At 63.4% G+C, this 57671-nt stretch carries 50 protein-coding genes (2 of these 50 running past the window's edge); 36 read left to right on the top strand and 14 right to left on the bottom strand.

The genetic code is table 11. The features are described 5' to 3' along the window. From ACIQWO_RS07315 to zapE, 4 genes are all read left to right on the top strand, one after another. On the top strand, positions 1 to 2039 hold the 3' portion of the coding sequence (locus ACIQWO_RS07315; protein ID WP_402821181.1) for a 2-oxoglutarate dehydrogenase E1 component. It extends 817 nt beyond the left edge of the window; only the last 2039 of its 2856 coding nucleotides appear in the window; its start codon lies beyond the left edge, outside the window; its stop codon occupies positions 2037 to 2039. Positions 2040 to 2128: 89 nt separating this feature from the next. Continuing rightward, on the top strand, positions 2129 to 3397 hold the full coding sequence (gene odhB / locus ACIQWO_RS07310) for a 2-oxoglutarate dehydrogenase complex dihydrolipoyllysine-residue succinyltransferase (protein WP_402821178.1): 1269 nt from the start codon (positions 2129 to 2131) through the stop codon (positions 3395 to 3397). 94 nt (positions 3398 to 3491) lie between these two features. Then, positions 3492 to 4922, top strand: coding sequence for a dihydrolipoyl dehydrogenase (gene lpdA, locus ACIQWO_RS07305; protein WP_402821175.1), 1431 nt, complete (start codon positions 3492 to 3494; stop codon positions 4920 to 4922). Between the two features lie 108 nt (positions 4923 to 5030). Then, on the top strand, positions 5031 to 6128 hold the full coding sequence (zapE, locus tag ACIQWO_RS07300) for a cell division protein ZapE (RefSeq protein WP_150663026.1): 1098 nt from the start codon (positions 5031 to 5033) through the stop codon (positions 6126 to 6128). 34 nt (positions 6129 to 6162) lie between these two features. Here zapE and ACIQWO_RS07295 read toward each other — a convergent pair whose 3' ends face one another. Next, positions 6163 to 6477 (bottom strand): hypothetical protein, encoded by a 315-nt coding sequence (locus ACIQWO_RS07295; protein WP_402821171.1) that lies wholly within the window; start codon positions 6475 to 6477, stop codon positions 6163 to 6165. 235 nt (positions 6478 to 6712) lie between these two features. Between ACIQWO_RS07295 and ACIQWO_RS07290 the strand changes: the two genes are divergently transcribed. The 3 genes from ACIQWO_RS07290 (at position 6713) to ACIQWO_RS07280 (ending at position 8601) form a co-directional block, all read left to right on the top strand. Beyond that, complete coding sequence (locus ACIQWO_RS07290; RefSeq protein WP_402821168.1) at positions 6713 to 7360, top strand: DUF2939 domain-containing protein; 648 nt, start codon at positions 6713 to 6715, stop codon at positions 7358 to 7360. Between the two features lie 105 nt (positions 7361 to 7465). Then, positions 7466 to 7888 carry a DUF2147 domain-containing protein gene (locus tag ACIQWO_RS07285; RefSeq protein WP_402821165.1) on the top strand — a complete coding sequence of 141 codons (423 nt, stop codon included), beginning with the start codon at positions 7466 to 7468 and terminating at the stop codon, positions 7886 to 7888. Between the two features lie 230 nt (positions 7889 to 8118). Then, positions 8119 to 8601 (top strand): DUF2147 domain-containing protein, encoded by a 483-nt coding sequence (locus tag ACIQWO_RS07280; protein WP_402821162.1) that lies wholly within the window; start codon positions 8119 to 8121, stop codon positions 8599 to 8601. A 93-nt stretch (positions 8602 to 8694) separates the two neighbouring features. Here ACIQWO_RS07280 and ACIQWO_RS07275 read toward each other — a convergent pair whose 3' ends face one another. The 6 genes from ACIQWO_RS07275 to ACIQWO_RS07250 form a co-directional block, all read right to left on the bottom strand. Next, positions 8695 to 9669 (bottom strand): hypothetical protein, encoded by a 975-nt coding sequence (locus ACIQWO_RS07275; protein WP_402821159.1) that lies wholly within the window; start codon positions 9667 to 9669, stop codon positions 8695 to 8697. 754 nt (positions 9670 to 10423) lie between these two features. Next, positions 10424 to 11722, bottom strand: coding sequence for a collagen-like triple helix repeat-containing protein (locus tag ACIQWO_RS07270; RefSeq protein ID WP_402821156.1), 1299 nt, complete (start codon positions 11720 to 11722; stop codon positions 10424 to 10426). A 127-nt stretch (positions 11723 to 11849) separates the two neighbouring features. Beyond that, positions 11850 to 12593 (bottom strand): MarR family winged helix-turn-helix transcriptional regulator, encoded by a 744-nt coding sequence (locus ACIQWO_RS07265; protein ID WP_402821153.1) that lies wholly within the window; start codon positions 12591 to 12593, stop codon positions 11850 to 11852. A gap of 90 nt (positions 12594 to 12683) precedes the next feature. After that, positions 12684 to 13880, bottom strand: coding sequence for a collagen-like triple helix repeat-containing protein (locus tag ACIQWO_RS07260; RefSeq protein WP_402821150.1), 1197 nt, complete (start codon positions 13878 to 13880; stop codon positions 12684 to 12686). Positions 13881 to 14202: 322 nt separating this feature from the next. Then, positions 14203 to 15894: a collagen-like triple helix repeat-containing protein gene (locus tag ACIQWO_RS07255; protein ID WP_402821147.1), complete on the bottom strand. Its 1692-nt coding sequence runs from the start codon at positions 15892 to 15894 to the stop codon at positions 14203 to 14205. A gap of 27 nt (positions 15895 to 15921) precedes the next feature. Beyond that, complete coding sequence (locus ACIQWO_RS07250) at positions 15922 to 16239, bottom strand: hypothetical protein (RefSeq protein WP_402821144.1); 318 nt, start codon at positions 16237 to 16239, stop codon at positions 15922 to 15924. Between the two features lie 1003 nt (positions 16240 to 17242). Here ACIQWO_RS07250 and ACIQWO_RS07245 point away from each other — a divergent pair. The 16 genes from ACIQWO_RS07245 (at position 17243) to ACIQWO_RS07170 (ending at position 35296) form a co-directional block, all read left to right on the top strand. Then, positions 17243 to 17428 carry a Flp family type IVb pilin gene (locus tag ACIQWO_RS07245; protein ID WP_046292265.1) on the top strand — a complete coding sequence of 62 codons (186 nt, stop codon included), beginning with the start codon at positions 17243 to 17245 and terminating at the stop codon, positions 17426 to 17428. 178 nt (positions 17429 to 17606) lie between these two features. Continuing rightward, entirely contained in the window at positions 17607 to 17807 is a 201-nt protein-coding gene (locus ACIQWO_RS07240) for a Flp family type IVb pilin (protein WP_402821141.1), read from the top strand. 73 nt (positions 17808 to 17880) lie between these two features. After that, entirely contained in the window at positions 17881 to 18360 is a 480-nt protein-coding gene (locus tag ACIQWO_RS07235; RefSeq protein ID WP_402821138.1) for a prepilin peptidase, read from the top strand. Between the two features lie 210 nt (positions 18361 to 18570). Continuing rightward, positions 18571 to 19056, top strand: a complete 486-nt coding sequence (locus tag ACIQWO_RS07230) for a TadE/TadG family type IV pilus assembly protein (protein ID WP_402821135.1) — start codon at positions 18571 to 18573, stop codon at positions 19054 to 19056. A 157-nt stretch (positions 19057 to 19213) separates the two neighbouring features. Next, the gene (cpaB, locus tag ACIQWO_RS07225; protein ID WP_402821132.1) at positions 19214 to 20248 is read left to right on the top strand and encodes a Flp pilus assembly protein CpaB; all 1035 of its coding nucleotides are present in this window, start codon (positions 19214 to 19216) and stop codon (positions 20246 to 20248) included. A 243-nt stretch (positions 20249 to 20491) separates the two neighbouring features. Then, positions 20492 to 21769 (top strand): type II and III secretion system protein family protein, encoded by a 1278-nt coding sequence (locus ACIQWO_RS07220; protein ID WP_402821900.1) that lies wholly within the window; start codon positions 20492 to 20494, stop codon positions 21767 to 21769. A gap of 103 nt (positions 21770 to 21872) precedes the next feature. Then, positions 21873 to 23225, top strand: coding sequence for a CpaE family protein (locus tag ACIQWO_RS07215; protein WP_402821129.1), 1353 nt, complete (start codon positions 21873 to 21875; stop codon positions 23223 to 23225). Between the two features lies 1 nt (position 23226). Then, entirely contained in the window at positions 23227 to 24597 is a 1371-nt protein-coding gene (locus tag ACIQWO_RS07210) for a CpaF family protein (RefSeq protein WP_039397836.1), read from the top strand. After that, positions 24594 to 25517, top strand: a complete 924-nt coding sequence (locus tag ACIQWO_RS07205) for a type II secretion system F family protein (protein ID WP_402821125.1) — start codon at positions 24594 to 24596, stop codon at positions 25515 to 25517. Before ACIQWO_RS07210 ends, ACIQWO_RS07205 begins: the two co-directional genes overlap by 4 nt. A gap of 19 nt (positions 25518 to 25536) precedes the next feature. Beyond that, positions 25537 to 26568 (top strand): type II secretion system F family protein, encoded by a 1032-nt coding sequence (locus tag ACIQWO_RS07200; RefSeq protein ID WP_402821122.1) that lies wholly within the window; start codon positions 25537 to 25539, stop codon positions 26566 to 26568. A 2-nt stretch (positions 26569 to 26570) separates the two neighbouring features. Next, on the top strand, positions 26571 to 27644 hold the full coding sequence (locus ACIQWO_RS07195; protein ID WP_402821119.1) for a tetratricopeptide repeat protein: 1074 nt from the start codon (positions 26571 to 26573) through the stop codon (positions 27642 to 27644). Positions 27645 to 27678: 34 nt separating this feature from the next. Continuing rightward, on the top strand, positions 27679 to 28248 hold the full coding sequence (locus ACIQWO_RS07190; protein WP_402821116.1) for a DUF3613 domain-containing protein: 570 nt from the start codon (positions 27679 to 27681) through the stop codon (positions 28246 to 28248). A 63-nt stretch (positions 28249 to 28311) separates the two neighbouring features. Then, complete coding sequence (locus ACIQWO_RS07185; RefSeq protein WP_402821113.1) at positions 28312 to 30363, top strand: pilus assembly protein TadG-related protein; 2052 nt, start codon at positions 28312 to 28314, stop codon at positions 30361 to 30363. Between the two features lie 104 nt (positions 30364 to 30467). Continuing rightward, entirely contained in the window at positions 30468 to 31874 is a 1407-nt protein-coding gene (locus tag ACIQWO_RS07180; protein ID WP_402821110.1) for a sigma 54-interacting transcriptional regulator, read from the top strand. Positions 31875 to 32210: 336 nt separating this feature from the next. Next, positions 32211 to 32936: a DUF2968 domain-containing protein gene (locus tag ACIQWO_RS07175; RefSeq protein ID WP_402821107.1), complete on the top strand. Its 726-nt coding sequence runs from the start codon at positions 32211 to 32213 to the stop codon at positions 32934 to 32936. 467 nt (positions 32937 to 33403) lie between these two features. Continuing rightward, positions 33404 to 35296 carry a potassium transporter Kup gene (locus ACIQWO_RS07170; protein WP_402821104.1) on the top strand — a complete coding sequence of 631 codons (1893 nt, stop codon included), beginning with the start codon at positions 33404 to 33406 and terminating at the stop codon, positions 35294 to 35296. A 76-nt stretch (positions 35297 to 35372) separates the two neighbouring features. Here ACIQWO_RS07170 and ACIQWO_RS07165 read toward each other — a convergent pair whose 3' ends face one another. Continuing rightward, positions 35373 to 37727: a Tex family protein gene (locus ACIQWO_RS07165; RefSeq protein WP_402821101.1), complete on the bottom strand. Its 2355-nt coding sequence runs from the start codon at positions 37725 to 37727 to the stop codon at positions 35373 to 35375. Positions 37728 to 37832: 105 nt separating this feature from the next. Between ACIQWO_RS07165 and ACIQWO_RS07160 the strand changes: the two genes are divergently transcribed. The 3 genes from ACIQWO_RS07160 (at position 37833) to ACIQWO_RS07150 (ending at position 41461) form a co-directional block, all read left to right on the top strand. Further along, the gene (locus ACIQWO_RS07160; RefSeq protein WP_402821098.1) at positions 37833 to 38747 is read left to right on the top strand and encodes a hypothetical protein; all 915 of its coding nucleotides are present in this window, start codon (positions 37833 to 37835) and stop codon (positions 38745 to 38747) included. 126 nt (positions 38748 to 38873) lie between these two features. Then, on the top strand, positions 38874 to 39077 hold the full coding sequence (locus ACIQWO_RS07155; RefSeq protein WP_039397848.1) for a YdcH family protein: 204 nt from the start codon (positions 38874 to 38876) through the stop codon (positions 39075 to 39077). A gap of 152 nt (positions 39078 to 39229) precedes the next feature. Then, positions 39230 to 41461: an ATP-dependent DNA helicase gene (locus ACIQWO_RS07150; RefSeq protein ID WP_402821094.1), complete on the top strand. Its 2232-nt coding sequence runs from the start codon at positions 39230 to 39232 to the stop codon at positions 41459 to 41461. Between the two features lie 85 nt (positions 41462 to 41546). Here ACIQWO_RS07150 and ACIQWO_RS07145 read toward each other — a convergent pair whose 3' ends face one another. Continuing rightward, positions 41547 to 42266 carry a glutamine amidotransferase gene (locus ACIQWO_RS07145; RefSeq protein WP_402821091.1) on the bottom strand — a complete coding sequence of 240 codons (720 nt, stop codon included), beginning with the start codon at positions 42264 to 42266 and terminating at the stop codon, positions 41547 to 41549. Between the two features lie 96 nt (positions 42267 to 42362). Further along, positions 42363 to 43190 (bottom strand): outer membrane protein assembly factor BamD, encoded by an 828-nt coding sequence (locus ACIQWO_RS07140; RefSeq protein ID WP_052252785.1) that lies wholly within the window; start codon positions 43188 to 43190, stop codon positions 42363 to 42365. 21 nt (positions 43191 to 43211) lie between these two features. Here ACIQWO_RS07140 and ACIQWO_RS07135 point away from each other — a divergent pair, with 21 nt between their 5' ends. Beyond that, positions 43212 to 44372 (top strand): RluA family pseudouridine synthase, encoded by a 1161-nt coding sequence (locus ACIQWO_RS07135; RefSeq protein WP_402821087.1) that lies wholly within the window; start codon positions 43212 to 43214, stop codon positions 44370 to 44372. Beyond that, on the top strand, positions 44353 to 45204 hold the full coding sequence (gene pgeF, locus ACIQWO_RS07130; protein WP_402821084.1) for a peptidoglycan editing factor PgeF: 852 nt from the start codon (positions 44353 to 44355) through the stop codon (positions 45202 to 45204). The genes ACIQWO_RS07135 and pgeF overlap by 20 nt, the downstream gene beginning before the upstream one ends. Positions 45205 to 45209: 5 nt before the next feature. On the opposite strand, the gene ACIQWO_RS07125 is transcribed toward pgeF, so the two are convergent. After that, positions 45210 to 45392, bottom strand: coding sequence for a hypothetical protein (locus ACIQWO_RS07125; protein ID WP_402821081.1), 183 nt, complete (start codon positions 45390 to 45392; stop codon positions 45210 to 45212). 293 nt (positions 45393 to 45685) lie between these two features. Between ACIQWO_RS07125 and phaC the strand changes: the two genes are divergently transcribed. The 8 genes from phaC to ACIQWO_RS07085 all read left to right on the top strand — a co-directional run bounded on the left by phaC (position 45686) and on the right by ACIQWO_RS07085 (position 55599). Further along, on the top strand, positions 45686 to 47446 hold the full coding sequence (gene phaC, locus ACIQWO_RS07120) for a class I poly(R)-hydroxyalkanoic acid synthase (protein ID WP_402821897.1): 1761 nt from the start codon (positions 45686 to 45688) through the stop codon (positions 47444 to 47446). Between the two features lie 64 nt (positions 47447 to 47510). Next, on the top strand, positions 47511 to 48692 hold the full coding sequence (locus tag ACIQWO_RS07115; protein ID WP_046292248.1) for an acetyl-CoA C-acetyltransferase: 1182 nt from the start codon (positions 47511 to 47513) through the stop codon (positions 48690 to 48692). A 198-nt stretch (positions 48693 to 48890) separates the two neighbouring features. Further along, positions 48891 to 49631: a 3-ketoacyl-ACP reductase gene (locus tag ACIQWO_RS07110; RefSeq protein ID WP_233326045.1), complete on the top strand. Its 741-nt coding sequence runs from the start codon at positions 48891 to 48893 to the stop codon at positions 49629 to 49631. 163 nt (positions 49632 to 49794) lie between these two features. Next, the gene (gene phaR / locus ACIQWO_RS07105; RefSeq protein ID WP_402821076.1) at positions 49795 to 50391 is read left to right on the top strand and encodes a polyhydroxyalkanoate synthesis repressor PhaR; all 597 of its coding nucleotides are present in this window, start codon (positions 49795 to 49797) and stop codon (positions 50389 to 50391) included. A 273-nt stretch (positions 50392 to 50664) separates the two neighbouring features. After that, entirely contained in the window at positions 50665 to 52032 is a 1368-nt protein-coding gene (gene rimO / locus ACIQWO_RS07100) for a 30S ribosomal protein S12 methylthiotransferase RimO (protein WP_402821074.1), read from the top strand. A gap of 56 nt (positions 52033 to 52088) precedes the next feature. Then, positions 52089 to 53012: a sugar kinase gene (locus ACIQWO_RS07095; RefSeq protein ID WP_402821894.1), complete on the top strand. Its 924-nt coding sequence runs from the start codon at positions 52089 to 52091 to the stop codon at positions 53010 to 53012. A 135-nt stretch (positions 53013 to 53147) separates the two neighbouring features. Further along, the gene (gene bktB / locus ACIQWO_RS07090; RefSeq protein ID WP_150662997.1) at positions 53148 to 54329 is read left to right on the top strand and encodes a beta-ketothiolase BktB; all 1182 of its coding nucleotides are present in this window, start codon (positions 53148 to 53150) and stop codon (positions 54327 to 54329) included. Between the two features lie 52 nt (positions 54330 to 54381). After that, entirely contained in the window at positions 54382 to 55599 is a 1218-nt protein-coding gene (locus ACIQWO_RS07085; RefSeq protein ID WP_402821069.1) for a cystathionine beta-lyase, read from the top strand. 65 nt (positions 55600 to 55664) lie between these two features. Here the strand turns inward: ACIQWO_RS07085 and tssJ are convergent, their stop codons facing one another. The 3 genes in view from tssJ to tssF are tightly spaced (each overlapping or abutting the next) and all read right to left on the bottom strand, a layout consistent with a single transcriptional unit that may run on beyond the window. Beyond that, positions 55665 to 56225 carry a type VI secretion system lipoprotein TssJ gene (tssJ, locus tag ACIQWO_RS07080; RefSeq protein WP_402821066.1) on the bottom strand — a complete coding sequence of 187 codons (561 nt, stop codon included), beginning with the start codon at positions 56223 to 56225 and terminating at the stop codon, positions 55665 to 55667. Beyond that, on the bottom strand, positions 56222 to 57298 hold the full coding sequence (gene tssG / locus ACIQWO_RS07075; RefSeq protein WP_402821063.1) for a type VI secretion system baseplate subunit TssG: 1077 nt from the start codon (positions 57296 to 57298) through the stop codon (positions 56222 to 56224). Before tssG ends, tssJ begins: the two co-directional genes overlap by 4 nt. Beyond that, positions 57295 to 57671: the final stretch of a type VI secretion system baseplate subunit TssF gene (gene tssF / locus ACIQWO_RS07070; RefSeq protein WP_402821060.1), read on the bottom strand. The gene runs 1441 nt beyond the window's last position; 377 of the gene's 1818 nt are visible here — the last part of the coding sequence; its start codon lies beyond the right edge, outside the window; its stop codon occupies positions 57295 to 57297. The genes tssG and tssF overlap by 4 nt, the downstream gene beginning before the upstream one ends.

The raw sequence follows: 57671 nt of genomic DNA, 5'->3' as shown, positions 1-57671 counted from the left end.
CCCTCGGCAAGATGCCGTCGGATCTGTTTGCCGAATTCGAAGGCAAGCACGTCGACGACCTGCCGGCAGGCGACGTGAAGTATCACAAGGGCTTCTCGAGCGACGTTTCGACGACGGGCGGCCCGGTCCACCTGTCGCTGGCGTTCAACCCGTCGCACCTTGAAATCGTGAACCCGGTGGTCGAAGGCTCGGCCAAGGCCCGTATGGACCGTCGCGGCGAAGCCGACGCGGCCAGCGTGCTGCCGGTGCAAGTTCACGGCGACGCCGCCTTCGCAGGTCAGGGCGTTGTCATGGAAACGCTGAACCTCGCGCAAACGCGTGGTTACGGCACGCACGGCACGGTGCACATCGTCATCAACAACCAGATCGGCTTCACGACGTCGGACCCGCGCGATGCGCGCTCGACGACGTACTGCTCGGACGTGGTCAAGATGATCGAAGCGCCGGTGCTGCACGTGAACGGCGACGATCCGGAAGCGGTCGTGCTGGCCATGCAACTGGCCCTCGAATTCCGTCAGGAGTTCGCGAAGGATGCCGTCGTGGACATCGTTTGCTTCCGCAAACTGGGCCACAACGAGCAAGACACCCCGGCAGTGACGCAGCCGCTGATGTACAAGAAGATTGCCCAACACCCGGGCACGCGCGCTCTGTACGTCGAAAAGCTGGTCACGCAAGGCGTGATCACGGCCGAGGAAGGCGACGGTTTCGTCAAGGCCTACCGTTCGGCCATGGACGACGGCCACCACACCATCGACCCGGTGCTCTCGAACTACAAGAGCAAGTACGCGGTTGACTGGGTGCCGTTCCTGAACAAGAAGTACATCGACAAGGCCGATACGGCCGTGCCGCTCGCCGAGATCAAGCGTCTGGCCGAGCGCATCACGACCATTCCGGCGAACTTCAAGGTTCACCCGCTCGTCGAGAAGGTCATCAACGACCGTCGCAAGATGGGTCTGGGCGAGCAGCCGCTCGACTGGGGTATGGGCGAACACCTGGCGTACGCCTCGCTGGTCGCATCGGGCTTCGCCGTCCGCCTGACGGGTCAGGACGCCGGCCGTGGCACGTTCACGCACCGCCACGCCGTGCTGCACGATCAGAACCGTGAGCGCTGGAACGACGGTACGTACGTCCCGCTGCAACACGTGGCAGACGGTCAGGCCACCTTCACGGTGATCGACTCGGTGCTGTCCGAAGAAGCTGTGCTGGGCTTCGAATACGGTTACTCGACCGCTGAGCCGAACACGATGGTGCTGTGGGAAGGCCAGTTCGGCGACTTCGCCAACGGTGCACAGGTCGTGATCGACCAGTTCATCTCGAGCGGTGAAGTGAAGTGGGGCCGCGTTTCGGGCCTGACGATGCTGCTGCCGCACGGCTACGAAGGCCAGGGTCCGGAGCACTCGTCGGCACGTATGGAGCGCTACCTGCAACTGTGCGCCGATACGAACATGGAAGTGGTTCAGCCGACCACGCCGGCACAGATCTTCCACGTGCTGCGTCGTCAGATGATCCGTCAGCAGCGCAAGCCGCTGATCGTGTTCACGCCGAAGTCGCTGCTGCGTCACAAGGAAGCTGTGAGCGACCTGTCGGAACTCGTCAAGGGTGGTTTCCAGACCGTCATCGGCGAAACCGACGCCACGATCGACCCGAACAAGGTCAAGCGCGTTGTGGCCTGCTCGGGCCGCCTGTACTACGACCTGATTGCTCGCCGTCGTGAAGAGAAGTCGAACGAAGTCGCGATCGTCCGTGTGGAACAGCTCTACCCGTTCCCGCACAAGGCGTTCGAGAACGAGCTGAAGAAGTACGAAAACCTCGCCGAAGTGGTGTGGGCCCAGGACGAGCCGCAAAACCAGGGTCCGTGGTTCTACATCGAACACCACCTGCTCGAAGCCATGAGCGCCGGTCAGAAGCTGGCGTATGCCGGTCGTCCGGCTTCGGCCTCGCCTGCTGTGGGCTACTACGCCAAGCACTACGAACAGCTCAAGACGCTGCTCGATACGGCTTTCGGTCGTGGCCTCAAGGGCGCGACTGTGGTGCAGTAACCGGTTAGGTCTTACAGCGGTCGTCCTCCCCCAGGGACGGCCGCTGCCGTATTTCCGAATTGAACGTTTATCGAATCCAGGATCCAGAAATGGCCATTGTTGAAGTCAAAGTCCCCCAGTTTTCCGAGTCGGTTTCCGAAGGCACGCTGCTCGACTGGAAGAAGAAAGTCGGCGAAGCATTCGCTCAGGACGAAACCATCATTGAAGTCGAGACCGATAAGGTCGTGCTCGAAGTGCCGGCACCCGCTGCTGGCGTGCTCATCGAAGTGACCGCCAACGCTGGCGACACCGTGACGTCCGAGCAGATCATCGCGAAGATCGACACCGAAGCCAAGGCCGGCGCTGCCGCCCCGGTCGCTGCCAAACCGGCAGAAGCCGCCGCGCCTGCTGCCGCTGCTGCCCCGGCCGCTGCCCCCGCAGCCGGTGGTGCTTCGGGCAATATCGCCAGCCCGGCTGCTGCCAAGGTGCTGGCCGAGAAGAATCTGTCGGCCGGTGACGTCGCCGGTTCGGGCCGCGATGGCCGCGTGACCAAGGGCGACGCTCTGGCTGCTGGCGCCAAGCCGGCCGCTGCTGCCGCTTCGTCGATCCCGGCACCGGCACAACGTGCCGCACTGCCGTCGGTGTCCGCACCGGCTGGCCGCGACACGTCGCTGGAAGGCCGTCCGGAACAGCGCGTGCCGATGTCGCGTCTGCGCGCCCGTATCGCCGAGCGCCTGCTGCAATCGCAACAGACCAACGCCATTCTGACCACGTTCAACGAAGTGGACATGAAGCCGGTGATGGACCTGCGCAACAAGTACAAGGACAAGTTCGAGAAGGAACACGGCGTGAAGCTGGGTTTCATGTCGTTCTTCGTCAAGGCTGCTGTCCACGCGCTCAAGAAGTACCCGGCCGTGAACGCCTCGATCGACGGTAACGACATCGTCTACCACGGCTACTTCGACATCGGTATCGCTGTCGGCTCGCCGCGTGGTCTGGTGGTGCCGATCCTGCGCAATGCCGATCAGATGAGCCTGGCCGACATCGAGAAGAAGATCGCCGAGTACGGCAAGAAGGCTGCCGACGGCAAGCTGTCGATCGAAGAAATGACCGGTGGTACGTTCTCGATCTCGAACGGTGGTGTGTTCGGCTCGATGCTGTCGACCCCGATCATCAACCCGCCGCAGTCGGCCATTCTGGGCGTTCACGCCACGAAGGAGCGCGCTGTGGTGGTGAACGGCGAGATCGTCATCCGCCCGATGAACTACCTGGCCATGAGCTACGACCACCGTATCATCGACGGTCGCGAAGCCGTGCTGAGCCTCGTCGCCATGAAGGAAGCGCTGGAAGATCCGGCCCGTCTGCTGCTCGACCTGTAAGCGTTAGCGCGCACTGCGCGGTGTCGCCCGGCCATGTCTCTCGTGGTCGGCGCGCCGCGCCTCCCCCTGCCGTCAACCTTCACTGAGTCTCAAAATGGCAAACAAAGAATTTGATGTAGTCGTTATCGGCGCCGGCCCCGGCGGTTATATCGCCGCGATCCGCGCTGCTCAACTCGGCTTTTCCGTCGCTTGCGTCGAGAAGTGGACCAACCCGGCCGGCAAGATGGTGCTGGGCGGCACGTGCCTGAACGTCGGTTGCATTCCGTCGAAGGCACTGCTCGCGTCGTCGGAAGAATTCGAGAAGGTCGGTCATCACCTGGCCGATCACGGTATCACCACGTCGGATGTCAAGATCGACATCGCCAAGATGCTCACGCGCAAGCAAGGCATCGTCGACAAGATGACCGGTGGTATCGAGTATCTGTTCAAGAAGAACAAGATCACGTGGCTCAAGGGTCATGGCAAGCTCGTCGCGAAGAACGACGGTGGCTACCAGATCGATGTGACGGGCGCCGAGAACGAATCGGTCACGGCCAAGAACGTCATCATCGCCACGGGTTCGAAGGCCCGCCATCTGCCGGGCATGCCGGTCGACAACAAGCTCATCTCGGATAACGAAGGTGCGCTCTCGTTCGACACCGTGCCGAAGAAGCTGGGTGTGATCGGCGCAGGCGTGATCGGTTTGGAACTGGGTTCGGTGTGGCGTCGTCTGGGCTCGGAAGTGACCGTGCTCGAAGCCATGCCGGAATTCCTGGCTGCCGCCGATGCCGGTGTCGCCAAGGAAGCCGCCAAGCAGTTCAAGAAGCAAGGTCTGGACATCACGGTCGGCGTGAAGGTCGGCGAAGTGAAGACCGGCAAGAACAACGTGACGGTCAACTACACGGACAAGGACGGCAAGGAGCACACGCTCGAAGTCGATCGCCTGATCGTGTCGGTCGGTCGCGTGCCCAACACGGACGATCTGGGTCTGGGCAACATCGGTCTGGCGACCGACGAGCGCGGCTTCATTCCGGTGGACGACCACTGCCGTACCAAGCTGCCGAACGTGTACGCGATCGGCGACGTGGTACGTGGCCCGATGCTCGCGCACAAGGCGGAAGACGAAGGCGTGCTGGTGGCCGAAGTCATCGCAGGTCAGAAGCCGCACATCGACTACAACTGCATTCCGTGGGTGATCTACACCTCGCCGGAAATCGCATGGGTCGGCAAGACCGAGCAGCAACTCAAGGCCGAAGGCCGTGAGTTCAAGCCGGGTCAGTTCCCGTTTGCTGCCAACGGCCGTGCACTGGGCATGGGCTCGTCGGACGGTTTCGTGAAGGTGCTGGCCGATGCCAAGACCGACGAAATCCTCGGCGTGCACGTGATCGGCCTGAATGCTTCGGACCTGATCGCCGAAGCCGTGGTCGCGATGGAGTTCAAGGCTGCGTCGGAAGACATCGGCCGTATCTGCCATCCGCACCCGTCGCTGTCGGAAGTGATGCGTGAAGCCGCCCTCGATGTCGAGAAGCGTGCACTGAACAAGTAAGCCGCTTTACGCTTACCTGTACGAACAAAGGCGAGGCGACTCGCCTTTGTTTTTTCCCGATTTCCGTTGTTACTTTTGCCCCCCGGCGCCGGCTCGTCGCCGCACTGCATGAACGTTCGCGAATACTACCAACAAGAATTGGCCGAGCGCGGCTACAAGCCCGACGAAGCGCAGGAGCGCGCCGTCGAGCGTCTGCAGCAATGCTACGACGAATGGGCGGCGTACAAGTCCAAGCGTTCGAACACGCTCAAGAAGTGGCTCGTGCATCCGGACCTGCCCAAGGGCGTCTATCTCTGGGGCGGCGTGGGACGTGGCAAGAGCTTCCTGATGGACAGCTTTTACTCGGTGGTACCGTTGCAGCGCAAGACGCGTCTGCACTTCCACGAGTTCATGCGCGAAGTCCATCACCAGTTGCAGGCGCTCAAAGGGCTACCCGATCCGCTGGACGAACTCGCCAAGCGCATCGCCAAGCGCTACCGGTTGATCTGCTTCGACGAGTTTCACGTCTCGGACGTGGCCGATGCCATGATCCTGCACCGCTTGCTGGCCGAACTCTTCAAGAACGGCGTGCAGTTCGTGATGACGTCGAACTATCGTCCCGACACGTTGTACCCGGACGGCCTGCACCGCGACCGCGTGCTGCCCGCTATCCGCTTGCTCGAAGATAAGCTCGACGTGCTGAATGTCGACGCCGGCATCGACTATCGTCGCCGTACGCTGGCGCAGGTGCAGGTGTATCACTACCCGCTGGGCAACGAAGCCAACCGTGCGTTGCGCGCGGCATTCAGCGAGATTGCCGGTGTGCCGGACGAGAGTCCGCTGCTGCACATCGAACAGCGCGAACTCAAGGCGCTGCGTCGCGCGGGCGGCGTTGTGTGGTTCGACTTCCATACGTTGTGCGGTGGTCCGCGTTCGCAAAACGACTATCTGGAACTGGCCAACCGTTTTCACACTGTGGTGCTCTCGGACGTGCCGAAGATGACGCCGCGTATGGCCTCGGAAGCGCGTCGCTTCACCTGGCTCGTCGATGTGTTCTACGACCACAAGGTCAAGCTGCTGATGTCGGCCGAAGTGCCCGCGGAAGAGCTGTACACGGAAGGGACGCTTTCCAACGAGTTCACGCGCACCGTGTCGCGACTCGTGGAAATGCAGTCGCTGGAGTATCTGGAAGCGCCGCGTCGCGTGGTGGATACCTCGCTGACCTGACGTCCTTCACATCGCCGCAAGCAGAGGGGGGCGCTCAGCGCCCCCGGTCCCCACGATTGCGCTGGCGCGAGTCCGGCGGCGGGGGAGGCGGCGGCTGTCGCTGCTCGCGGATGTGGTTGTAGATGTCGCCCCGCAGGTCGCCTTGCGGCCGAACTTCCTGCTGTTGCCCACGGGACGGTCCAGGCCGTGCCCCGCCATGATTATCGCCGCGTCCGTTCGGACGATCGGTAGCCTGCGCGAACCAGCCCTGGAAGAATCGGCCGTCCGACGACGATTGGGCCGCAGCGCCCCACGACGCACCGGCCAGCATGACGAAACACAGTATCCGGACAAGTCGGTTGTGACGCATGGTGCCACCTCCTTGTCGGTTGAGCTGCCTTGATTGGACGAAATCCCCGTTTGTCGTGCCAATGCCATGCCAGCCGGGTAGGCTGGTCGGCACGCCACGGCAAATGCGGCTACGCTTCGAGAGTAAAAGCGTAACGGCCGACGTGCTGTAAAGATTTGTAAAGCAATGTAAGCCGATGGGGGCTGCGCGTAATACGTCGCCTACCATGCGCTGTTTTGAATGTCGGAGTCTTGCAATGCGTAAGCTTTCTCTGGTTGTGGTGGCCCTGCTTGTCGTACTGGGGCTGCTGTTCGGCACGCCGTATTACACCTTGTGGCGCGCGCGCGATGCCGCCAATGCCCGTGACGCCACCACGTTGTCGTCGTACGTCGACTATCCGGCGGTGCGCGAAAGTCTGAAGATGAGCCTTCACGACGAGCTTTCCCGTCAGATGGACAAACAGCGCAGCAACGCCTTTGGCGCGCTAGCACTGGCTTTGGGCGGCTGGGTGTCCGATCGTGTGGTGGAGGCGTTGCTGACGCCGGAAGCCGTTGCTGCGATGTTGCGCGGCGACAGTACGGGGTTGCCGCCTGCACCGGGTGCGCCCGCGCCGCGCGATGTGGTGCCGCCGCAAGCCGAATCGAGCGCGCCGCAAGCGGCACCTGCCGCACCCCCTGCACCCGTTACACCCCCGGCGAATAGCGACGCCAACGCGTCGGGAGCGCCAGCCACCCCGGAAAACCAACCGCCGCGTACGACAACGCGTACCGAGTTTCAGGACTTCAATCACTTCCTCGTACACGTTTCGCGCAGCGACCGCCCGGAACGTGTCGTGACGTTCACGCTCACGCGCCGTAACGTCGTGCAGTGGCGATTGACGGCCATTGCGTTGCCGCCGCTCTAATCCTTCTAATCCCTCTCATCGACCCGCGCTTTCCGGTCAGTTGCGAACACCATCTTGAACTCGATTTTGAATGTGATGTCCTGGCGACGTTTGTGCGTCGCCGCCATGCTGACCGGCAACGCGCTCGTGGCCGCGGCGTCTGCCGACCTGTCGACGCCGGTCGGCGTGTGGCGCATTATCGATGAGACGGGCGACCCGAAAGCCCTCATCACCATTACCGAAAAAGACGGAGAGGTCGTGGGTGCGCTGACCAAGAGCCTCGGTCGGCCGGACGCGCTGGAGCGCCGCTGCAACGAATGCACCGACGCGCGTCGCGGCAAGAAGCTTCAGGGCATGCAGATCATCCGTGGTCTGCGCAAGGACCCCGATGGCGACGAGTACGTCGGTGGGAAAATTCTTGATCCTGACAGCGGCAGCGAATACGGCTGCAAGATGCGGGTCGTCGAAGGTGGCAAGAAACTCGAAGTTCGAGGCTATTTCGGCATCTCCTTGCTGGGCCGCACGCAGACGTGGATCCGCGAGCAATAGCGCCACACCCCCTCTCATCCCTTTCATCTCCCGGTAGATTGAGCGACGAAGATTCACGTCAGGCCACGTGCGATGGCAAGACGCAGACGCGGGTCGGCTAGAGGACTTCCTCAGCACGAGGCCACGCCTTTGGCGTAATCTTCAAAGCGACTCACGCGTGATATGCCGCATTCCCGGCGACGACGTCGAGTCCTACGACAATCAATTCCGTATCTGGGAGGATGACAATCATGAAGCAGATTTCGAACGCGACGTCGTGGCGACGTCTGGGTGCACATGCGCTCGTCGCAGTAGCGCTGCTGGGCGGTGTCGCGAAGGCGGCGCTGGCTGCCGACGACACGTCGCCGGTCGGTGTGTGGAAGACGATCGACGACAGCACGGGCAAGCCGAAAGCGCTCGTCACGATCACGGAGAAGGACGGTGAGTACGTCGGCGTGATCACGAAGGGTCTTGGTGAGAATGACGATCCGGCGCGCGTGTGTGAAAAGTGCACCGACGAGCGCAAGGGCCAGAAGATGCTCGGCATGCAGATCATCCGTGGCATCAAGAAGGACGGTGACACCTACGGTGGCGGTTACATCCTCGATCCGGAGAACGGCAAGGACTACAAGTGCAAGATGACCGTGACGGACGGTGGCAAGAAGCTCGACGTTCGTGGCTTCATCGGCATTTCGCTGATCGGCCGTACACAGACGTGGATTCGCGAGCAGTAACGCGATAAGTACCACAGGCGCCACAAGCGCCATTGTGAGACGACAAGACCCGGACGACATTGCGCCGGGTCTTTTTCGTTGATGGCGCAGACGTTACGGCGTCGGCGTGGTGTTGTGCATAGGGCGCGCGACGTGGGGTAAGCGGTCGAACAACGAGTAGATCATCTGCAACATCGAATGCCGGGTAATGGCCCCCCGGAAGCCCGAGGTGTTGGGGGCTGCAGGGGTGTCATGCGACGCATGGCGGCCGCGATGGTGCGTGGTGGATGCTTCTGGTGGCAAGGCAACCGGCAACGCGATGCGCTCGCCGATGGGGCGCGGGACCATGATCCGCGCGATCCACGACACCGCATTGCCGACGAGCGGCATGCGCGTCGCGAAATTGATGCCGTTTCTCAGCATTTCCTGAATCACCGAAAGAAGTTCTCCATCGACGTAATACGACTTCACACGCGACCAGGCGGGAACGGCGGCATGCCGCGCGACCGTCTTGTGGTGAAGCCCGGCAGGGTCGAAGGTCACGCCCGTCGAATGTCGCACCACAGATGTTTGCGCCGATGCCAGTCCACCGCCCAGCGAGTGCCCCGTGAACACGAGCTGCTTCGGCGGATAGTGACACGCCAGCGATTTACCCCAACTGATGGCCTCTTCGTACTGCTTGGAGCGCATCCCCAATGCCTGTCGGATGTTGTGCATCCAGTCGACGGAGGCGCGCCCGGTAATGCCCATCTCTGTGCCGCGATCCGCCGCAAGATAGCGCTCGCATAGCTTGTCTTCATACAGCGCACCGAAGAAGCCCGATTGCTTCGGCCCGTTGTCGTCGTGCACGCTGATTCGTCGCACGCGTGTTGGCAAAATCTGTGGGACCGAGTGATCGAAATAGACGTCGTGATTCACGAGGGCGGCCGTGATGTCGTTGCGTTGTTCGATTATCGACGCGGAGAGGCACGTCTTGCCGTTTGCTTCGATCAACGTATCGAGTTCGTCGATGCGCTTCGCGACGGTGACGAGCTTCGCGGTCTGACACGCGGAATCGTGCGCTGCGCTCTCGCCGACGAGTGGTTGCATTTGCGCGAACACGTTGTCGTAGGCCACCGATTCCGGGCAGCCGCAAGGACGCGATATCGAGTCGACGTTGTCAGGTCCTTCGCATGCATGTGCTCGCGCGCCGGACGCCCGTGCTTCCCGACTGGCTTCCCGCCAGGCCTGCATCAGCACACGCATACGCTCGGCCAGCAGATCGCTGGTCGCATCGCCCGTATGAGGGGGACGACCGACTCCCGGGTGGTTAAGCGTACCGATCCGTTGCAGTGAGCGTCGCCGCTGGGCATCGAACGTGCGACGTTCCGCGGCGATGTCTGCCCATTGTGCAGGTGTGTCGTGAACTACGTCGTGGTGAGACTCCGGCGGCGATGTATTGCCGTCAGACGTGTCGAGCGGTTCCCTGCTGGTGTGCGTGTTGCGTGTAGTGAGGGTTGTAAGCGTGGTGAGCGCAGAGGGGAAACGAGTAGGGATGAATGCGCCGGGCAGGATATGCATAGGGGGTTGGGAAACGACGTGAAAGGCGAGCGATTCTGCGCGACGCCTTTGCCCCCGGAAATCAAGAATGGCTCATTTGAAAGTCGCAGCTGCGAGTTTCATGAACATGCGAACGATCGGTTGCCGACGTCAATGCGCTTGACGCCAGATACGACAAAGCCCGGGCAGTGTCGCTTCACTGTCCGGGCGTTGCCGTCCTGCACCGTCGTCAGGGCCTGCACCCTGCGAACGGCTCCCCCTCGCGATCTTCCGGCGGGATCGATGTCCCGTCGATCCCGTCGATTTACTTGCCGCCCAGTCCCCCGAGCAATCCAGTCACTGGGGCCAGCAGACCGCCTGCGCTGCCGGTACTCCCCGAGGCGCCACCGGCAATCGACGTCAGCGGTGCGGTTACCGAACTGAGCAACGTTGTGACGGGAGCGAGCGGATTGCTTGCACCGCTGCCGCCCGTACCCGTCGCACTTGTCACGCTGCCGAGTAGACCCGTGACTGGACTCAGCGGATTGCTGCCGGATGCGCCGCCACCGGCCACACCGCCAAGCAGTCCTGTGAGCGACCCGAGCGGATTGCCCGATGCACCCGATGCGCCACCCAGTCCGCCCAACAATCCGGTGAGCGCGCCGAGCGGATTGCTGCCACCGGCCGTCGTCGGCGTCACCGTCGTATTGCCAACGTTCGCCAGCACGTTACCCAGCGCGTTCGCGCTGCTGCCGTTCGTACTGCCGGAGAGCAGACCGCCTGCGCTCGTGACCGTATTGCCCAGTGCCATCAGCGGATTACTGAGACTCGCGACGACGGCGTTGGGCGCGGCCGCCTTGACCTGTGCGCCCGTCGAGTTCAACGCGCCGCCGAGCGTGCCGAGCAAACCTGCAACCGGTGCACCGAGACCGCTGGCTCCGCCGACGGTTTGCGTCGTCGTGACGAGCGTGTTCGTGATCGGTGTGATGGCGGATGAGAGCATCGAGGTCGCCTGAACGACTTGCGGGCTCGTGAGCGCCTGCGAGAGGGCCTGCCCGCCGGTGACGACGCCTTGGCCGACGGTAGTGACCGTCTGACCCAGCACGCCCGTCAGCGAGCTGATAGGGGTGTTGGCGAGCGGTCCGCTGTTGCCGATGCCCGCTACGCCGCTACCGAGTGACTTGGTGGCGTTGCCGAGATCGGACACGACGCCACCGGTACTCGCGAGCGTGGTGCCGACCGGATTCGCGCCGGACTTGCCGAGTTGACCGAGACCGTCGCCGACGCCTTTGCCGAGATCGGAGACGGCGGTGCCCGTCTGCGAGATCGCGCCGCCGACGCCTTGCGTGACCTGCGGTGACACACCGGGAATGGTCGTGCCCGACACCTGATCGCCGACCGCGCTCACCACCGAGCCGACGGAACTCACGACACCGTTGCTGCTCGCGGTGGGGTTCGTCGGATTGACGGGGTTGGTCGGATTCGTCGGGTTATTCGGGTTCGTGGGATTGGTCGGCGTGTTGGCCGTCGCGCCGCTGCCACCGCCCGAGCTGGAGCATCCGGTAATACCGACTACACCTGCCACAAGTGCCGCGAACAACGTGGGACGCAGAATCTTCGACATGACGTATCTCCTTTCGGTACGGCGCAGTTCGCTTCCACCTGCTTGACCTGCTCGAGCTGCTTGAACTGAGCCGACGGAGGCGGTCATAGCGTTCGTGCGAACGCCATCCGCCCGTCCGCTATTGGGCTTACGACTTCGATGCGTTGCCGCGTCCGCTCGATACCAGACCGGCGATGTCCTGATCGGCCTCGAAGCGCAGACGGAAGGTCTCGCTCTTGAGGGTGCGAATGCTTTGCACCAGGAAGTCGTGAATCGCAGCGAGTTCGCTGTGGTCGTACGCCGCGCTCACTGCGGTGAGCTCACGCGAGACGGACGACAGGAATTGTTCGATCTGTGCGCACTTTTCTTCGATGGGGTGAATCATCACCATGCGACGGTCGTGCGGGTTCTTCTCGCGCTCGACGAAGCCTGCGCGCTCCAGCCGATCGATGACGGTGGTGATGCCACCGGAGCTCACACCCATGAGTTCGGCGAGCTGTCCCGCGGTGATCGATTCGAGTTCGAGAATCAGATCGAGCGCGTTCAGATCGGTGACGTTCAGGCCGAGCTGTTCGGCCAGCGCTGCGTGATAGAGCGCCGTGTACACGGCCAGTCGGCGTCCGAGCGAACGGACGATGCCGGCGACGAGATCGTTACGGTTCGTGTGTCGATCGCTCATGGTGCCATTCGCTCCGTTCGTTGCATTTGTTCCATTGGAGCCGTTAGGCGAAGCGGTGCCGGACTCGGCGCCGAAAGTGTTATGCGTTTGCGGGCCAGCATAGTGACTGCCGGAGCTGCCGGTGTCGCGCATTGCCAGAGGTTCTGCGCCTTGCGGGGCGGATTCGCCATGACCGCGCATCAGAACGCCGGTATCGGAGAGAAAGCGGGCCATGGCATTTCCTTATCGTTTGTTGTTAGGTGTGACGTGGCAGGCGACGAATGACTGAGTGCGCGGTGCCACGTCCTGAAGCGATTGCTGTGATTACTTACCGACGCTGGCGACGCTACCGAGCAGGCTGGTCACCGGGGCGAGCAGCCCCGTCAGGCCACCCGTGGCGCCCGTGCTGCCACCGGCGCTGCTCGTCACGCCCGAGAGCAGGCTCGTGACGGGGGCGAGCGGGTTGCTGCTACCGCTGCTGCCACCGGACGCCGCGCCGCTCAGGCCACCGAGCAGGCTCGTCACAGGCGCCAGCGGGCTGCTGCTGCCGCTGGTACCACCCAGACCGCCGAGACCGCCCAGCAAGCCGGTAACGGAGCCGAGCGGGTTGCTCGCGCTGCCACCGCCTGCGGCCGTGTTGCCGAGGCCACCAAGCAGCGAGCCGAACGCGTTCGTCGAGCCATTCGACGTGGGACCGTTCACTACGCCGCCGAGCGTCGAGACCGTTTTCCCGGTGGCGTCCACCGTGTTGCCGAGTGCGACGACCACACCGTTGTTCGACGTGCCGCCGATTGTCGTGCCGACCTTGCTGACGACGCCGCCGACGGTGGTGATCAGGTTGGACACGGGACCGCCGAGGCCTGTCGTGGCGCCCACGGTGCGCGTGGTGTCGGAGACCATGTTGGTGATCTGGTTGATCCGCTGCGACAGCGTCGAGGTCACTTGCCCGACCGGTCCGGTCGTGGCGAGTGCCTGACCGAGGATCGCGCCACCGGCGATGCCGCCATAGCCTACCGACTGGACGACGCCGCCAAGACCGCCAACCAGCGTGTCGACCGGCGTGTTTTGCAGCGGATTGCCCTTGGTAATGCCCTGGATGCCGCTGCCGAGCGATACGCCTGCGTGGCCGAGGTCCGTCACGGCCGGGGCGACGCCAGCGAGCGTCACGCCCACCGTGTTCCCGTTCGTGCCGGTCTGGCCGAGGCCGCTGCTGACGGCATTGCCGAGATCGGTGACGGCGTTACCCGTGCTCTTGAGTGCACCGCCCATGCCTTGCGACGTTTGCGACGAGACAAGCGGCAGTTGAGTGCTGGCCACCTGATCGCCGAGGGCGCTCACCACGTTGCCAGCCGAGCTGACCACGCCGCCTGCACCTGCGGCCGTCGTGCCGACCGCATTCGGGGTGCCGGTCGTACCGGCCGAGGTGGCGCCGCTGCCGCCGCCGCCGCTGGAGCAACCCGTGAGGGCGATGGCTGCGATGGCGGCCGAAGCGAGCAGAGTGCGTTGAAGTGCGTTGTTCATGATGTCTATCTCCCTTGATCGTTCTGAATATCGGCTGGCGGGGGACCGCTCAATGACGCCGTGTGATGTCGCGAATTGCCTCAGGTACTGCTATTTCCATTTGAGAAACCGTGGCCGCTCGCTGTGATGCCGTTGTGCGCGTGCGGCGTGTTGGGTGAGCCGGATCCGGCCCGGCCCGGTCCGGTGCGTGAGCATCGGTGCGAGGGCCGGATCGCGGCGGTCACAAACTGGCGGTGGAATCGCGCGGGTCATGATCGGTTCGCCTGTCGTTGAAGTCTGTGCGTTGAGCGATGTGTCGACGTTGCCGGTTCAGGTCGCTCGATTACTTCTTGCCGCCGAGCAGACCGCCGAGCAGGCCGGTCACCGGAGCGAGCGGGCCGCCGCTGTTGCTACTGCCCGACGTCGCACCACCGACCGCACCCGTCACCGAGCCGAGCAGCGTCGTCACCGGGGCGAGCACACCGCCCGAAGCCGAGCCGCCAGCACCGGCCGAAGCACCACCGGTTCCAGCCGAGCCGCCTGCGCCTGCCGTGAGCGTGCCGCCGAGGCCGCCCGTCAAACCGGAGACGAGGTTGGTGACCGGGGCAAGCGGGTTGCTGCCCGAAGCACCGCCCGTTGCGCCGCCGAGTGCGCCCGTCAGGCCGGAAACGAGGTTGGTGACCGGGGCGAGCGGGTTGCTGCCCGAGGCCCCGCCCGTTGCACCACCGAGTGCGCCCGTCAGGCCGGAGACGAGGTTGGTGACCGGGGCGAGCGGGTTGTTACCCGAAGCACCACCCGTTGCGCCGCCGAGCGCGCCCGTGAGGCCCGAGAGCAAGCCCGTGACCGGGGCGAGCGGGTTGTTACCCGAAGCATCGCCCGTCGCGCCACCGAGCGTGCCCGTGAGGCCCGAGAGCAAGCCCGTGACCGGAGCCAGCGGGCCGGAGCCCGTGCCCGAGCCGACACCGACCACACCAGACAGGCCGCCGAGCGCTGCGGAGAGCGGAGCGAGCGGGTTGGTGCTCGTCGGCGTGCCGTGGACGAGGCCGCCGAGGCTGGCCACCGTGGTGCCCACACCGGCGACCACGCCGCCGAGATCCTTCGCGACCGGGTTGTTGATCTGACCGCCGAGCTTGGTGCCCACACCGGCCAGACCGCCGCCGACCGTGGCGAGCAGACCGGCGACCGGCGTGCCGAGACCCGTGGCGTTACCGACCGTTTGCGTCGTGTTGGTCACGACCGTCGTGATCGGGGTGATGGTCTTCGACAGGCCCGACGTCAGTTGTTGCACCGGTGCGCTGTTGACCGTGGTCGTCAGCCCGTTGCCGAGTGCGACACCGGCGTCGCCGACCGACGTCACCACGCCGCCGAGCAGCCCGGTGACACCGTTCACCAACGCTACGTTCTTGAGCGGACCGGTTTGACCCAGGCCTGCCACAGCGCTACCCACTTGCTGACCGGCCTGGCCGAGGTTGGTCACGGCACCCGTGACGCCGGTGAGCGTCGGGTTCAGTGCATCGTTGCTCGAACCGAGCTTGCCGAGGCCGTTCGTGAGGCCGTTGCCGATCGACTGCACGGCGTCGCCGGTCTTCACGACAGCGCCGGACAGTCCGCCTTGCGTTTGCGAACTGACGAGCGGCAGGTTCGTGCTGCCGAGGGTCGTGCCCAGATCGCTGACCGTCTTGCCGACTTGCGTGACAACACCCGTGCTGGCGGTGGCGGCTACGACACCGATCGGGTTGGTGGAGGCTCCCGTGCCGCCATTCCCGTTACCGTTGCCGTTTCCATTCCCGTTGCCGTTACCGTTACCGTTGCCATTCCCGTTACCCGAGCCGTTACCTGAACCATTACCCGAACCGTCCGGCACGGTGCCTGCGCCCGAGCCGCCACCGCTGCCGGTGCCCGCCGAGGTGCCGCTGCCGCCACCGTCGCCGAGCGAGCCACTGGTGCCGCCCGAACCGGAGCTGGCGCAGCCGGTCATCGTGACGACGGCGAGAAGAACGGCGGAAGCGAGAAGGTTGCGTTGGATGTTTTTCATGATGGTGTCCTCTGGTCTTTGTCGTATTCAGGCGAGCACGTTTTGTGCTGCCAGTCGGTTGTTCATGCGTTGTGCGATGAGTGCGAACAGGAGCGCGGTGACGGTTGCGCTATCGGGGCCCGTCATCGCATGGGCCGAATTCGTGTTGCTGCTGCGAGCGTTCGCCACGTCGGTCGGTGTGGCGGTGGCGCGTACGCCACCGCCTTCTTCACCGCCCCTCCCTGGGCTTGCGCCTCTACGACCGGTGTCGGCTACAGCCTCGCGCTGCTTCGCCGTGATGCGTTGACGCTCTGCCGAGATGGCTGCTGCGCCGTGCATCGTTTGTTTGGTATTGCCAACGATCATGGTGTCCCTCGTGATCTTTAGCGTTGCGATGCAGGGATATCTGCAAGAGGTGTGCCAACCACAGATCCTGGGTTCGAATAAGCCTTCTAGTTTTTCCGGCAATCGGCTGAAAAGCCTGTATTTATTTGCGTTTCGGAAAACAAGAATCTTTTGGATCGAGATATCTGGACGGCGCGGAGGGAGTGAAAAGTCAGGGTTAACGCCATCGGGAAATGGCGAATAAGCGGGGAAATGGCGTTCCCGTTACGGGGTTCGTTACGGGTAACGTAACGTAACGATTCGGACGTAACGGAACGAAAGGGTTACGAAAGGCGTGGGGAAATGCGTAACGCAAACGAATGAAACGCAGGCGTGGAATTCAGGAGTAAAAGCAAATACATCGAAACGCCTCAGCGGATATTCAGGAGTTCCGGCGATTCGGGTAATGCCCGATCGAACGCAATAGCTAGAAAGCCTTACTAATAGCTAAAGACCCGGTGCTGTCGCACGAGAGGGACGCGATGGGCTGGCGCTAAGTGCCGCGTGGCGTGGGCCTGTTCGTGTGATGAAACGCGATATGGCCACTTTGGAAAAGATGAATAGTTATTTAAATGCGTGCTGAAACCGTGAGTGAGGGGAATTCGCTAATGTGTGTGGCGTCGCACCAATCATGGTTTTCCCTCGCGCACGTTGTATTGCCTAGTTTTGGAGTATTGTTTGATCAACCTGTGTAACGTTTTCTTACATCCGCAGGGGCGATTGGAAGCAAGACTCTAGTTTTTGTGATTTAGTTTAAATTAGCATCAGAAAAAAATAGTACGCGGGTGCAAAGGCTGTGCCAACAGCCAAGGAAATATTGGCGTACAACGTAAAAGAGGTTCGCGAGCCTTGCAGCGCAACGAACCCGAGGCCGAAGTCAAGAGTTGATCAGCGATATGGCGGGATGCCGTCGTCAGACCTTACGGTCGATGGCAGTCCTGCTGTGTGCCAACGGGCGCTTAGCGCCTTTTTGAGGGAGGGTGATATGAAACTCGGAAATCGTTTTCGTCTGTTTGCGCGCGACGAGCGTGGTGTAACGGCGCTTGAGTACGGCATCCTCGCCGCGATCGTCGCGGTGATCATCGGTGGCACCGTTTATACCAACCTGGGCACGACGTTCTCCTCCGTGTTCTCGAAGATTCAGTCGGCGGTCACGGCAGCAGGCGCATAAGGTTCACGTAGTTCGTATCGGAACAACGGCGCTGCGGCGTCATAGAAGAAGTCGGCACAGGTTCCTCGCGTCTGCGTGTTGTAGCGAGGGATCGTGCGGACCATAAGGGGAAGGGCGCGGGTTCACAGACAAGCGCCATCCGGGGTAGTGGGATGCTGTGTTCGCGAGGAAGCGAATCATGCGAGCAAATCGAGTTGGGGCAAGCAGCCGACAGCACAGACTGTCGCGGCAAAAGGGTGTGACCGCGCTGGAGTACGGCATTCTCGCGGCCATCGTGGCGGTCATCATCGGCGGCACGGTCTACACGAACATGAGCAGTGTGCTCTCGAGCGCGTTCAGCACGGTGACGTCGGCGGCCACCTCGGCGGCAACGCATTGAGACGGCATCGACGCTGATGTGTATAGGCGGTTTATATGGTCGGTTTTAAGCGGAACCGAATGCGAGACCTCCTGTGCTGACATTGCTGTGGCTGTTATGTGTGCCGATCGTACTGACCGACCTGATCGCACGGCGTATCCCGAATATCTGGCTATTGTGTGTTGCAGCGCCCGCGCTGGTGTGGCTTGCGTGGCACGCGTGGCACACCGGACCTCATGTGCTGTGGGTCCACGGACTGGGCGCACTTCTGGGATTGATCGTACTGCTACCTTTTTGGTGGCGAGGTGTGATGGCTGCGGGCGACGTCAAGCTGTTTGCGGTGATCGGGTTGATAGCGGGTTATCCCGCGCTGTTGCCGGTGTGGTGTCTGGCCAGCGTGGCGACCGGGTTGCATGCGTTGGTGGTGCTCACCGGTCGTATGAAATGGCTCACGCGACGGCGTGAAGGTTGGATGGCGTCGAGCGTGTGGCAACGAATTCTGCAGTGGCGGGCGGGGCGTGTGGGTTTGCCTTACGGGGCATATCTGGCCGCCGCAGCGCTCGTAGTGCGATGAAGACAGTGAGCGGATGAGGGTGTGAGGGCACCGGCCGTAGGCAGTAGCAAGATCGCTGACCATCGCGAAGTAGGGATGCATCGGAGGTGACGAGTGTTGGCGAAGCCAGCACCGTAATAACGGGAGGCGCGGGCGACGCCGCGCAAATTTGCAGGTTCATGCGTCGCCAGACACGGTCGAAAAGCACCGTGCGCGACGGGGAGTATCGTCATGAAGCGGTCTGGGGCACGGGCAAATTCAGGGTTGCGATGCGTTCGGTCAACACGACCGCGCGGTGTCGCTGCTCTGGAATTCATGCTCATCCTCATGATCCTGCTGCCTGCCTTCTACGTCGCCGTCGCCTTCTCCATCAACATTCTTGCTCGGCAAATGCTCACACAGGCCGCTTCCGAAGCGGGCCGTGCGATGTTGCGCGCCGGCACGATGGCACAGCGTCAGGGCTACGCTACGACGGCGATCAATACCACGCTGACATGGCCTTCGGCGTCGGCCGTCAGCGCGACGTTTCCGGCGGATGCCACGTATCCCTGCCCGGCATCGGGGACCGGCACGGTGTCGCAGTGCATCGTGCACGTGACGCTGACGCTGACTCAGCCGATGACGGTCAACTGGCCGGGGCTCGGCGCGCTGGTGCCGCAAACGGTGATCGGGACGGCGGCCGTGACGCTCGACACGTCGACGCTCGGGGGCAGTTGAGCGAGGGGCTGCACGGGCAGCACACGCATGAAGCAAGTACGAAGTTGGCAACAGGCAGTACCACGAGTGAGGTAACAGGAAGTCGCATCGGATTGATATGCCGCCGGCATGCCGGCGTCCCGCAAGTTGTGACTGAACGGCCGACAGGCCCCAAGCCATGAACAAAGCCACCAAGATTCTTGCTGCTGTGCTGGTTATCGTCGGTGTCGCGCTGGCGCTCTTCGCATTGCGTCTGGGAACGAACAATGCACCTGCGCCGAATGCCACGCCTTCGGCGGTGACCCAAACGCTGACACAGCGCTTCCCGGCCGTGGTGGCGGCTAAGGCGCTGACCCCGGGCAAGCCGATTACGGCCGACGACATCAAGATTGCGCAGTTCGACAGCCAGACGCCGAATGCCTTCGCCAATCCGGCCGACGTTGTGGGCCGGGTGCCGCTCGTCGCACTCGCAGCGGGTGTGCCCGTCACGCAAAACACGCTGGCACGCGGCCTTGCGATGCAGCTCGCCCCCGGCGAGCGCGCCGTTGCTCTTCCGGTGACCGAAACGGTTGGCGTGAGCAACCGCATTCGGCCTGGCGATTTCGTGGACGTCTTCTTCACGATGAAGACGAATCAACCCGCAGGCAGCCCGACGGTCGGCTTGGTGGACGACACGCAAGCGCGCTTGCTGGCGTCGCGTGTGCGCGTGCTGACCTACGGCAACGCCTCGCTCGACGACATCACGCCGCCGCCTGCAGCGCCTACCGTCGCCTCAACGGTCGCGGCAGCGACGGCCAGCGCGCCGCCGCCCCAGCAGGCGGCCGCGCCGCAACCGCCGCCGATGCCTGCGACCTCGGCGGTCGTGGCAGTCCCGATCGAAGACGTCAACCGGCTCGTGCTCGGCGCGCAGCAGGGCAAGATCACGCTCGCATTGCGCAACCCCGCCGACGACACGAAGCCGGATACCTCGCTGTTCCCGCCGACACCGCCCGTACTCGTGAGCAAGGCCGGTCTCGCGGGCGACAACAAGGCCGCACTGAACTCGCCGGAGAACCAGGCTTACGCCGGTATCGCCACGACGGGGCTGGCGGGTGAGCCGCCGCGACGCACGGCGGCAGCACCCTCGCCGCGTGCGCCGGGGAGCGGCGGCGGCGGTGGTGGTGGCACGGTCGAAGTCGTGCGCGGCGCCGAGCGATCTACCGCGTCCTTCTGACCCGAACACATCGAAACGATTTGAATTGAGTGACCTGAATTGAAGTGACGAGCAGATCCGGTGATGTTCGAGCGCGGGGGGCAACCAGTGCGACGAACACCACTTAACCGACACAGTGACCGATACAGCCACGCCATGATCAGAAGCCAGGTTCGCACTGCCAGACGAGAAACCAGACGTGTCACGGGAATGCTGTTTTGTTTTGCTGCGCTGCTCGCGTGCGGCGCGACGGTCGCGGTCCGGATGGCGGATGCCGCCGATACCGCACCTAGTGCAGGGGCTCGTTCGCTGACGCTTGCTGTGCACGAGCAACGCGAGTTGCAGGTCTCGGGCACGCTGGAGCGTGTGGCCGTCGCCGATCCGGAGATTGCGGACATCGTCGTGCTCAAGGGCTCGGGCGGGCGGCGCGGCTCGGTGCTGGTCGTCGGCAAGAAGGCCGGTACGACACAGGTATCGACGTGGCCGCGCGGTGGCGAGGCCACCCGTTGGGAGGTGCACGTGCAGGGCAACCTGCAAAGTGCATTGGGTGACACCGGCACGGCCAGCGTCGACGCGCGCGGCAGTGCGGCCGTCATCAAGGGCCATACGAATACGCTCATCGAACACAGCGGCCTGCAAGCGGCAGCGGTCGATGCGACAGGTAAGGGCGGGGTGGTGGTGGACCGTTCGACGGTCGGGGACACCGGCGTCGTGCAGGTCGACGTCAAGATCGTCGAAGTGAACCGCAATATTCTGAATCAACTGGGGGTGGACTTCACGGCACAGCACAACTCGCCATCGGGCGGATTCGGCGTGATTTCGACACTGGGGACGGCGGCTTTCGGCAGCGGCGGCACGTCGGCGTCGAGCTTCGGTTCGTTCTTCGGCTCGATTACGCGAGGCGCATTCAACCTGTCGGCGAAGATCGATCTGCTGCAGTCGAACGGTTTGGGGCGCGTACTTGCCGCACCGTCGCTGGTCGCCCTGTCGGGGCAGAGCGCGAGCTTCCTCGCCGGTGGCGAGTTGCCGGTGCCGCAGTCGGGGGGATTGGGTACGACGACCATCGTCTACAAGTCGTTCGGTGTGGGCCTGACGGTGACGCCGACGATTCTGTCGCCGAACCGGATTGCGCTGAAGGTCGCGCCGGAGGCGTCCGATCTTGACTATACGAATGCCGTGGTGATTGCGTCGACGCAGATTCCCGCGATCACGACACGGCGCGCCGATACGACGGTCGAACTGGGCGACGGCGAGAGTTTCATCATCGGCGGCCTGATTTCGCGCACGACGACCGCCGCAGTCGACAAAGTGCCGCTGCTGGGCGATCTGCCGCTCATCGGCTCGTTTTTCCGGAATCTGAAGTACAGCAGTACCGAGAAGGAACTGGTCATCATCGTCACACCTCACCTGGTCAAGCCGGTGTCCAGAGACGTGACGCTGCCGCTGCCGGGGGACACCCGGGAGAAGCGGCCGGGGCCGGTGTGGGGCGCGTATTTGATGGGCGTGGCAAGCGACAGCGAACTGCCGGGCTTCTCGAAGTGACCGAAGCGGCATTCGCGCCGGATCGAAGCAGGTTCGACGGCGGCGCTACGGTCTCGGGCGAAGCATCGGCGAAAGCCGGGTTGGGGTAGTAAGGAGTGCACAAATGAACGCACCGACGCGAATACTGGACACCATGACTGAGTTGCATCGCTTTCTTTTTTGCAGCGCACATGCCGGCCACGGACAGTGGCTCTCGGCGGCTTTGCGCGAAGAGGGCGTAGTGCTGCAAGAAGCCGGACGTCCGGCACAGTTGCAGCAGCGCATCGGCGATCTCGATCCGCAGGTCGTGCTGCTCGATTTCTCGGGCGAGCCGACCGGTCATGCCGACGATCCGCCCGATGGCGGCATCGCGCAGGCCACGGAGCTGGCGCAGATGCTCAAACGCGTCGCGCCCAAACTGCCGCTGGTCGCCGTGGGTTCGATGGTGCGCGCCGATGGCATGAAGGCCGCGATGCGCGCAGGCGTCCACGACTTCATCGACATGCATTCGACGCATGAAGAAGCGCTCGATGTCGTGCGTCGCGTGATCGATCACACGCCTACGGCGAGCGTGACGACAGCACCTCAACGCCACGGTCGGTTCATCGTGCTGCTCGGCGCCCGGATCGGTGTCGGATGCAGCACGCTTGCCGCACACCTGTCGCAACTGGGTCAGGAAATGTCCGTCGGCACCGACCCGGACCGAGCGGAGAAGACCGCGAAGGCGGCCAAGGCCAACGCCAACAAGGACGACAAGTTCGACAGCTCGTTGCTCGGCCACGTCGCGCTGCTCGATCTCGGGCTGCCTTCCGGCGACGGTCTGCTGTATCTCAACACGCAAAGCCAGTTCAGCTTCGCCGAGGCCGTGCAGAACTTGCGCCGGTTCGACGAGACGCTTGTGCACACGGCCGTGTCGCACGCGCCGAGCGGTCTGGCCGTGCTGCCGCTGCCGCTCGATCTGGGCGACATGCGTAGCGTGGCGGCGGCCGACGCGCTTGCGCTCACCGACCGCCTGCGCGCCTTCTTCGGTCTGATCGTGGCCGACCTCGGCGGCTTCTCGAATCCGCAGTTCGTGGCCAGCCTCGTGCGCGCGGCCGACGAAGTGTGGCTCGTGGTCGACCAGAGCGTGGGCGCAATCGTCTCGCTCGCGTCGATGCTGCGCGACCTGGAGGAGAAGAGCGTCGAGCGCAGCCATCTGCATCTCGTCCTCAATCGTTACGACCCGCGCTACGGCATGGCGGCCGACCAGATCGCCAAGCGCTTCGACGTGCCGCTGCTCGCCACACTGCCCGACCGGCCGCTCGCCATGCTCTCGGCCACCAACCAGGGCAAGCTGATCATCGACACGGCGCGCAGCGATCCGTACGTGCGCGCGCTGCAACCGTTGGTGGAACGACTGCTCTCCGCACAGCATGCGGGCGCCGCTTCGCACCGCCAGTCGTCGGGTTGGCTGGGCCGATTCATGGGAAAGCACTGATATGACCGACTCCATCGAATTTGCCGACGACAAGCGCGCGTTTGCCAATTCACAGCAGTTTCAGGACATCAAGACCGCTGCGCACGAGCATCTGCTTGCGCGCATCGAAGAACTCGGCGCGGAATTCGGGCGCTGGAGCCGTAGCGCGATCCAGCAGTTTGTCGATCTGGAAATGGACGGCTTCGTGCGGCTTCGCCGCATCCCGATCAACGAGGCGGAGTTGCGTCAGATCTCCGACGCGCTGACCAAGGAGCTGGCTGGCTTCGGTCCGATCGAGGATTTGCTGGCCGATGCGGCGGTGGAAGATATTCTGATCAACGGCTACAACGACGTGTACGTCTCGCGTCGTGGCGTGCTGGCGCGCGAAGCACTTCGCTTCTCGGACAATCAGCACTTGCTGCGCATTGTGCGCCGCATTCTCGCGCCCATCGGGCGGCGTCTGGACGAATCGAATCCGATGGTCGACGCGCGTCTGCCCGATGGTGGACGTCTGAACGTGGTGATTGAGCCGCTCGCCGTCGACGGCCCCGTCGTCTCGATCCGTAAGTTCCGCAAAGACCCACTCAAGCCGTCGGACCTGTTGCAGCTCGGCAGCTTCAACGAAGAGATCTACAACCTGCTCGAGGCGGCGGTGCGCTCGCGTTGCAACATCCTCGTCTCGGGTGGTACGAGCTCGGGCAAGACGTCGCTGCTCAATGCGCTAGCGAGTTTTATCCCGGCGACCGAGCGTGTGGTGACGGTGGAAGACACGGCCGAACTCTCGCTGAACCACCCGCACGTGGTGCGGCTGGAGTCGCGTCAGGGTGGCTTCGACGGCTCCGGGGAAGTGACGATTCGCGACCTGATTCGTAACAGTCTGCGGATGCGTCCCGACCGGATTATCGTGGGCGAAGTGCGCGGCTCCGAAGTGCTGGAAATGATGCAGGCGATGAACACGGGCCACGAAGGCTCGATGGCGACGATTCACGCCAACTCGCCGCGCGAATGTCTCTATCGTCTGGAGATGCTGGCGGGCTTCGCCGGATTCCAGGGCAGCGAGAGCAGCCTGCGCCGTCAGATCACGAGTGCGCTGGACTTCATCGTGCAGATCGGCCGTCTGTCGAGCGGACGCCGACGGATTCTGTCGATCACCGAAGTGACCGGCGTGTCCGATACCGTCATCTCCACACAGGAACTGTTCCGTCACGAGTCGGTGGTTGGACCGGACGGCGAGGAAAAGGACAAGTGGGTCTCGCTCGGGCTTCAACCGCATTCGCCCAAGCTGCAACGCTACAAAGAGCAGACGCGCAATGCGGCGGCCGCCGCGCAGGCGCAGCAAGGCAATGTGCCGCCGGACTCGGGCGGCGGTGGCTTCTTCGGACGCCGTCGATGAACGCCCTCGTGTTGTGGGCCGCATGCATCGCACTGCTGCTGGTGGCAGCGGGGCTGGAGCTGTGGCGTCGCACACATCAGCGCGCACGCGAACAGGCGACCACCGCGTTTCTTGAGCGTCAGCTGGCGCAGAACGCGCCGAAATTCGGGGCTGCCGAGACGGGCGAAGTGCGCGCGCCGCGCCGCAAGTCGTTGCCCTGGGAGTTCTTCTTCGAGCGTGCGGGCGTGCAGCCCGACACGCCGTTCTATCTCATGCTGATCGTGCCCGGTCTCGTGCTGACGCTGGGGTTCTGGGTGTGGGAGGGGCCGCTCTCGGCCATCGTGATTCTGATCGTGTACGCGGTGCTCACTGTGTTGCGCTATTGGCTCAAGGCGTCACGTCGGCATCGCGACATCGTGCGTCAGCTGCCGATCTTTCTCGACGGCATGGTGCGCATGCTGACCGTCGGTAACAGCCTGCCCGCGGCGTTTCAGTCGGCAGCAGGCAATGCCGATCTGCCGCTGCGCGAGTTGCTGGAGCGGGCGGTGCGTCAGGTGCAGGCGGGCGTGGAACTGGACGTCGCGCTCAAGCAGATTGCGCGTGTCTATCAGGTGGATGAGATTTATCTGTTCGCGTCGGTCGTCGATCTGTCGACGCGTTTCGGCGGACGCGCCGACCAGATTCTGGCACGCATGTCGGGCTTCATGCGCGACCGCGAGCAGGCGCAGGCCGAGTTGTTCGCGTTGTCGTCCGAGACGCGCATGTCGGCGTGGGTTCTCGCGGCGCTGCCGATTGTGGTCAGTGCGCTGCTGATGTTGCTGAATCCGAAGTTCTTCGAACCGATGTTCCAGGAGCCTGCGGGCCAGAAGCTGCTGGCTATCGGGCTGGGGCTGGAGGTGTTCGGTGGTTTTGTGCTGTACCGGTTGGCCAAGTCGCTCTGAGCGCGAAGGACCCGCAGCCATGAACCTCACATCGTTCTCGACCGACTCGCACACCTGGATGATGCTTGGCCTGCTGATGGTCGCGGCCGGGCTGTTGCTCGCGGCGTCGGCGATCTTGCTGCGCGCTGTCCGACAGGGGCGCAGCGAACGGATGATCGATCAAGTGCTGGCGAGCCGTCAGCAACAGGCGCTTGCGGCGTTGCGCGCGGCCACGTCCTCGGCTGGGTTGCGGGCCAATGGCGACGACGATGCACAGGGAGTGGGCGAGGGTAAGCAGCGTGGCTGGCGCTCGCTGCTCGACCGTGCGGCAGTGCTCGGCAAGCAATGGTCGGAAACGCGTCTTGGACAGAACCTGATCGCGGCGGAAGATCGTCTGCTGCTCGCGCAATGCGGCTATGACAGCGTGCGCGCCAAGTCGCTGTTCCTGTTCGCACGCGTGGCGCTGGCGGTGGTCCTGCCGCTGATCGTCTGGTTGTGGTTTCCGGGCGGCGGCGGACTCGGCACGATCCTGCGGCTGATCGGCGCAGCGGGGGCTGGATTGCTGGCACCGAAGTTCTACGTGCAGCGCAAGGCGGGACAACGTCGCCGCGATCTGGTGGACGAACTGCCATTGCTCATCGACTTGTTGCGACTGCTGCAAGGTGTGGGGCTGTCGATGGACCAGAGCTTGTACGTGGTGGTGTCCGACTTCCGCGAGGTGCTGCCGATTCTGTCGAAGGAATTCGAGAACGCGAACCGTCAATATGCGTCGGGGCGCGGCCGCGAGGCGTCGATGGGACGGCTGCGCGAGGTGTACGACAACGACGATCTGCGCGCGCTGGTGAGGCTCATCGTGCAGGTCGAGCAGCACGGCGGCGCAGTGCAGGAGCCGCTGCAACAGTTCAGCGATCGCTTGCGCGAACAGCGCCGTCAGACGATGAAGGAACGCATCGGCAAGCTTACGGTGAAGATGACGCTGGCCATGATGCTCACGCTGCTGCCCGCGCTGATGCTCGTGGTCGCCGGACCGGCGCTACTGTCGCTGACCAAATCCATGGAGGCCATGAATTGACCATGCCAATCCAGACGCCATTCGTTGCACCTGAGCGGACGCGCCACGCCGGTGCGGTCGCTGCGTCCACTGTCGCCGTTGCGCTGTGTGCGGCACTGCTGGCCGGGTGCAGCAGCGGGCCGACGATGGGCGCATACGGCGCACCGTCGGCCGCCGCGCTGATGCAGGCGCAGCAAAACGACGAGGAAAAGGCGAAGCTCGCGAAGCCCGACACGCGTGAGTTGTATCTGTCGATGATCCGTCAGGTGCAAGATCAGGGCTCCTACTTCGCGTCGCTCGCGCATATCGAACAATTCCGCATGCAGTTCGGCTCCGCGCCCGACATCGACATTCTCCGAGCGGATGCCCTGCGCGAGACGGGGCAACCTGACGCTGCGGAGCAGGCGTATCGGCAGTTGCTGGGCAGCACTGAAGCCGCTGCCGCCTGGCACGGTCTGGGACTGGTGGCCGCACAGCGCAAGGACTACGCCGGGGCCACGCAGGCGCTGCGCGAGGCGGTGTCGCGCGCGCCGACGCAAGCGTTCTATCTCAGCGATCTGGGCTTCGCGCTGCTGCGCAACGGCGAGCCCGCTGCCGCGCGCGTGCCGCTGGCACAGGCGGCCGAGTTGCAGCCCGACAGTAAGAAAGTGCTCAGCAATCTGGCCGTGTACCTGCTTGTGACTGGCGATCGCTCGCGCGCCGACGCAATGATGACGAACGCCAAGATGCCGCCGTCCACGCGCGAAGCCATCGACAAGCTGGCCGCGGATATTCGGGCGCAGACGAAGGCGCGCAAGCAGGCTGCTGACGCCGCTGCGGCACGAGCCGCTGCACAGGCTGCGGCCGCCATCGCACCTCAGGCCGCACCTGCCGTGGCAACGGCATCGGCAACACCGACCCGCGAGAGCACAAGCAGCGAGGGGCCGGTCGTGGTGCGACTGCCGCAGGCGAGTGCGTCGAGCGATGGACAGAGCAAGGTGCCGTCGAAGCCATCTCAGGTCGCTTCGGCATCGGACGCCAAACTCGCGCGTGCCGGGGACGGACCGCGCAGCGACATGCCGACGTCGATGCTCGACCGGTTCGCGCATTCGCAGTAAGAACGAACGCAGCAACATCAGGGGAGACGTGAAGATGGCCATCCAGAAACTTCAGGAAACACCGGGCGTCCGTCCGCTTCGCGCGGCGCAGCTCGGGCTTGCCGTGTTCACGCTTTGGGCCGGGGCCGCAGCAGCGCAAAGTAACGCGCCCGTCACCGGAACGATGGGCGGCGCGGACTCGCGCGCGGTCGCCACAACGTCCGCTGCTCCCGTGGCGCAGCAGGCACCGGTCGCGACGCCTGCTCAGCAGGCACCCGTTGTACAGAACACGGCAGCGCCTTCGCAGCAGGCCGTGCGTATCCCGGCCAACGTCGTGCGCCGCACCTCGCCGCCGGTCGTCGGCACGCCAGCGCGCGACGGCATGCTCGGCGACGAGACCGAAGCGTTGCTTCTGGTGCAGTCGAATAACCTCGCCGCAGGCCCCGGTCTGCCGATGCTCGGGGCGACGGCATCGCGCGCTTACCGTCGCTATCTGGAGAGCTTCAACTACGCGATCCCGGCGTTCTTCTCGACGATGGTCCAGAGCGATAATGGCACGGGCGGTGGCGGTGGTAACGGTGGCGGCGCAACACCGGCGGCAGCGGGGGCTGGCGCGAGCCAGTGATGTCTCATGACTCCGCGTGCGCGTGGGCGCTCAACGAATGACACGAGTCGTGCAAAGCGTACGGTGTGGTTTGCCGGACGCCAGCGCGGGTCGGTGCCGATTCTCGCTTTCATCTTCCTGACCGTCGTACTGATTCTGGCGTTCTCCATCGACGCCGGTTTCGCCTTCATGAAGCGACGCGATCTGCAACGTGCCGCCGATATGGCGGCGCTCGCCGGGGCGCAAACGTTACCCGGTTGCGCCAACGCGACCTCGTACGACACCGTCGCGCGGGCGAACGTGGCGTCGAACCTCGGCAACAACGTCACCAGTCTGACGATCGCCACGTCGTGCGGGACCTGGACGTCGCCTGCGGCCACGGCGACGACACCGGGGACGTTCGTCGCCGCGACGTCGGCCAATGCGGCGAGCGGCAACGCCGTACAGGTTACGCTCACGCTCGGCGTGCCGTCGTTTTTCCAGCTCGCTGGCACGCGTACGATTGCCGCGACCGCCGTTGCGCGTAAAGCGCCTGCGGTGGTGACGTTCACGGTCGATTCGGGGTTGCTCGCGCTCAATGCGAATAATTCGGTGCTTGCGCCGTTGCTCAATTCCGTGGGGATTACGCCGTCGCTGTATGTGGGGGCGGCGCAGCAGCTCGTTGGCGTGAACATTACGCCCAAAGGGCTTTTGCAGGCACTGGGTGTGCCGGTGACGGGGGATGTGACGGTCGCGTCGCTCTCTGGTGTGGCGGCGGTAAAGAACCTCACCGTCGGGACGCTCCTGAGCGCGACGAATACTGCACTCGCCACGCAAAACGGTGCGTTGTCCGCGTCCGTCACGGCGATGAACAACCTCATCAATGTGTTCGCCAACAGTCCGGTGCTCAATCTGCCGATCAACCTGCTTGGCACGGCGACGACGCCGGGCATCATCGCGAACATCGATGCTGCCGGTGTGAGTGCGGCGAATGCGCTCAACGCCAACGTGGGCATCTCCGATCTGATTACGGCCGCCATCGTTGCCGGTACGGGCAACAACGCTGTCGCGATCCCATCGCTCAATATTCTCGGCGGGACGGTGTCAGTTGTCGCGCGGGTGATCTCGCCTCCGCAGATCGGCATCGGCGGAGTCGGCGCTACGGCGACGAACGCGCAGGTGCGGCTGTTCCTCACGGTCAATTCGGCCGCGTCGAGTGCGGGTCCGCTTGCCGGGATTCTCAGTGCAGTGGGCACGCAGTTGAACCTGCCGCTTGTGCTGGAAGTCGCGCAGTCGACGGCGACCGTTACGGCGCTGCAATGCGGAGCGACGCCGTCGACCACCTTGCAAGTCAACTCGGGACTGGTGAACGTCTGCGTGGGTGCGGCGGCCAGTGGCGTGAACGTCCAGACCAATCCTGCGAGCTGCACTACGCTCATGACGCAACGCACGAACATCGCGACGTTGCTCGGGCTCATCAACGTCGGGGCGAACGTCAACCTCTCGCTTGTGACGAATTCGCCCGCGCCGATCACGTTCTCGGGACCGTTCCCGCAGCAGGTCGGGCCGATTGGGTCGAGTGTGAATCTGAGCCAGATCGTCACGGCGTTGCTCACGGGGTTATCGCTTGACGTCAGCGCGGGCGGCACATCGACTTCCGGGACCATCGGCACAGGGTTGGTGAACAATGTGCCGTCGGCGCTGACCGGGGCATCGATCTCCACCGTCAACTCGTTCCTCAGCTCGGCGGCGGCCGGACTGAAGACGACGACCAACGCGCTGGGCACAACGCTTGGCGGCGTGCTCACGCTCAATCTGCCGCAGGTGCTCGGCGGCGTAGGCGGGCTGGTCACCGGGCTGGTGAACACGTTGGGCGGCATCGTGAGCGGCTTGCTCGGCGGTGTCACCGACCTGTTGTGCAATCTGTCCGGCAATGCCAACCAATGCCGTATTAACGCGGTGTCGGGTTCGATCGGCACCTCCGACATCTCGCCCGTCCTGGGCAGCGTGCTCTACACCTTGCTCAACCCGCTGCTCACGCCGCTCAGCAACCTGCTCAACACGTTGCTGTCGTCGCTGGGCATCACGCTGGGCATGACGACGGTGACGGTCGACAGTATCAATTGTCAGAACGGGCTTGTGCAGCTTGTGTATTAGCGAACCTATCGGAACACATCGCGACGCCCGAACCGGAGCCGGGACGGCGCACCGAAATTCACCATGACGAACGCCCGGGGGCGTTCGCCAACGAGCGGACCAGCATGAAAAGCAAGCCAGTACGTGAAGACCTCGATGTCTACGTGTGGGAAGGCAAGTCGGACATCGCCGACCGGGTGTCGCATTGCCTCGCGAGCTTCGACATGGAAGTGATTCGTGCAGACGGTGCCGACCTGTCGCGCGAGCGCACGCGTGCGCGGCCGTCCATCGCCGTGGTCAGCGTGTCGGTGATCGAAGGCGCGTCGACCAACGCGAACGAATGGCAACTCGGTCACGGCATGCCGGTGATCTGGGTGGCCACCACACCGCGCGAGAACGACCGGAGTGTCTTCCCGCCCGAGTACAGCAACATCCTCACGCTCGACTTCTCCGGTGCAGAACTGCGCACGCTCATCTTCAAACTCTCCGGTGCGATTGCGGAGGCCGACCGCGCGCCCGTACCGTCCGACCCGCTCGTCGCCCAATCGAGGGCGATGCTCGGCCTGCTCGCCGAAGTGGACGCCTTCGCCGACTGCGACTCGAACGTGCTGATTCATGGCGAGACGGGTGTGGGCAAGGAGCGGATTGCGCGTCTGCTGCACGACAAGCAGAGCCACTACGGACAGGGGCCGTTCGTTGCGGTGAACTGCGGTGCAATTCCGGACGGCCTGTTCGAGTCGCACTTCTTCGGGCACGCGAAAGGAGCGTTCACCGGGGCGTTGTACTCGCATAAGGGGTACTTCGAGCAAGCCAACGACGGCACGCTGTTTCTCGATGAAATCGGCGACCTGCCGCTGTATCAGCAAGTCAAGCTGCTGCGGGTGCTGGAGGACAGTGCGGTGACGCGTCTGGGCTCCGCGCAGCCGGTGAAGCTCGACTTCCGGCTGGTGGCGGCGACTAACAAGCACCTGAAGTCGATGGTGCGCGATGAGTTGTTCCGCGCGGACCTGTTTTATCGTCTCGCCGTGATCGAGTTGCACATCCCCAGTCTCGAAGAGCGCGGACCGGTCGACAAGCTGGCGGTCTTCACGGCGTATCTCGGCAAGGTGGTCGGCGACAGCGAAGTCGGCACGCAGGTGCCGCCGTGGCTGCGCGAACTGGTCGAAGGCGGGGTGTTTCCCGGCAACGTCCGCGAAATGCGCAACATCGCCGAGCGTGTCGGCATCATTTATCGACAACTCGGGGGCTGGGACGAGCGGCGGATTCGTCCGATCTTCGATGCACTGTCGATGGGCGCCACCGGAGCGGTGCCGCGCGCCGACGATCCGGCACGCAGCGGCGCACTGGCCGACCGCGCACGCTGGGACGCCACCGAGCGCGCGCGCATCGTCGCGGCGCTCGACGCCAACGGATGGCGGCGTCAGGACACGGCGAACGCGCTGGGTATCAGCCGCAAGGTGCTGTGGGAGAAGATGCGCAAGTATCAGATCGTCGGCAACGACTCTGAGCTGGCGAGCGAATACGAGGGATAAATAAGAGAAATAAGCATGGCCCCGCGTGTTGCGTGGGGAATGCTTCAATCGCACCTTGAATGACGGGATTTTTCTGACAAACGGCTTCTCCTGACCGGAAGTCTCGCGCCCCTTCAGTTGCGCAGTATCAACAGATGAAATCGCGGGGGCACAATAACGCATTCCCTGCTTGGAAGAGCGCGCCTCAATGGATAGAATTGTCGGCTATTGCGGGCATGCGGTTATCATTCCACAAATACGCAGGTCTCAGATCCTCGGGACGGAGTCCGGGGTGGCGATTGAATGCGACGAATAAGGGCCGTAAACGGTCCGGTCGATAACAGGAAAACAGATCAGATGAAAATCAGTGATTGCCGGGGGCGGTTGTGGTTGGGCGTGGGGGTGGCATGCCTGGCAGCCTGGGGAACGTCAGCGATGGCTGCCGATGCGGTGCGCGACGTAACGGGCGCAACGCCTGCACAACTGGCAGCTCCGGCAGTGCCTGCGCAATCGGCCACGGCACCCGCCGCAGCCTCGGGCACGATTCAGGAACTGCGCGATCGCATCCAGAACAAGGAAGTGACCGAACTGCGCACGACGTATAACGGTCGCTACGGCGCGAGCCTGTTGTTCTATCCGCAGACGTTGGGCTACTACGTCGCCCTGTTCCACGAAGGTCAATTCTGGCGCGTGGTCAAGGTGAGCAACGAGAAGAAGGCCGAAGCGCTGTACGCCGACTTCGTTCACCAGACGCAGGTGCTCGCCGACGTCGAAATCAACCGTATCAAGCTCGAAGCGCAGAAGGCGATGATCGAGCGTCAACTGGCTGAAAGCGAAACCCGCTTGAACGCCGTGCAGAACGATCTCAGCATCCAGCGTCAGCAGGAACAGGCACTGGCGCAGAATCAGCAGGCCGTGCGTGAGCAGGCCGCCGCGCTGGAAACCGAACGTAGCGCCGCACGCATCCGCCTGACGGACGTTCAAGGCCAGATCCGCTCGCTGGAAGCTCAGCAGAACACGGTCGACTCGGAACTCGTGCGCTCGGTGAAGGGCTCGACCAAGAAGACCACGCGTCGTCGCTGAGCGATGCCGCACCTGCGATTCGCTGGATGATGTCTCCGGCATCTCGGGAGTCTCAGGATGTGAGAAAGCCGCCTTCGGGCGGCTTTTTTCATGGGCGCGTCAAACACCGGGTGTCATGCTGTCGACGGGCAAGGCCCACGGCAGAGTGGCCCACAAAGCGAACGCGCAGGCGGCTGTCGCTACACGCAATTGCCGGGACTGTCGACACACGAATCGCGCATGTCTGGCATATGTCGCGCATTTGCAACTCGAAAAGCGGTGCCGCACCGGCGATCCTACGTGTGCCCATGTCGGGCAAAACCCTTGTCGCGCGGGACTGGTCACGGCGCGCGGCTCGTCATATCCTAGCGAAGCATGTCATGTAATACGTCCGGCGCTCAGCATCTGCCCGGACTGGCGAGGGAACCGGCGCCCAGTTAGAATAGCGCCCATTTTGTGCAGCGCAATAAAGCGATTACCCAAACCTTATGACGCAAAACATTCGACACGGGCAGCGCCCTCAGGCCATGCCCGCGCTCATGGTGGCGGCCATCGGCGTGGTCTTCGGCGATATCGGCACCAGCCCGCTCTATGCGCTCAAGGAATGTTTCGATCCACAGCACGGCATTCCGTTTAATCAGCAAGCCGTGTTCGGCATCATCTCGCTGCTGTTCTGGGCGCTCGTGATCGTCGTTTCCCTGAAGTATGTGTTGTTCGTGATGCGCGCCGACAACCGTGGCGAAGGCGGCGTGCTGGCGCTCATGGCGCTCAGCCTACGCAGTGTACGGGCGGGGAGCAAATGGGCGTCCGTCCTCATGATGCTGGGGATGTTCGGGGCTTGCATGTTCTACGGGGATGCGGTGATCACACCCGCCATTTCCGTGATGTCCGCGGTGGAAGGGTTGGAGATCGCCGCGCCGTCGCTCACGCGCTTCGTGCTGCCGATTACCATCGTCATCCTGATCATTCTGTTCTCGATGCAGAAGTCGGGGACTGCCAAGGTCGGCCGTCTGTTCGGCCCCGTCATGGTGGTCTGGTTCGTGATTCTCGGCGTGCTTGGCGTGTACAACATGGTGCTCGCGCCAGAGATCATCAAAGCGATCAATCCCTACTACGGCATCCATTTCATCCGCACGCACGCGCTGCAGGCGTACATCGTCCTCGGCTCGGTGTTCCTGGTGCTGACCGGTGCAGAAGCGCTGTATGCGGATATGGGCCACTTCGGCATCCGTCCGATTCGATTCGCATGGTCGTTCCTCGTCTTCCCGTCACTGGCGCTGAACTACTTCGGTCAGGGCGCGTTGCTGTTGTCGAACCCGAAGGCCATCGAGAACCCGTTCTTCCTGCTCGCGCCAGACTGGGCGCTGCTGCCGCTGGTGATCGTGGCGACGGCCGCAACCGTGATCGCGTCGCAGGCTGTGATCTCAGGGGCGTTCTCGCTCACCAGTCAGGCGATTCAGCTCGGCTACGTGCCGCGCATGAAGATTCTGCATACGTCGGATCGCGAGATCGGTCAGATCTACATGCCGGTCATCAACTGGTCGCTGCTGCTGGTCATCATCTGGATTGTGCTGGCGTTCAAGTCGTCGAGCAATCTGGCGGCGGCGTACGGCATTGCCGTGACGACGACGATGGTCATTACGACGATTCTCGCTTGCGTGGTCATGGTCAAAGTCTGGAACTGGAACAAGTTCCTCGTGGCGCTCATCATCACAGGCTTCCTTGTCGTCGACTTCGCGTTCTTCGGCGCGAACCTGATCAAGGTCGAAGAGGGGGGCTGGCTGCCGCTGGCGCTCGGCGCGTTCCTGTTCTTCATGCTGATGACATGGCACAAGGGCCGTCAGCTGCTGCGTGAGCGTACGGCCGCAGACGGGATTCCGCTGGGCCCGTTCCTGCAAGGTCTGCTGGCGCACCCGCCGCATCGCGTGGCTGGTACCGCCATTTATCTGACGGGCGGCAACACGCTGGTCCCGGTGAGCTTGCTGCACAACCTCAAGCACAACCGTATCCTGCATGAACGCACGATCTTCCTGACGTTCCGCACGCTCGACGTGCCTTACGCGGAAGACAGCGGTCGCATCGAAGTCAAGGACCACACCGGCGGGTTGTACAGCGTGGTCGCCACCTTTGGCTTCAACGAGACGCCGGACGTGAAGGAAGTGCTGCATCTGCTCGAAGAGAAGACGGACATGCACTTCGAGTTGATGGATACGTCGTTCTTCCTGGCGCGCGAGACGGTCGTCCCGACCAAGCTGCCGGGGATGTCGATCTGGCGCGAACGTCTGTTTGCCTGGATGCACCAGAACGCTGCCAAGCCGACGGACTTCTTCAGTATTCCCGCCAACCGCGTGGTTGAACTGGGGACGAAGATCGAGATTTGACGGTTAATCGTCAGACCAGACGTCAAAAAGCCCGCTCAATCTGAGCGGGCTTTTCTTTGTGCTGCAGGCGTTGCGATCAGCGCTTGAGCTTGGCGAAAGCGGCTGCCATGGCGTTGACCGTTTCCGGCTCGCGCTGACGGCCACCGCCGCCATTGCCGCCACGGTGACCACCACCGCCGGCACCGCGTCCACCTGCGCTACCCCCACCGCTGTTCGGGCGATCGCTCGCACCGGCCACCGGCAGATCGTCGTTCAGACGCATGGTGAGCGCAATACGCTGACGGCGCGGATCGACTTCGAGCACCTTGACCTTCACGATATCGCCAGCCTTCACGACTTCGTGCGGGTCCTTGATGAACTTCGTCGACATGGCGGAGACGTGAACCAGACCGTCCTGATGCACGCCGATATCGATGAACGCGCCGAAGGCGGCCACGTTCGTGACCACGCCTTCGAGCTGCATACCCGGCTTCAGGTCGGTCAACTTCTCGACGCCGTCCTGGAACGTCGCGGTCTTGAACTCGGGGCGCGGGTCGCGACCTGGCTTTTCGAGTTCGGTCAGGATGTCCTTGACCGTCGGCAAGCCGAAACGCTCATCGACGAATTCCGTCGGCGACACACTGCGCACGACCGAACCGTTGCCCATCACATCGCCAATGGTCTTCTTGATCTTGGCGAGAATGCGCTCGACAACCGGGTACGCTTCCGGGTGAACCGACGAACGATCCAGCGGATTGTCGCCGCCGTTCACGCGCAGGAAGCCCGCAGCCTGTTCGAACGTCTTGTCGCCAAGACGCGGCACCTTTTTGAGCGCGTCGCGGTTGGCGAACGGGCCGTTGCTGTCGCGGAAGTCCACGATGTTCTTTGCGAGCGTGCTGTTCAGACCCGACACGCGGGCGAGCAGCGGGGCCGATGCCGTGTTGACGTCCACGCCCACGGCGTTCACGCAATCCTCGACGACGGCGTCCAGCATACGGGCCAGTTCGCGCTGGTTCACGTCGTGCTGATACTGGCCCACGCCGATGGCCTTCGGCTCGATCTTGACGAGTTCCGCCAGCGGATCTTGCAGACGGCGGGCAATCGAGACGGCGCCGCGCAGCGACACGTCCAGTTCCGGGAATTCCTTCGCCGCGAATTCGGAGGCCGAGTACACCGATGCGCCGGCTTCCGACACCACGATCTTTTGCAGCTTCAGTTCGGGATGGCGCTTGATCAGTTCCAGCGCGAGCTTGTCCGTCTCACGCGAGGCTGTGCCGTTGCCGATGCTGACGAGTTGCGCGCCGGTCGCGGCGGCAATCTTCGACAGGCGGGCGAGCGAGCCGTCCCAGTCGCGGCGCGGTTCGTGCGGATAGATCGTGTCGGTGCCGAGCAACTTGCCGGTCGCATCGACCACGGCCACCTTCACGCCGGTACGCAGACCCGGGTCCAGACCGATCACGCCCTTCGGACCGGCGGGCGCGGCGAGCAGCAGCGCCTTGAGGTTGCGGGCGAACACACGAATGGCTTCGCTCTCTGCGCTTTCACGAATCTGCGTGAGCAGTTCCGATTCGAGGTGCGGCTGCACCTTCACGCGCCAGCTCCAGCGGCACACGTCGCCCAGCCACTTGTCGGCCGCGCGATTTTGCTGGCGAATGCCGAAATGACCGGCGATCACGCCTTCGCACGGATGCGGGACCTGTGCGTCGAGTTCTTCGCCAAGGCCCAGCTTGACCATCAGAATGCCGAGGTTGCGACCGCGGAAGAGGGCGAGCGCGCGATGCGACGGCACCGCAGAGAGCGGTTCGGCGTAGTCGTAGTAATCGCGGAATTTCTCGCCTTCCTCGCTTTCCTTGCCTTCGACGACCTTCGACGACACCACGCCCTGATTCCAGAGGTAGTCGCGCAGCTTGCCGAGGAGTTCGGCGGTTTCGCCGAACTGTTCCGACAGGATGTCGCGTGCGCCATCGAGGGCGGCCTTCACGTCGGCCACGCCCTTCTCGGCGTCGACGAACTTGGCGGCTTCGACTTGCGGGTCGAGCGTCGGATCGGCGAGCAGCGCCTGCGCGAGGGGCTCGAGGCCAGCTTCGCGGGCAATCTGCGCGCGGGTGCGGCGCTTTTGCTTGTACGGGAGGTAAAGGTCTTCGAGCGTCTGCTTCGTTTCCGCCGCCACGATGGCGGTGCGCAGTTCGTCGGTCAGCTTGCCTTGCTCTTCGATGCTCGCGAGAATCGCGCCGCGGCGGTCTTCCAGTTCGCGCAGATACAGCAGGCGCTCTTCCAGATTACGCAGTTGCGTGTCGTCGAGGTTATCGGTCACTTCTTTACGATAGCGAGCGATGAAGGGCACGGTGGCGCCTTCGTCCAGCAGTTGCACGGCGGCGGCGACCTGACGCGGCTGCACGTTAAGTTCCGCGGCAATGCGTTGAACGATCTGAAGGGCTACGTTTTGCGTCATGAGTGTTGCGAGTTACCCAAGTGCCAGGAGCGGGGCATTTTGCCATAAACCGCGGGCGCGTCCGGGCAGGCAATGCTAAAATTTGGCATGACTCCGCACAACCTCATGATTTCCTTCGAAAAATTGTTTTCGCGACTGAATCTGCGCCAGGTTTCGCGCCGTCCCGCACGTGCATCGATCTCCGCCGTCGGGCTGTTCGGCATCATGACGGCCGCTGCCGTCGTGCCGTTTGCCGCATCGGCACAGCAGGGACTCTCGGCAGTCGAGGCCGCCGGGCGCACGACCGAACAGCTCGGGGTGCCCGTCAAGCCGTTCGATGCGACCGCAGACCGTGTCCCGTCGTCGGCCAGCAAAGCCAGTGCGGCCGCCGCTGCCGCCGAGGACGACAAACCCGTTCCCTATGACGATCAGCTGGATATGCATCCGGCCGCCGACGATTTTGGCGGTCGTCGCGCCGTGCTCGATCGTCAGCGGGCATGGATCGATTACCGTTTCGAAGAAGCCAAGTACGAGTGTGCGTCGAAGTTCTTCGTGAACTATTGCATCGACAATGCCCGCGACGAGCAGCGCGAAGCGCTCAAGGCCGTTCGCAGTCAGCGTCTGGTGCTGGAAGATCAGGAGCGCAAGGCGCGTGCGCAGGAGCGTGACGAGCGTCTGGCGGAAAAGCGGGCGCAAACAGCCGCCGAAGCGCCGCAGCGCGCTGCCGAGCGTGCACAGAACGTCTCCGATTACGAAGCCAAGCAGGCCGACTATCAGCAGCGGGTGACGGAGCGCACGGGGCAGGCACCTGAGCGCGCGGCGAATGCCCAGACGTACAATGCCAAGCAGGCTGCGCAGCAGCAAAAGCTCGACGAGGCGAAAGCTTCGTCGGCGCAGAAGGCGGCCGAGCGCGAAGAGAACGTCCGCAAGTACAACCAGAAGCAGCAGGAAGCCATCGAGCGTCAGCAGAAGTCGGATGCCCGTCGCAACGAATCGCAATCGGGCAGTTCGCCCGCGCAAAAGGCGATTCAGGGGCAGTGAGCGACGCCGCTCGGATGGAGCGGGTTGGGTCGGTTGGGGCGGTTGAGGTGCTTAAGTCGATTGCGTCGATTACGTCGATTAAGTCCGGAACCGGAATCACTTGAGAGTTGCAGGAGAGTCGCCACGATGCAGCAAGATCTTCACTCCGTTGGACGCCGCATCATCGAGTTGCAGATCGAACACCGCGATCTGGACTACCTGATCGACAAGTTGCTGACGGAGCCGACGTACGACGAACTCCAGGTCTCCCGGCTCAAGAAGCGCCGTCTGAAGATCAAAGACACGATCACCCTGCTGCAAGTGCAACAAACGCCGGATCAGCCCGCCTGAGCGGGACAATCCGCAGATCCGCGAGACGTCGGCAAGTATCGTCCGAATTTGTTCGAAACTTTGTCCGAATCGTTTGCGCGGGTATTTTTTCATTGCGGCGCCGCGAATCTCCACGAGGGGAATCGCGGCGCCTTCGAGTTTTCTGAGCCGTTTTGACCGATTCCGCCGCATCCAGCGATTCCTCCGATCTTTCCCGAAGCCCCGATAGTCCGGACGCACCGACGTTCCACGGACTCAAGCCGCTCGCGCCCAAGCGCGAACGCGAGCTGGAGGAAATCTTCGGCGACGGCGGCATGCTCGCCCGCGCCATCGACGGCTACCGCTCGCGCGAGCCGCAGACCGAGATGGCACGCGCCGTGGCAGCCGCCATGGACACACACGACTCGCTGATCGCCGAAGCAGGCACCGGCACGGGCAAGACCTACGCTTATCTCGTGCCCGCGATGCTGTGGGGCGGCAAGACGATCATTTCGACCGGCACCAAGCATTTGCAGGATCAGATCTTCGCGCGCGACATTCCTACCGTGCGCAAGGCGCTCGCGGTGCCCGTGACTGTCGCCATGCTCAAGGGGCGCGCGAACTACCTCTGCCACTACTATCTGGAGCGCGCGCAGCAAGAAGGGCGCTTCGCGTCACGTCACGAGGCGGCACAACTGCGCGAAATCACCACGTTCGCGCAGATCACCCACAGTGGCGACAAAGCAGAACTGGCGTCCGTCCCTGAGAACGCGCCGATCTGGGCGCAGGTGACCTCCACCCGCGATAACTGCCTCGGTCAGGATTGCCCGCGTTACAAAGACTGTTTCGTGATGCAGGCGCGCAAGGAAGCCCAGCAGGCTGACCTCGTCGTCGTCAATCACCACCTGTTCTTCGCGGATGTCATGCTGCGCGACACGGGCATGGCCGAACTGCTGCCCAGCGCGAACACCGTCATCTTCGACGAAGCCCACCAGTTGCCCGAGACAGCCACGCTCTTTTTCGGTGAGACGGTCTCGACCACGCAGTTGCTCGAACTGGCGCGTGATTGCGTGGCCGAAGGGCTGATTCATGCGCGCGACGCGGCCGATTGGGTCAAGCTCGGCGCGAGTCTCGAGCGTGCAGCGCGTGATGTGCGTCTGACGTTCGGTCAGGAAAATGCGCGCATGTCCGTCACGCAATTGCCGGATGATCACGAACTGTTCGGTGCGCTCGAAAGCGTGGACCTCGCGCTGCAAGACCTCATCGAGACGCTTCACCATCAGTCCGAACGTGCAGAAGCGTTGGGCGCATGCCTGCGCCGGGCGCTGGAATTGCACGAACAGCTGGAGCGCTGGCAGACGGGCGTGACGCCGCCGACGCCGGGCGAACAACCGCTGCCATTGCTCGATCCCGATGCGCCGCGTGTGACCGACGGCAAGCGAGAGAAGGCGGCCAAGGCACGCGAGGCGGAAGCGGCGCGGCTCGCTGCTGAAGCGAAGTCGGCGGACGACGGTGACGGAAAATCGGATAAGTCTGAAAAGACTTACACGCCGCCGGAAACCGTCCGCTGGATTGAAGTGTTTTCGCAGGCGGTGCAGTTGCATCAGACGCCGCTCTCGATTGCGCCGATTTTTGCGAAGCAGCGCGCCGGAGCGCCGCGCGCGTGGATTTTCACGTCGGCCACGCTGTCGGTGAAGGGCAACTTCATGCACTACGCCGCGCAGCTTGGGCTCGATGCTGGCAAGTCGCTCACGCTGGCCAGTCCGTTCGATTATCAGAACCAGAGTCTGCTGTACGTGCCGCGCGGCTTGCCGCAACCTTCCGCGCCGAACTTTACCGATGCCGTACTCGACGCCGCGTTGCCCGTGCTCGAAGTGAGTGGCGGCCGGGCGTTCGTGCTGTGTACCACGCTGCGTGCGGTGAATCGTGCGGCGGAGCGTCTGCGCGAGGAGTTCGAGCGTCGCGGTTGGCCGTACCCGTTGCTGGTGCAGGGCGAAGCCAGCCGTACCGAACTGCTCGACCGTTTCCGGGCGCTGGGTAACGCGGTCCTCATTGGCAGCCAGAGCTTCTGGGAAGGTGTGGACGTGCGCGGCGAGGCGCTCTCGCTCGTCATCATCGACAAGTTGCCGTTCGCGCCGCCTGACGACCCGGTGCTTGCCGCGCGTCTCGACGCGCTGACGAAGAAGGGGCTGAGTCCGTTCGCCGTCCATCAGTTGCCGCAGGCGGTGATCACGCTGAAGCAGGGCGCTGGACGATTGATCCGCTCTGAGGCGGATCGCGGCGTGCTGATGATTTGCGATCCGCGTCTGGTGGATAAGCCTTATGGGCGTCGGATCTGGCAGAGCCTGCCGCCGTTCAAGCGCACGCGGGAGCTGCCGATTGTGCGCGGTTTCTTCGACGAGATGGCGGCGGAGGCCGGAGGCTGACGTCGATCCGCCGCATGTGTGAAATGAAAAAGCCAGACGGTGATGCGTCTGGCTTTTTTGTGGCGGCATTTAAACCGGAAGGTTGTCAGCCCGGCAGGGCATCCAGCCATCGTCCGATGACGGCCGGCGCGACTTCGGACAGGCGTGCGTGATGCACGCGTGCATCGTTGCGCAACGTTGTCGGGTCGATTTTGGCAGTACCAAGTTCGCAGGCGTGGCCGACGAGCCAGGACTCGATGCAGCCTGCATCGGCTTCCAGATGGAATTGCAGACCGAGTGCGTGATCGCCCATCGCAAAGGCCTGATTTTCGCCAATCGCCGTGCGGGCCAGATGCGTCGCGCCTGGCGGGATGTCGAACTGATCGCCGTGCCAGTGCAACACGCTAGCGTTGCCGAGCGCGGCCAGTGGCGACGCTTGCCCGGCTTCGGTCAGCGTCAGCGGTGCGTAACCGATTTCCTTCACGCCCAGCGGATAGACCTTTGCACCCAGCGCGCGCGCCATCAACTGAGCGCCGAGACAAATACCTAGAATCGGCTTATTCGCGCTCAGGCGCGCTCTCACCAGCGCAAGCTCATTCGCGATAAACGGATGAATCACGTCGTCGAAGGCACCGATCGGTCCGCCGAGCACGACCAACATGTCGGGCGAGAGGACGTCAGTGGCGCGAAGGTCCGCGAGCGGTGCGTCGACATAGTCGATGCGATAACCGCGTTGGGTGAAGTACGGCGCCAGCGTGCCGAGATCTTCGAAGTGAACGTGACGCAAGGCCAGCAGCGTCTTATCGGAGGCGGGGGTGGTGCTCACAAAACGAACTCCTGTCGAGGGATCGTCATGACGACGGGAAACAAAAAACCCCCGCATAGGCGAGGGCTTTTCGATGCATTCCAACCAACAGCTGGCTTAACGCCAGATCTGCCACCAGGACTTCTTGTCGCCCGGGTTGTTGTCGATGCGACGGCCGACCGTGAGGTAGCCGCTGTTCGGGTAGGTCTTTTCCATCACGCGGCGGGCGTCGTCACGCAGTTCGGTCATGCCGAGCTTGTCGTACGACTTGATCATGATGCCCAGGGCGTCTTCCAGTGCCGGTGCCTGATCGTAGTCCTGCAGGGCGGTCTGCGCGCGGTTCACCGCGGCGAGGTACGCGCCACGGCGATAGTAGTACTCGGCGGCGTGCACTTCGTGCGCGGCCATCGCGTTCACGGCGTAGCGCATGCGCAGGGCGGCGTCGTTCGCGTACTTGCTCGTCGGGTAATGCTCGACCAGGTACTTGAAGCTGTCATACGCGGCGCGCAGCGCCTTCGGATCGCGTTCGCTCAGATCCTGACCCGAGAAACGGCCGAACAGACCGAGGTCGTCGTTGAAGTTGATCAGGCCCTTGAGGTAATAGGCGTAATCGATCGACGGGCTGTCCGGATGCAGACGAATGAAGCGGTCGACGGCCGTGAGCGCCTGAGCGGGCTCATTGTCCTTGTAATAGGAGTAGGCCGTGTTGATCTGGGCCTGTTGAGCGTGCGGGCCGAACGGGTCGCGCCCTTCGAGCAACTCGTAATACTTGGCGGCTTTTGTATAGTCGCCACCGTCGAAGCTGTCCTTGGCTTCCGAGTATAATTTGTTCGTCGACCAGCTGGCCGTTTCGTCGACCTTCTCCGGCAGAATGCCACAGGCGGCCATGCTGCCGACCACAATCGCGGCCAGCGTCAGATGTTTGACAAGTTTCAGGGCTTGCATGCTCGTTGGCTTCACTTCTCGATGACCCGTTCAATAGTGCCGGATTATAGCGTAACCGCCTCATTTGCCACGGAAAATGCGGAGGATTCGTCAGACGACGATTTCGACTCGCTTCCGGGGGCTTTCTCAGACTCCATCGATAGCGCCGTTACAGACGCGACTTCTTCGACTTCCGCTTCACCCGACACTGCGTCTTCTGCCGCCCCGCTTGTCGCGACATTGCCCGACGCGCTCGCAGGCGAGCGCCTCGACAAGGCGTTGGCGCAGTGCTTCCCGGAATATTCCCGCAGTCGTCTTCAGGCCTGGGTCGAAGACGGCCGAGTCACGCTCGACGGCGAACCCGCCAAAGTCCGCCAGAAGGTGGCGGGCGGCGAAGCGGTGGTTATCACGCCCGCAGCGCTCCCCGAACAACTTGCGTTCGCGCCGGAGCCGGTGCCGCTCGAGGCGATCTATGAGGACGCGACGCTCGCCGTCTTCAATAAGCCTGCTGGCCTCGTCGTTCATCCGGCGGCAGGCAACTGGTCGGGTACGTTGCTCAACGGTCTGCTGCATCGTTACGGACAGGCGGCCGCCGATCTGCCGCGTGCAGGTATCGTCCATCGGCTGGACAAGGAGACGTCCGGCCTGATGGTGGTCGCCCGCACGCTGGTCGCCCAGACCGATCTGGTGCGCCAGTTGCAGGCGCGCTCGGTCAAGCGGCATTACGCCGCGCTGGTGTGGGGACGTCCGCCGCAGCGCACCGTCGTGGACGCGCCGATTGGCCGCGATCCGCGCGAACGTACGCGCATGGCGGTCGTGCAGGGGCAGGGCGGCAAGCCGGCGCGCACCCGTGTGGTGACCGTCGCCAGCGCAGAATGGGAAGGATCCCCGGTTTCGCTGGTGCTTTGCTCGCTGGACACGGGGCGTACGCACCAGATTCGCGTCCATCTTTCCCATCTTGGGCACTCGCTGCTGGGCGATCCGCTCTATAAGCCGCGCCACAAGCGTCCGGTGCTGCCGGGCGGCTTTGCGCGGCAGGCGCTGCACGCGTGGCGTCTGGGGCTGATCCATCCCGAGGACGATGCCGCGATGCACTGGCAAGCGCCGCTGCCGGACGATATGCGTGAACTCATGCGCGCGCTCGGCCTCGAATTTGACTTCACAACGCTCCCCGATTCGCTCGATGACTTCTTCCCTGCCTGAGCAAGACAGCAAGTTGGATACCGCGCAAGACTCGATACCTGCGGACTGGATCGTTCCCGACTGGCCAGCCCCGGCGAACGTTCGCGCCGTGTTCACGACGCGCGCGGGCGGCGTCAGCCAAGGCCCGCAGGCCACGTTCAACCTCGGTTACAAGGCGGACGACGATCCCGACGCCGTGCGCACCAATCGTGCCTTGCTGGCGACGAGAACGGGCGTGCCGTCTGCGTGGGTTGCGCAGGTTCACGGTCCGCGTGTGGTCGATGCACAGGCAGCGTTCGATGCCGTGAACGCGGGTGAGCCGCTTCAGGCGGACGCCAGCGCGACCAACGCCATCGGACTCGCGAGCACGATCATGGTGGCGGACTGCCTGCCGGTGCTGCTATGCGATGCGCAAGGGCGCGCGGTGGCGGCGGCACACGCGGGCTGGCGCGGGCTTTGCGCCGGTGTCATCGAACGGACGGTGCAGGTGCTGCGGGCGCGGTTGCCGAGATCCGGGGCGAACGACGACACGCAAGTCATCGCATGGCTCGGCCCGTGTATCGGACCGATGGCGTTCGAGGTGGGACCGGAGGTGCGCGAAGCCTTCCTCGACGCGGCGACGCCGCAGGAGCGGGACGCGACGTCGGCCGCTTTCGTCCCGCACGGCGATCCGGGAGTCGGCAAATCGCTGGCGGATCTGTGCGCGCTGGCGCGCTTGCGGCTCGCGCGCGAGGGCGTGACGAGCGTTTCCGGCGGAACGTGGTGCACCGTCGGCGATTCGGCACGTTTCTATTCTTATCGTCGCGACCGGACGACGGGGCGCATGGCGGCGCTGGTCTGGCGCGTCAGCTGAGACGGTTAATCTGCGTCATCGGGTCGCAGCGCGCGCGTGCGCCGCGCCCGGCTTCCCGCGATGTACAGGATGAGGAGCGCCGGTCCGATACCGCCGAACAGGAAGATGGCGATGCCCAGCCACGCAGACGGCGCGGTGATGGCGACCATGCCAATGACGTAGAGCCAGCCGAGAAGAACAATGATCATCGGGACAAGTCGGGGCAAACGCGCATTCAAAAATGGGGGAGGCGACGGGACAATGCACTCAGGACGTTCGCCGCAAAGATTGACACGCCTGCGCGCGCGCGCAAGAATGCTTCACAGGCGGGGCGCATCGCTCATAAAGTGAAGCACGCCGCCGCGTTTCGGGCGCCGGCCCTGAACGCAACGGACGTGACACTCAGGCTACCATGAATCGCGCCAGTGCCAACTTCGATCCGGCCTCGTTTGCCGCCTCGTTTGCCCAGCAGTTTCCCTCCGCTTCGCTCTCCGCTCAGGACATGTCGCAGTGGTTCAAGGCCGCCCAACAACTGTTCGGCGCGTTGCCGGGATCTGCTGGCCCGTCATCTTTCGCTGCGAATGGTGCAGCGGCTGCCGCGAACCCATTCGCGGGGCTCTTCGAACTTTTCGGTCAATCAGGCGCCATGCCGCAGCCGACGTCGTTGCACGTCGATCCTGCGCGACTGAATGAGCTTCAGTCGGAATACGCCCGCGAGTTTGCCGAACTCGTCGCCAGTTTCAATCAACCCGGTCTCGATACGGCCCCCGCACTCGGCGATCGTCGCTTTGCCGGAGAGGGCTGGCGCAATCCGTTCTACGCGTTGCCCGCCGCGCTCTATCTACTCAACGGCCGCTTCCTGATGCGCATGGCCGAACTGGTCGATGCCGATGCGAAGACACGCGAGCGGATTCGCTTCGCCGTCGAGCAATGGGTCGCCGCAAGCTCGCCCGCGAACTTCATCGCCACGAACCCGGATGCACAGCAGCGCCTCGTACAGACGCACGGCGACAGCCTGCTGGCGGGCATGCAGCATCTGCTGGTCGACATGGGTAAGGGCAAGGTGTCGCAGACCGACGAGGCGGCCTTCGAAGTCGGACGCAATGTCGCGACGACCGAAGGGGCCGTGGTCTTCGAGAACGACCTGATCCAGCTCATTCAGTACAAGGCGCTCACGCCGACGGTGCACCAACGCCCGTTGCTGATCGTGCCGCCTTGCATCAACAAGTTCTACATCCTCGATCTGCAGCCCGAGAATTCGTTGGTGCGTTACGCCGTCGAGCAGGGTCACACGGTGTTCGTCGTGTCGTGGCGCAACCCCGATGCATCGCTCGCCCACAAGACCTGGGACGACTACGTTGGCGAAGGTCCGATTGCCGCCATCGACGTGGTGCGCGACATCAGCGGTCAGTCGCAGATCAACGCGCTCGGCTTCTGCGTGGGCGGCACGTTGCTGGCCGCAGCACTCGCCGTGCTCGCCGCCAAGGGGCAGACGGGCCGCAAGTCGCCGGTCGCGAGCGTGACGTTGCTCACGACGCTGCTGGACTTTTCCGATACCGGTGTACTCGACGTCTTCGTCGATGAGCCGCATGTTCAATTCCGCGAGCAGACGATCGGTGGGGGGCTTGGCCAGCCGCCGGGGTTGATGCGCGGCGTTGAACTCGCCAACACGTTCTCATTCCTGCGTCCGAACGATCTCGTCTGGAATTACGTCGTCGACAGCTATTTGAAAGGCAATGCGCCTCAGCCGTTCGATCTGCTGTACTGGAATGGCGACGGCACGAATCTGCCCGGACCGATGTTCTGCTGGTATCTGCGTCACCTTTATTTGCAGAACGAACTGAAACAACCCGGTGCGATTCAGACCTGCGGCGTGCCTGTCGATCTGGGTGCCATCGAGGCACCGGCGTACGTGTTCGGCTCGCGCGAAGATCACATCGTGCCGTGGACGTCGGCGTTCCGCTCGTTGCCGTTGCTTGGCGGTGAACGCCGCTTCGTGCTGGGCGCGTCGGGTCACATCGCGGGTGTCGTCAATCCGCCGGTGAAGAAGAAACGCAGCTATTGGCGCAACGACGACGTTGGTGTCGATGCGAGCGACTGGCTGGCCGGGGCCACCGAGCATCCGGGAAGCTGGTGGACCGACTGGAGCGATTGGCTCGCGGGCTACGCTGGCAAACGCGTTAAAGCGCAAAATGCGTATGGTAATGTTGCTTATGCACCCATTGAACCGGCGCCCGGGCGTTATGTGAAGGCAAAAGCGTGAAGGCGAAAGCCTGAGCGGACGGGCATCCCCCTGGTTCGAACCCATTGAAAAAGAGGAATGAGACATGTCGGATATCGTGATTGTGTCGGCTGCCCGTACGGCAGTCGGTAAGTTTGGCGGCTCGCTGGCCAAGGTGGCCGCGCCGGATTTGGGGGCGATCGTGATCGACGAAGTCCTCAAGCGCGCGAAGCTCAAGGGCGAAGACATCAGCGAAGTCATCATGGGTCAGGTGCTGACCGCCGGTTCGGGCCAGAACGTGGCACGTCAGGCGTCGATCAAGGCCGGTTTGCCAGCGATGGTCCCCGCCATGACGATCAACAAGGTGTGCGGCTCGGGCCTGAAGGCCGTGATGCTCGCCGCCAACGCGATCACCGCCGGTGAAGCCGATATCGTCGTGGCTGGCGGTCAGGAAAACATGAGCGCCGCGCCGCACGTGCTGCCGGGTTCGCGCGACGGATTCCGCATGGGCGATGCGAAACTGATCGACACGATGATCGTCGACGGCCTGTGGGACGTGTACAACCAGTACCACATGGGGATCACCGCCGAGAACGTGGCCAAGGAATACGGCATTACGCGCGAAATGCAGGATGCCTTCGCCGCAGCCTCGCAGAACAAGGCGGAAGCCGCGCAAAAGGCCGGTCGTTTCGACGCGGAAATCGTGCCGGTCTCGATTCCGCAGCGCAAGGGCGATCCGGTCGTTTTCAACACCGATGAGTTCGTGCGTCATGGCGTGACGGCAGAGTCGCTGGCTGGACTCAAGCCCGCCTTCTCGAAGGACGGCACGGTGACGGCCGCCAACGCGTCGGGGATCAACGACGGCGCGGCTGCCGTGGTCGTGATGTCGGCCAAGCGTGCCGAGCAACTGGGCCTCACGCCGCTCGCGCGCATCGTCGCGTACGCGAACGCGGGCGTCGATCCGTCGGTCATGGGCATCGGCCCGGTCCCGGCATCGCAGCGCTGCCTCGCCCGTGCGGGCTGGAAGGCGAGCGATCTGGATCTGATGGAAATCAACGAAGCCTTTGCTGCACAGGCACTGGCAGTGAACAAGCAGATGGGCTGGGACACGTCGAAGATCAACGTGAACGGCGGCGCTATCGCCATCGGTCACCCGATCGGTGCGTCGGGCTGCCGTATTCTCGTCACGCTGCTGCACGAAATGGCGCGCCGCGATGCCCGTCGCGGTCTGGCTTCGCTGTGTATCGGCGGTGGCATGGGTGTGGCGCTGGCGGTGGAGCGCGTCTGACGTTTCAGGATTGACGCACGCAAGCGTGAGTCTTATGAGCCGCAGAAGAATCGGTGTCGCCCGTGTGTGCAATGCGCACGGGTACGCACCGAAGTAGTCAGGAGACGAAAGGCACGCGTGGGAACGCGCGGCCTGCGCGTCGGTCAATTGGCAGTCGCAACAGGCGGCAGTTTGCCGTTATTTTGGGGGAAGCGTTCCATGACTCAACGCATTGCATATGTGACAGGCGGGATGGGCGGTATCGGTACGTCTATTTGCCAGCGGCTGTACAAAGATGGCTTCAAGGTGGTGGCCGGTTGCGGTCCGAACTCGCCGCGCCGCGTGAAGTGGCTGGAAGATCAGAAGGCGTTGGGTTTCGATTTTGTCGCCTCTGAAGGCAACGTCGGCGATTGGGAGTCCACGAAGGCGGCGTTCGACAAGGTCAAGTCGGAAGTCGGTGAAGTCGACGTGCTGGTGAACAACGCCGGCATCACGCGCGACACCGTGTTCCGCAAGATGACCCGCGAAGACTGGGATGCCGTGATCGACACCAACCTCACTAGCCTGTTCAACGTCACGAAGCAGGTGATCGAGGGGATGTGCGAGCGCGGCTGGGGGCGCATCATCAACATCTCGTCGGTGAACGGTCAGAAGGGTCAGTTCGGTCAGACGAACTACGCGACGGCGAAGGCCGGTATTCACGGCTTCACGATGTCGCTGGCGCAGGAAGTGGCGACCAAGGGCGTGACGGTCAACACGGTGTCGCCGGGCTACATCGGCACGGACATGGTGCGCTCGATCCGTCAGGACGTGCTCGACAAGATCGTGGCGACGATTCCGGTCAAGCGTCTGGGTGAACCGGGCGAGATCGGTTCGATCGTGGCGTGGCTAGCCTCGGAAGATTCGGGCTTTTCGACGGGCGCGGACTTCTCGCTCAACGGCGGCCTGCACATGGGCTAAGCGGTGACGGGGCGCATGGCCACTGCGGGCCGCAGAAGGTACAGCGCCTCGGATCGGGTTAGGGCTTTGCCGCATAGCAGCAAACGCCCTAGAATCGATAATATGTGATTAACCCCGACCGCCGGTCGGGGTAGTCCTTCAAAAAACGCAGGAAACCCACCGCATGACCGCGAGCAAGAAGACTGACGAACGCCTGATCAAAAAGTATCCGAACCGGCGTCTGTACGATACCCAAACCAGTACGTACATCACCCTTGCCGATGTGAAGCAACTGGTGCTCGAGACCGAGGAGTTCAAGGTTGTCGACGCCAAGACGGGCGAGGACCTGACCCGCAGCATCCTGCTGCAGATCATTCTGGAAGAAGAGACCGGCGGCGTGCCGATGTTCTCGAGTTCAATGCTGGCCCAGATCATCCGCTTCTACGGCCATGCGCTGCAGGGGATGATGGGCACGTACCTCGAGAAGAATATCCAGACGTTCATCGAGATTCAGAGCAAGTTGGCCGATCAGTCGAAGGGCATCTACGAAGGTGCGACCTTCAACCCTGACGTCTGGGCGCAATTCATGAACATGCAGGCGCCGATGATGCAGGGCATGATGACCAACTACATCGAACAGTCGAAGAACCTGTTTGTGCAGATGCAGGAGCAGATGCAGAGCCAGGCGAAGAACATGTTCAGCACGTTCCCCTTCCCGGGTACACCGGGCGCGCCGGGTACGCCGGGTACCCCGGGCCGGGACCCGAACAAGAAGCCCTGAACGAGGCTTTTTGACGGCGGACATCGGCTCGCAACGCTCGATAGCGGCCGGTGCCCGCGAGCGTGGCAGTGTGGCGTGGGGCGCACACTGCCGACGATTTGACCCGATCGGCTGCGCTGCGGCGCAATAGTTAGAACGAACCGCAGGCGATCAGGGTAAAATGCGCGGTTATTCAGTCGGTTACGTCGCATCAGACGTAGAAGACGCATGACGCCACAGGCGTCGCGTACCGGTCGACCGTTACAAGCATCTACTACATCAGGATTTCGCCCCATGTCCCGCCCATCGCCCGCCGGCACCCCCAAGGTCGGCTTCGTTTCGCTCGGCTGCCCCAAGGCTTTGGTCGACTCCGAGCAGATCCTGACCCAACTCCGCGCCGAAGGCTACGACATTGCCGGTACCTATGATGGCGCCGATCTCGTCGTGGTCAACACCTGTGGCTTCATCGACGACGCCGTGCAGGAAAGTCTCGACGCCATCGGCGAAGCGCTGGCCGAGAACGGCAAGGTGATCGTCACCGGCTGTCTGGGTGCGAAGAAGGACGCCGCCGGTCAGGACATCGTGAGCGCGGTGCACCCGAAGGTGCTCGCCGTCACCGGCCCGCACGCCGTGGGCGAAGTGATGAGCGCAGTGCACATGCACCTGCCCAAGCCGCACGATCCGTTCACGGATCTCGTCCCGCCGGCTGGCATCAAGCTCACGCCGCGTCACTACGCGTATCTGAAGATTTCCGAAGGCTGCAACCATCGCTGCACGTTCTGCATCATCCCGTCGATGCGTGGCGATCTCGACTCGCGTCCAGTCGCTGAAGTGATGCTCGAAGCGGAGAATCTGTTCAAGGCAGGCGTCAAGGAACTGCTGGTGATCTCGCAGGACACCAGCGCATACGGCGTCGACGTGAAGTACCGTACTGGCTTCTGGGCCGGTCGTCCGCTCAAGACGCGCATGACCGAACTGGTGACGGCGCTGGGCGAGCTGGCCAAGCAATACGGCGCATGGGTGCGTCTGCACTATGTCTACCCGTATCCGCACGTCGACGAGATCATTCCGCTGATGGCCGAAGGCCACATCCTCCCGTATCTCGACGTGCCGCTGCAACACGCACACCCGGACGTGCTCAAGCGCATGAAGCGTCCGGCCTCGGGCGAGAAGAATCTGGAGCGCATTCAGGCCTGGCGCAAGATGTGCCCGGATCTGACGATCCGCAGCACGTTCATCGCCGGTTTCCCGGGCGAGACCGAAGCCGAATTCGAATACATGCTGGACTTCCTGCGCGAAGCCGAACTCGACCGCGTGGGCTGCTTCGCCTATTCGCCGGTCGAAGGCGCGCGTGCCAACGAACTGCCGGGCGCGTTGCCTGACGAAGTGCGTGAAGAGCGTCGTGCGCGCTTCATGGAAGTGGCCGAGGAGATTTCGGCCGAGCGTCAGCAGCGCAAGATCGGCAAGACGATTCAGGTGATCGTCGACGAAATCAATCAGGACGGCGGCATTGCGCGCTCGGCTGCCGACGCGCCGGAAATCGACGGCCTCGTGTACATCGAGCCGACGGCCAAGGCCGCGAAGCGCCTCAAGGTCGGTGAGTTCGTCAACGTCGAAATCACCGGTGCCGACGGCCACGATCTGTGGGGCGAGGTGGTCTGATGACGCAACAGGATTCCCAATCGAAGCAATCGAAGCAATCGAAGCAATCGATGCAAATGCAGCAAACGCCGCAAGTGCTCGCGATGGGCGAAGCGATGGTCGAGTTCAACCAGTCGCCCGATGACGCCCGTCGTTATCTGCAAGGTTTCGGCGGCGACACGTCCAACTTCGCCATCGCCGCGCGCCGTCAGGGCGTGAGCACGGGCTTCGTGAGCGCCGTGGGCGACGACCTCTTCGGACGCATGTTGCTCGATCTGTGGCGCGACGAACAGGTGGATACGCGCTACGTGCGTGTAGACGGCCAGTCGCCGACCGGCGTCTATTTCGTGTCGCACGACGAAAACGGTCACCACTTCGACTATCTGCGCGCGGGTTCCGCTGCGAGCCGCTATCGCGCGCAGGATCTGCCGGGCGAGGCACTGGCGGGCGCGCAGTTTCTGCATTTGTCGGGCATCAGCCTGGCGATCAGCGTGAACGCCTGCGACGCCGCCTTCGACGCCATGTCGAAGATTCGCGCTGCGGGCGGCAAAGTGTCGTTCGATACGAATCTGCGCCTCAAGCTGTGGCCGCTCGCCCGCGCGCGCGCCACGATGCGTGAAGCGTTCAGCCTGACCGACGTCTGCCTGCCGAGCTGGGACGACGTCACGGCGGTGACCGGTCTGGAGGACCGCGATGCGATTCTCGACGAACTGCTCTCCCACGGTGTGAAGGTCGTGGCGCTCAAGCTTGGACGCGAGGGTTGCTACGTCGCGACTCCGCACGAGCGTCGCATTGTCGCACCGTACCCGGTGCAGGCCATCGACGCTACCGGCGCGGGCGACTGCTTCGGCGGCGCTTTCGTCGCGCGTCTGGCGTTGGGCGACGATCCGTTCGCCGCCGCGCGTTACGCCAACATCTGCGCGGCACTCTCGACGACGGGTTACGGTGCGGTTGCGCCGGTGCCGAGCGCCGAGCAGGTGCTCAAGCAACTGGCAAGCTAAACGGCGCATCCATTGAAGGACGGGGCAGCGCGGTGCAAGCGCTGTCATCGAAGTTTCCCTCCAATGCGCCTGCCATCGCGGTAACCCCTACGGCGCTATACTCGTTGCAAACCTATATCCACCCGGAGAAGAGACATGCAACGAGAGGTCGTGATCGTCAGCGGCGTACGTACCGCGATTGGTGATTTTGGCGGCAGCCTGAAGGATTTCGCGCCGACGCAGCTCGGCGCCATCGTCGCCCGCGAGGCCATGGCCCGTGCGCAGGTCGGCGGTGAAGACGTCGGACACGTCGTGTTCGGCAACGTCATCCATACAGAACCCAAAGACATGTATCTGGCACGCGTGGCTTCCATCGAAGCCGGCGTGAGCCAGCACGCGCCCGCGATGACCGTGAACCGTCTGTGCGGCTCCGGCCTACAAGCGGTGGTCTCGGCGGCACAATCGATCCTGCTCGGCGACACCGATGTGGCGATGGCGGGCGGCGCGGAGAGCATGAGCCGTGCGCCGTACGTGATGCCCGGTGCACGCTGGGGGACGCGCATGGGCGAGTCGCGTCTCGTCGACATGATGTTGGGCGCGTTGCACGATCCGTTTGCGAACATCCACATGGGGGTGACGGCGGAGAATATCGCGAAGAAGTGGGGCATTACGCGCGACGATCAGGACCGCCTCGCCGTGGAATCGCATCAGCGCGCCGCACGTGCGATGGCGGCGGGCTACTTCAACGATCAGATCGTGCCGATCACGCTGAAGTCGAAGAAGGGCGATGTGGCCTTCACGACCGATGAGCATGTGCGGGCGGACGTCACGATGGCGGACATGGCGAAGCTGCGTCCCGTGTTCGAGAAGGACGGCACCGTCACCGCTGGCAACGCGTCCGGCCTGAACGATGCGGCCGCCGCACTCATTCTGATGGAGCGCGCCGAAGCCGAGCGACGCGGTGCGAAGCCGCTCGCGCGTCTGGTGAGCTACGCACACGCAGGCGTCGATCCGAACTACATGGGTATCGGCCCGGTGCCTGCATCGCGCAAGGCGCTGGAGCGTGCGGGTCTGAAGGTCGACGACATCGACGTGGTGGAAGCCAACGAGGCCTTCGCGGCGCAGGCTTGCGCGGTCACACGTGATCTCGGTTTCGATCCGGCCAAAGTGAACCCGAACGGCTCCGGCATTTCACTGGGCCACCCGATCGGCGCGACGGGGGCGCTCATCACCGTCAAGGCACTGCACGAGTTGCAGCGCATCGGCGGCCGGTACGCGCTGGTGACGATGTGTATCGGCGGCGGTCAGGGCATTGCGGCCGTGTTCGAGCGCGTGTAAGTTACTCCCGGGGGCCGACGTTGTTGTCGGCCCAAGTCTTTCCGGAGCCGTGATGACGCAAGACAACCGCAAGCCCCTCGACAAGCCGGAAGCCAACGGCTGGCACTGGCAAACCAATATTCTGCACACCGACACACAGTTGCCTGCCGGTTTCTCGGCGATGCCGGTGCCGGTGGCGCGCGCGTCAACGGTGGTCTTTCCCGATCTGGCGGCCATGCGCTCGCTCGACTGGAAGAACGACAGCCAGTGGCGCTACGGTCTGCACGCCACGCCCACGTCGATGGAGTTGATGCGACGTCTGGCGGCGCTCGAAGGCGGCAAGCACTGCCTGCTGTTCCCGTCGGGGCTGTCCGCGATCTCGAATGTGTACTTCGGGCTCATCAAGAGCGGCGACGACGTGCTCATTCCCGACAACGCCTACGGTCCGAATCGCGACCATGCCGACTGGCTGGCGCAGGCGTGGGGCATTACGGTGCGCTACTACGACCCGATGATCGGCGACGGCATCGGTGCGCTGATTCAGCCCAATACCAAGTTGATCTGGCTGGAAGCGCCGGGCTCGGTGACGATGGAAGTGCCGGACATCCCCGCCATCGCGCGCGTGGCGCGTGAGCGAGGTGTGCTCACGGCCATCGATAACACGTACTCCGCCGGGCTGGCATTCCGTCCGTTCGACCACGGTGTGGACATCTCGGTGCAGGCGCTGACCAAGTATCAGTCGGGCGGCAGCGACATTCTGATGGGCGGCGTCGTGACCATCGACGACGACATTCACCATCGTCTGAAGCAAGCGCGTATGCGCTTGGGCGTCGGGGTGTCGGCCGACGATTGCAGTCTCGTACTGCGCAGTCTCGGCAACCTGCAATTACGTTTCGAAGCGCACGACCGGTCTGCCATGACGCTGGCCACGTGGCTGGGCACGCGTCACGAGATCGCTGCCGTGCTGCATCCCGCCTTCGAAGACTGCCCGGGCTATCAGAATTTCCGTCGCGACTTTACCGGCGCAGGTGGCTTGTTCTCGGTGGTGTTCGACGAGCGCTATTCGCAAGCGCAGATCGACGCCTTCATCGAAGGACTGCGTCTGTTCAAGATCGGTTTCAGCTGGGGCGGGGCCCACAGTCTGGCGCTGCCGTATCGCGTGCCTTCGATGCGCACGGCCACACCGTGGCCGCACAAGGGCAGTCTGGTGCGCTTCTATGTGGGATTGGAAGACGTGCGCGATCTGCAAGCCGATATCGAGGCGAGTCTGAAGGCGCACCTCGTCGCCTGATCGAGACCGATGATCGGAGGCAAAGGGAGACGGGAGACGGCATCTAGGGTCACGCGCTCAGTTCATCAAGAGTTCGGACCTTGATTTTCACGACTCCCTCGCTCGATGTGAGTGCCGTCGAGCCGAAGTTTTAGCGGCACATCTGCGTCGAGCTCCTTTGTGGGAATGACGTATTTCCATGTTTCGGGGCTTCCTGGGGCACGGAAAAAAGCAACAACCGCCACGAACTTCGTGCCGTCTTCAATTGGCCTGGATAGGCTCAACGACGCCCCCGGATTGAGTACGCCAGCCGTACTGGTGAGTCGCTCATTTGCCAGTACTGTCTTGTCTTGCTTGAGCAGATCGTCATAAGACGCTGCGTCAAACAGTTTTCGATCTTTCAGTTGGTACACCCGTACTGCCACCGACGTGGGCCGTCCTGCGTCGTCTGGGTTCAGGGCATCTCGCGCGCTGACGTCGACATCGACTGACTCAATGTGCTTGTAAAACACTGCATTGAACGCGTTGGCGGTGCCATTGGATACGGACTGCCACGCACCACAGCCAGACAGCAGGCACACGGGCAGTAGCAGGGCGAGACGTCGCCGGAAGATGTGTGTGTGATTCGACATAGTTCGTTGGCTCATGCGGCGAGGCCGCTCAGGAATGGGTTGGGTTCGGGCGGCGACACTGAGCGATGAACGCCGAGCGTGATTCGGATCTCTTTGCACTGCGTGCTGGGCAGCACGCTCGTCCAGCCCAGGCGCGGCGCGTGGCTGGCGTCTGCGACGCCGATGCAGGGTCTAGGTGCCATTGTGGAAGGCATCACCAGTCGCACATAAACGTCGGCGGCGGTACCCATGTAGAGCGCGATCACCGCCATCAACTCGGCGTGTAATGCTCTACCGGGCAGAAGCGAAGTGACCTGCAATTCGTTCGATGGATGCAGGACTGCCTCCACTGCGCCATGACGGTAGGTCAAACGTCGTCCAAGCACGTAGTCCGCGCCGAGTCCGCGTGTATGGCTGCCTTTGGCCGATGTCAATGGCCGTGGCGCGCCCGCGCTGATCGTCTTCGGGAAGAACTCGCCAACCTTGACGTCAACGCCTGGCACCGTCACAGCGATCGTGCCTGCCAACCCTTCGGCTGTGCGCGTGCGCTGGATCAGCAGGCCGAGGGTGGCGAGCATTCTTACACCTGGTAGCCCCGCCCGTTGTGGCTTGTCTCCGTCCGCAAAGCCTGCCAGACAGAGTAGGTTGCGAGAGTGGGCGTCAGCGCCACCCGCACGAAAGCTCTCCGGGTAGCGGTACTTCTTCCAGGTCCGATAGAGCAGCGCGACAGTTCGATGATTGAACTGATCCAGGAATGCCGTGACTGCTTCATGACCTTCTTCGCGAAGTGCGATGTCGTCGATCATGTGCGACGGAAGACATGCATCAACGCCATATAGCCCCATGAACGTCGTGCGAAGCGCGGGCGGGGCGTCGGGCAAGTCTTCATCGCGCTCGACGCTCACCACCTCGGCGGACGGAAAGCCCATGCGCGGCCACGGGCGGAACCTCACTGCCTCGTGCACCGGCGTATTGCGGGTGCCGATTTCGGGCATCTCCGGTGCCTGCAGTTCCAACAGGCGGCACAGTTGCATGAAGCTCATGCGCGGTGCGCGAGAAAGCAGGGCATGCACCAGAGGATCGAGATCGGGGAAGTCGCGCGCAGTCACAACGGATCCCGGTGAGTTTTGCTGCGCGGCCAATCGACGCGAGTCCGCGCGGGCAGGCAGATCACCGTCAGCTTGGTGAAAAGATTGATCTCGGCATACATCTCAAAGAACCGGTGCAACAACTCACCGAACAGCATCAAGTCGCCTTCTCCGGCGAAAGCGTGTGCGTCGAGCGTGACCTCGATGTGGACGCCGCGCTCGACCGCGCCGCCGGACACTTCCTCGATGAGGGACTGGGACACCCAGCGGATGGCATCGAGACGTCGACGATTAAGCTCACCTTGCTCCGCATCGGTCCAGTCGTATAAGGAGAGTGCGCCACGGAGTACCTCCGCGTTCATGAGCGACAGGAAGTTCGGTGCCAGATGTGAGA

The sequence above is a fragment of the Pandoraea sp. NPDC090278 genome, from assembly GCF_044772185.1.
In the GTDB taxonomy this organism is placed as follows: Bacteria; Pseudomonadota; Gammaproteobacteria; order Burkholderiales; family Burkholderiaceae; genus Pandoraea.
The sequence above is the reverse complement of the archived record's forward strand: the minus strand, read 5'-3'. Positions and strand labels throughout refer to the sequence as shown.

What these genes read in the sequence shown, in the direction of transcription:
- ACIQWO_RS07140 (WP_052252785.1), bottom strand. Translation starts at nt 43,190, where the DNA reads ATGCAAGCCCTGAAACTTGTCAAACATCTGACGCTGGCCGCGATTGTG.
- ACIQWO_RS07240 (WP_402821141.1), top strand. Translation starts at nt 17,607, where the DNA reads ATGCGAGCAAATCGAGTTGGGGCAAGCAGCCGACAGCACAGACTGTCG.
- ACIQWO_RS07165 (WP_402821101.1), bottom strand. Translation starts at nt 37,727, where the DNA reads ATGACGCAAAACGTAGCCCTTCAGATCGTTCAACGCATTGCCGCGGAA.
- bktB (WP_150662997.1), top strand. Translation starts at nt 53,148, where the DNA reads ATGCAACGAGAGGTCGTGATCGTCAGCGGCGTACGTACCGCGATTGGT.
- phaR (WP_402821076.1), top strand. Translation starts at nt 49,795, where the DNA reads ATGACCGCGAGCAAGAAGACTGACGAACGCCTGATCAAAAAGTATCCG.
- ACIQWO_RS07270 (WP_402821156.1), bottom strand. Translation starts at nt 11,722, where the DNA reads ATGTCGAAGATTCTGCGTCCCACGTTGTTCGCGGCACTTGTGGCAGGT.
- pgeF (WP_402821084.1), top strand. Translation starts at nt 44,353, where the DNA reads ATGACTTCTTCCCTGCCTGAGCAAGACAGCAAGTTGGATACCGCGCAA.
- ACIQWO_RS07290 (WP_402821168.1), top strand. Translation starts at nt 6,713, where the DNA reads ATGCGTAAGCTTTCTCTGGTTGTGGTGGCCCTGCTTGTCGTACTGGGG.
- ACIQWO_RS07180 (WP_402821110.1), top strand. Translation starts at nt 30,468, where the DNA reads ATGAAAAGCAAGCCAGTACGTGAAGACCTCGATGTCTACGTGTGGGAA.
- ACIQWO_RS07285 (WP_402821165.1), top strand. Translation starts at nt 7,466, where the DNA reads ATGCTGACCGGCAACGCGCTCGTGGCCGCGGCGTCTGCCGACCTGTCG.
- ACIQWO_RS07135 (WP_402821087.1), top strand. Translation starts at nt 43,212, where the DNA reads ATGACCCGTTCAATAGTGCCGGATTATAGCGTAACCGCCTCATTTGCC.
- ACIQWO_RS07115 (WP_046292248.1), top strand. Translation starts at nt 47,511, where the DNA reads ATGTCGGATATCGTGATTGTGTCGGCTGCCCGTACGGCAGTCGGTAAG.
- ACIQWO_RS07295 (WP_402821171.1), bottom strand. Translation starts at nt 6,477, where the DNA reads ATGCGTCACAACCGACTTGTCCGGATACTGTGTTTCGTCATGCTGGCC.
- ACIQWO_RS07275 (WP_402821159.1), bottom strand. Translation starts at nt 9,669, where the DNA reads ATGCAACCACTCGTCGGCGAGAGCGCAGCGCACGATTCCGCGTGTCAG.
- ACIQWO_RS07085 (WP_402821069.1), top strand. Translation starts at nt 54,382, where the DNA reads ATGACGCAAGACAACCGCAAGCCCCTCGACAAGCCGGAAGCCAACGGC.
- cpaB (WP_402821132.1), top strand. Translation starts at nt 19,214, where the DNA reads ATGAACAAAGCCACCAAGATTCTTGCTGCTGTGCTGGTTATCGTCGGT.
- ACIQWO_RS07160 (WP_402821098.1), top strand. Translation starts at nt 37,833, where the DNA reads ATGATTTCCTTCGAAAAATTGTTTTCGCGACTGAATCTGCGCCAGGTT.
- ACIQWO_RS07210 (WP_039397836.1), top strand. Translation starts at nt 23,227, where the DNA reads ATGACCGACTCCATCGAATTTGCCGACGACAAGCGCGCGTTTGCCAAT.
- ACIQWO_RS07250 (WP_402821144.1), bottom strand. Translation starts at nt 16,239, where the DNA reads ATGATCGTTGGCAATACCAAACAAACGATGCACGGCGCAGCAGCCATC.
- rimO (WP_402821074.1), top strand. Translation starts at nt 50,665, where the DNA reads ATGTCCCGCCCATCGCCCGCCGGCACCCCCAAGGTCGGCTTCGTTTCG.
- zapE (WP_150663026.1), top strand. Translation starts at nt 5,031, where the DNA reads ATGAACGTTCGCGAATACTACCAACAAGAATTGGCCGAGCGCGGCTAC.
- ACIQWO_RS07220 (WP_402821900.1), top strand. Translation starts at nt 20,492, where the DNA reads ATGGCGGATGCCGCCGATACCGCACCTAGTGCAGGGGCTCGTTCGCTG.
- ACIQWO_RS07245 (WP_046292265.1), top strand. Translation starts at nt 17,243, where the DNA reads ATGAAACTCGGAAATCGTTTTCGTCTGTTTGCGCGCGACGAGCGTGGT.
- ACIQWO_RS07230 (WP_402821135.1), top strand. Translation starts at nt 18,571, where the DNA reads ATGAAGCGGTCTGGGGCACGGGCAAATTCAGGGTTGCGATGCGTTCGG.
- ACIQWO_RS07190 (WP_402821116.1), top strand. Translation starts at nt 27,679, where the DNA reads ATGGCCATCCAGAAACTTCAGGAAACACCGGGCGTCCGTCCGCTTCGC.
- ACIQWO_RS07175 (WP_402821107.1), top strand. Translation starts at nt 32,211, where the DNA reads ATGAAAATCAGTGATTGCCGGGGGCGGTTGTGGTTGGGCGTGGGGGTG.
- ACIQWO_RS07280 (WP_402821162.1), top strand. Translation starts at nt 8,119, where the DNA reads ATGAAGCAGATTTCGAACGCGACGTCGTGGCGACGTCTGGGTGCACAT.
- ACIQWO_RS07170 (WP_402821104.1), top strand. Translation starts at nt 33,404, where the DNA reads ATGACGCAAAACATTCGACACGGGCAGCGCCCTCAGGCCATGCCCGCG.
- odhB (WP_402821178.1), top strand. Translation starts at nt 2,129, where the DNA reads ATGGCCATTGTTGAAGTCAAAGTCCCCCAGTTTTCCGAGTCGGTTTCC.
- ACIQWO_RS07205 (WP_402821125.1), top strand. Translation starts at nt 24,594, where the DNA reads ATGAACGCCCTCGTGTTGTGGGCCGCATGCATCGCACTGCTGCTGGTG.
- ACIQWO_RS07155 (WP_039397848.1), top strand. Translation starts at nt 38,874, where the DNA reads ATGCAGCAAGATCTTCACTCCGTTGGACGCCGCATCATCGAGTTGCAG.
- phaC (WP_402821897.1), top strand. Translation starts at nt 45,686, where the DNA reads ATGTCGCAGTGGTTCAAGGCCGCCCAACAACTGTTCGGCGCGTTGCCG.
- ACIQWO_RS07095 (WP_402821894.1), top strand. Translation starts at nt 52,089, where the DNA reads ATGCAGCAAACGCCGCAAGTGCTCGCGATGGGCGAAGCGATGGTCGAG.
- ACIQWO_RS07255 (WP_402821147.1), bottom strand. Translation starts at nt 15,894, where the DNA reads ATGAAAAACATCCAACGCAACCTTCTCGCTTCCGCCGTTCTTCTCGCC.
- ACIQWO_RS07260 (WP_402821150.1), bottom strand. Translation starts at nt 13,880, where the DNA reads ATGAACAACGCACTTCAACGCACTCTGCTCGCTTCGGCCGCCATCGCA.
- tssJ (WP_402821066.1), bottom strand. Translation starts at nt 56,225, where the DNA reads ATGAGCCAACGAACTATGTCGAATCACACACACATCTTCCGGCGACGT.
- ACIQWO_RS07125 (WP_402821081.1), bottom strand. Translation starts at nt 45,392, where the DNA reads ATGATCATTGTTCTTCTCGGCTGGCTCTACGTCATTGGCATGGTCGCC.
- ACIQWO_RS07110 (WP_233326045.1), top strand. Translation starts at nt 48,891, where the DNA reads ATGACTCAACGCATTGCATATGTGACAGGCGGGATGGGCGGTATCGGT.
- ACIQWO_RS07265 (WP_402821153.1), bottom strand. Translation starts at nt 12,593, where the DNA reads ATGGCCCGCTTTCTCTCCGATACCGGCGTTCTGATGCGCGGTCATGGC.
- ACIQWO_RS07200 (WP_402821122.1), top strand. Translation starts at nt 25,537, where the DNA reads ATGAACCTCACATCGTTCTCGACCGACTCGCACACCTGGATGATGCTT.
- lpdA (WP_402821175.1), top strand. Translation starts at nt 3,492, where the DNA reads ATGGCAAACAAAGAATTTGATGTAGTCGTTATCGGCGCCGGCCCCGGC.
- ACIQWO_RS07215 (WP_402821129.1), top strand. Translation starts at nt 21,873, where the DNA reads ATGAACGCACCGACGCGAATACTGGACACCATGACTGAGTTGCATCGC.
- ACIQWO_RS07195 (WP_402821119.1), top strand. Translation starts at nt 26,571, where the DNA reads ATGCCAATCCAGACGCCATTCGTTGCACCTGAGCGGACGCGCCACGCC.